Genomic DNA, 57,671 nt, shown 5'->3' with positions numbered 1-57,671 from the left:
CACCAATCAAGCCAACCGTACAGGAGCCCTCACATGGAGCTGGGCAAATCCGCCCTGTAAATTCTGGGAAATTATTCGTTTTGTGCAAACGATCCAGCGCCTCACGCCATAAACCGCGGTAAATCAAATTGTTCCATTCTGGAATGAGGTTGTTAATCGGACAACCTGACGTTGAGCCAGCAAGCTCCATCCCAGAATGACAGTAAGGTGTTCCACAGTCCATGCAGCGCGCACCTTGCGTACGAAGCTGTTCATCGGACAAATGCTTATGAAATTCTTCCCAATCTTTAATCCGCTCAATCGGATCGCGATCGGCTGGGAGTTCTCGTTGATATTCCATAAAACCAGTAGGTGTAGACATGATCGCTTTTCCTCCATCCGTTATTCCCGTCAACCGTTGTAAGGCTTCTCTAAACAAACTATATCGGGAACTCAGCAATTATTCAATAACAAACATTTTCAATTTTTCGCGAGGCATTTTACAAAATCCTAACACTCTTACCCTGCCATCGTTAATGGATTATCCGTACAATCATTTGCACTTTATAACATAATGTTCGTACGTTCTATGCAGAAGAGCACAAAAAAATGAGCTTAAGATGTCATATTTGTCCTTGTACCCCCGCGAAAAACCGATTCAACGGTTTATACGTTTAAAAGTTTGCCATGTAAAATCATGCAAATTGCGTTCATCCTTGCGATGAGGAATAGCTTCCACTAGCTCCCAATCGGCTTCATTGAACATAGGAAAAAAAGCGTCGCCACCCACTACTTCCACATCAACAGCTGTCAGGTAAAGCTTGTCTGCAATCGGCAGAAACTGCGTATAAATTTCCGTTCCGCCAATAACCATAAGCTCTTCCTCGCCGAAACGCGACAAAGCCTCCTCGATGGAATGAACGGCCTCACAGCCCTCTGAGGCAAAATCAGACTGCCTAGTTAAGACGACGTTATGGCGGTCCTTCAGCGGCTTAGGCAGCGATTCAAACGTCTTACGGCCCATTAAAACGGTTTTGCCAAGCGTGTGCTTCGTGAACAGCGCCATCTCCGCTGGAAGCCGCCACGGCAGCTTATTGCCGATCCCAATCGTTCTGTTGCGGTCCATCGCTGCTATTAATGTAATCGACATCGTTTGTCCATCCCTTCTATACAGCTACAGGCGCTTTGATTGCAGGATGAGGCTGGTAGTTTTCCAGTACAATATCATCCACTTCTACATCAAACAAGGAGCTCACATCTGGATTAATCCGTACTTGCGGAAGCGCGCGAGGTTCGCGGGCAAGCTGCGTCTTAATCTGCTCCATATGATTGGAATAAATATGCGCGTCCCCAAGCGTATGCACAAATTGTCCAGGCTGCAAGCCACATTCATGGGCAATAAGCAACGTAAGCAAGGCATAGCTGGCAATATTAAAAGGAATTCCGAGAAATATATCTCCACTGCGCTGGTACAGCTGGCAAGAAAGCTTGCCTTCTGATACGTAAAATTGAAACATCGTATGACAAGGCGGTAGAGCCATATTTCTAGGAACGTCCTCTGGATTCCATGCGGAGACAATCATTCTCCGGGAATCGGGATTCGTCTTAATCGTATGAATAACATCCTTCAATTGATCAATGGATTCGCCTTGCGAGGTTTTCCAGTCGCGCCATTGCTTTCCATATACATTGCCGAGCTCGCCATACTTTTCTGCAAAAGCGTCATCCTGCAAAATTTGCTGCTTGAACAGCTCCATTTGCTCCAAATAAAGCACATTAAAAGCTTCATCGCTTTGCGAACGCAGGCCAAAGCCGGTCATGTCTGGACCTGTATAATCAGAGCTCTCTATCCACTTCTTAAAGGCCCATTCATTCCATATATTATTGTTGTGCTGGAGCAGGTACCGAATATTCGTATCGCCTTTAATAAACCATAACAGCTCGCTGACAACCAGCTTAAACGGTACACGCTTCGTCGTAATGAGCGGAAAGCCTTCGTTTAAGTCGAAACGCATCTGGTAGCCAAACGTGGAAATCGTGCCCGTTCCGGTACGATCCTCCTTGACCGTGCCGCGTTCCAGAACGCTGCGCAGCAGCTGCAAGTATTCGTTCTCACTAGTATGAACACTCATTCCCTTACAACTCCTATTTTGGACATATAGATTTGTATTATATCATTATAGTCAATCATTTAAAATAGTTGCCTCTGCTGATTCCGTATAAATTCTCAACAAAGCACATAATTATTAATTTTTTATAAAAAAAGGCCCGCAGGCTTCAGCAGCCGCGGGACCTCTTCAATAGCCGCCGCAAATGCGGCGACTAAATTTAGTGAATCATAACAATCAATTACTTAAGAAACGTGTGGATCGGGTGGCCAAGCGCTACTTCTGCAGCGTCAAGCACGATCTCACCCAGTGTTGGATGCGCATGGATCGTAAGGGCGATATCTTCAAGCGTAGCGCCCATTTCGATTGCAAGACCAAGCTCAGCAATCATATTGGAAGCTTCCATACCGACGATATGCGCGCCAAGTACAAGACCGCTGTCTGCATCCGCAACGAGCTTCACGAAGCCTTCATTCGCATTAATCGACATCGCGCGTCCGTTGATAGCAAATGGGAATTTGCCCACTTTTACATTATGTCCTTTGTCTTTTGCATCCTTCTCCGTGTAGCCAACGCTTGCGCATTCTGGATCAGAGAAGCAGACAGCAGGAACACATTTATAATCAATCACGCTAGGCAGGCCGGAAATAACTTCTGCCGCAACACGTCCTTCATACATTGCTTTGTGAGCAAGTGCAGGACCAGCAATAATATCGCCGATTGCATAAACGTTTTTATTGCTAGTACGGCATTGATCATCAACCTCAATCAGACCGCGCTCGCCAACTTTAATGTTAGCCAGTTCCAGACCAAGATCGCCATCTGTGTTAGGGCGACGGCCAACGGTAACAAGCAAGTAGTCTGCTGTTACTTTTTCTTCTTTATCGCCGACTTTGTAAGTCAACGTTACATCGTTATCCGTTTGCTCAGCACTTTGTGCAAGCGCGCCCGTTACGATATCGACTTTTGTACCTTTAAGCTTCTTAACGACAAGAGAAGACATGTCTTTGTCGAAGCCAGGCAGAATGCTGTCTCCGCCCTCGATAACCGTTACTTTCGTACCGAATTTCGAGAACATTTGACCAAGCTCGATACCGATATAGCCGCCACCGATAACGATAACGCTTTTCGGCAGCTCAGGCAGCGACAAAGCTCCTGTAGAGGAGATAATACGCTTGCCATAAGGGAAAGCTTTCAGTTCGATTGGACGGGAGCCTGTAGCAATAATACAGTTTTTGAAACGGTAGCGCGGAGCTTCCTGATCGTTGAACACACGCGCTTCGTTTTCATTGATGAACATCACTTCACCATTGAAAAACTGTACTTTGTTCGCTTTAAGCAAAGAGCCAACACCGCCAGTCAATTTTTTGACAATGCCGCTTTTGAACTCCTGTACTTTGCTCCAGTCAACTTTTACATCGCTAGCTGTAATACCGAATACATCAGCGTGGCTGATGGACTCATATTGATGGGAAGCGGAAATCAGAGCTTTGGATGGGATACAACCCACGTTCAAACAAACGCCGCCTACATATTCCTTATCTACACAAAGCACGCTTTGTCCCAATTGCGCAGCGCGGATTGCCGCTACGTAACCACCAGGACCTGCACCAATGACTAAAGTATCGATATCTAATGAAGCATCTCCAACAACCATCGTTTATACCTCCATAATGAACAGTTCTGGGTTGCCCAGCAGCTGTTTAATGTAGTTCATAAAGTTTTGAGCGGTTGCGCCATCGATTAGACGGTGGTCGAAGCTCAGTGACAGAGCCATTACAGGAGCAGCTACGATCTCGCCGTTGCGTACGATTGCTTTTTCGGAAATACGTCCAGTACCGAGGATTGCAACTTCAGGGAAGTTGATAACCGGTGTAAAGAACATACCGCCTGCCGAACCAATATTGGAAATAGTAATCGTGCTGCCTTTCAGCTCGTTAGCCGAAAGCTTGCCATCGCGTCCACGAACAGCCAGATCACGAATCGAGTCAGCCACTTTCCAAATGTTTTTGCGATCCGCATCTTCAATAACAGGAACGATCAAGCCGTTATCTGTATCTGTTGCGATACCGATGTTGTAATATTTGCGCAAAACGATTTCTTGATTAGCTTCGTCAAGCGTCGCATTCATAATTGGGAATTCACGGGCAGCAGCTACGAGCGCCTTCACGATGAATGGCAAGTACGTAAGCTTAGCACCTTTTTTCTCTGCATAAGGCTTGTATTTTGCACGAAGTGCCACAAGCTCAGTAACGTCCACTTCATCCATGATCGTTACATGCGGAGCTGTATAAACGGATTTGGACATAGCGCCTGCAATAATTTTGCGAATGCCTTTAAATGGCAAGCGCTCTTCCGGACGGTAAGCTGTACCAGCAGCAACTGGAGCTGCTTTCGCTTCGCCAGCACCTTTTGCAGTTGCGTTGTCTTGCTGCTCAGCCGGAGCCGCTGCTTGATCGGCTGCTGCAGAAGCAGAACCGTCAAAGCCAGTAACATCTTCACGCGTAATACGGCCGTTTTTGCCAGTGCCGCTTACTTGCGTCAAATCAACATTTTGCTCGCGAGCGAACTTGCGAACGCTTGGTGTAGCAAGCACAGAAGCATTTGTAGCTTTAGGAGCTTCTTTAGCTGTTTCTGCTGCTGGAGCATCTTTAGCCGCTTCTGGAGCTGGGGCCGGAGCCGCCTCTTCCTTCTTAGGCTCTTCAGCTGCCGGAGCTGCTTGCTCAGGCACTTCGCCTTCCGCATCAATCAAAGCGACTACTTCGCCTACGTGGCAAACTTGGCCGTCTTTAACTAAAACTTCAAGCACTGTTCCGTTAACCGGACATGGCACTTCAACAATTGCCTTGTCGTTTTGCACTTCCATAATAATGTCATCATCTGTTACTTTGTCGCCGGCTTTAATGTGCACTTTAATAATCTCGCCTTCGTGCAAGCCTTCGCCAAGCTCAGGGAAACGATATTCGAATTTAGCCACCGCGTGTATCCTCCTTTAGAAATCAAGTACTTTTTGGACAGCTGCAGAAATGCGGGCTACCGTTGGAAGCCATGCATCCTCAACTTGCGCAAACGGATAAACGGTATCCGGACCTGCAACCCGAAGCACTGGAGCTTCCAGGTGCAGAATTGCTTTTTCATTAATTTGAGCGATTACTTCAGCGGCAACGCCGGAAGTTTTTTGCGCTTCTTGAACGACAATTGCACGGTTCGTTTTTTGGATCGAAGCTACAATAGTATCGATATCGAGAGGCACAAGGGAACGAAGGTCGATAACCTCAGCCTTGATTCCTTTTTTCTCAAGCTCGTCAGCTGCTTTGACAGCCGTGTGAACCATCAAGCCGTAAGCAATGATTGTAACGTCGCTGCCTTCACGAACGACATTGGCTTTGCCGATTTCAACCGTATATTCGCCTTCTGGCACTTCTGTACGGAAAGCATGGTAAAGGTTCAAATGCTCCATGAAAAATACAGGATCATTATCGCGAATAGCGGAAATAAGAAGACCTTTAGCATCGTAAGGATTGGATGGAATAACCACTTTGATACCTGGCGTCTGTACTGCAAGACCTTCCAGGGAATCCGTGTGCAGCTCAGCTGCTTTCACGCCGCCGCCGAAAGGCGTACGGAATACGATTGGCGAGTTGTAGCGTCCGCCGGAACGGTAACGCATACGAGCCGCTTGAATGAACATTTGGTCCATCGCTTCATAGATGAAACCTACGAATTGAATTTCGGCAATTGGGCGGAAGCCTTGAATCCCCATACCCACTGCCAAACCGCCGATAGCGGACTCGGCAAGCGGCGTATCAAATACGCGGTCTTCGCCAAATTCAGCTTGAAGGCCTTCAGTCGCACGGAACACGCCGCCGACTTTACCAACATCCTCGCCAAAAAGTAGTACATTCGGATCCCGTTTAAGTTCAACGCGCATTGCGTCACGGATCGCTTCTTTCATATTCATTTGAGCCATGATCTATAGTTCCTCCTTCGTTAAAGGCTATTATTTGAAATCAGCTTTTTGCTCTTCGAGGTGCTGCGGCGTTGTTTCAAACATCGAGTCAATCAAGCCTTCAACCGTCATTTTTTCAACAGCTTCTGCTTTCTTGATTTGCTCGTTAACAGTCGCTTTCGCTTCTTCCTTCACGCGAGTCGTATCCTCTTCTGACCAGAGACCTTTGCTTTCCAAATATTTGCCGAAACGAATGAGTGGATCTTTAGGAGCCCATTCCGCTTCCTCATCTTTGGTGCGATATTTTGTCGTATCATCCGCCATGGAATGCGCACGATAACGGTAAGTAAGAAGCTCGATCAGCGTAGCGCCTTCGCCGTTGCGGCCGCGCTCAGCAGCATCTCTAACTGCTTTAATTACAGCAAGCACGTCCATGCCATCAACCTGCACGCCTTTGATACCAGCAGCAAGCGCTTTGTGGGCAACAGAATGTGCAGCTGTTTGTTTAGCATAAGGTGTTGTAATCGCATAGCCATTGTTTTGTACAACATAAATAACCGGAAGCTTGAACGCGCCTGCGAAGTTCATGCCTTCGTAGAAATCGCCTTCGGAAGAACCGCCGTCGCCTGTGTACGTAATTGCTACGCGTTTTTCATTCTTTTTCTTGAATGCCATCGCAACACCAGTAGCGTGCAAAATTTGCGCGCCGATGATGATTTGCGGCATTAGAACGTGAACATCCTCAGGGATTTGACCACCATGCTGATGTCCTCTGGAATATAGGAACGCTTGGTACATTGGAAGACCATGCCATACGAGCTGCGGAATATCGCGGTAGCCCGGACAGATGAAGTCATCTTTATTCAAAGCGTATTCGCTACCAATCATGGCTGCTTCTTGACCGGATACTGGAGCGTAGAAGCCCAGACGGCCTTGACGGCCCAAATTCACGGCACGATCATCCCAAGTGCGGGTAAATACCATACGGTACATAATTTCTTTTAATTGGTCGTCCGTAAGCTCCGGCATTTCATCCGGGTTAACAACTTCACCATCAAGCGACAAGACGGACAATGGTGTAACTGGCTCCGTTTGAACTTCATATGGCAGTTTGCTAAGCACTTTGCTCATTGTGAACGCTCACCTCAATCATTAATATTTGAATATTACAGTACTCTGTTATAGAATTATTATAAACCTGTTTAACAAAAATGGTCAAAGCAAAAAGCAAAAAATCCGCTGTATTTTCAACGCTTATGCCCTTTTTGTTAAGAAATTGTATATGTAACAGCTGCCACAAAGTTATATAACAGCATAATACAATGTTGAAACAGTGGAGCTTGTACAGCCTTTCAGTCTGCTGCCGAACTCGCATTACTAAGGCATCTCTCTATTGTTTACCCACAAGCTCCCATTCCATTCAACCAACGGAGGAAGAAATGATGACAGATGAACGTTATTTGAAACGCACCGTCCTCAGGGAAACGGTTGCAAGCAACTATTTGCAAGATGGGCAGCGCTCGCTTCGCGTCTATTTGCCGCCCGGCTACAATGAGCTGCTGAGCTACCCTGTCGTCTACTGCCAGGACGGAGAAGACTTCTTCAACTTCGGAAGAATCGCGACGACGGCGAACCGCATTATTTTGGATGAAGGCGTAGAGCCCTTCATTATTGTTGGCGTCGATGTGAATAAAACATTTCGCACAGCGGAATATGCTCCTGACGGAGACCGCCATGAGGCTTATGTCCGCTTTTTCGGCGAGGAGCTGCTTCCCTTTATAGAAGCAAAATATCCGGTCCGGCGTGAGGCCGAGCATCGCGTGCTTGCTGGCGATTCGCTTGGCGGCACCATCTCCTTTCATCTTGCGCTGGCCTATCCGCAGTTGTTCAACCGTGTGCTTTCTTTATCAGGCGCCTACTTCGAGCGCTCGCTAGAAATTATGGCTGCACAGAATGACCTTTCCTGGCTGGAGCTGTACATGATTGTCGGCCTGCAGGAAACGGCATATGAAACAACAGATAGAGGCGTGTATAATTTTGTCGAATTAAACCGTGAAGCCAAAAAGCTGCTCGAAGAAAGACAAGCTCCCTTTTATTATGCGGAAAAAGAAGGCCAACATCAATGGGGCTTTTGGCAGAAAGAGCTGCCGGAAGCATTAATGTATTTTATCGAGCGCCAATAAGCGCGGCAGCCTTGCCTAACAAATGAAACAAAGCCTTGATTTCCCCCGCCCAAGGAGGAAGCCAAGGCTTTGTTTGTTTATTTTGAGCCATTCTATCAACTGCATGCTCGCTTAGCTTGGTTACTTAAGCTTCACATGGTCCAGCAGCCGCTCGCAGCCTGCATCCACCAATTCAAATACATAATCAAATTGTCCCGTATAATAAGGATCTGGCACATCCGCTACGCCGCGCTCGGGCAGCAGGCTCATAAAGGTCAGCACTTCCGCATTCCCCACACGCGTTCCGAGAATTTCACGCACATCGCGCTCGTTTTTCGTATCCATACAGACAATATAGTCAAAATCCGCATCATCCTGCTGTGTGAACTGACGTGCCTTCATCCCTGTATAGGATATGCCATTCGTGTCAAGCTCTTTGCGTGTGCCCTCATGCGGCGGATGGCCGATATGCCAATCTCCCGTACCCGCCGAATCTACAATAATTTGCTCTGACAGCCCCGCCTGCTCCACCTTGCTGCGAAAAACAGCCTCCGCCATCGGTGAACGGCAAATATTTCCAAGACAAACAAACAACACTTTTTGCTTCATTTAGGCTTCTCCTTTCTCCTGAACAATTTTCTCCCGCAGCGAGCGGCGCGGCAGCTTCCATTTGTAATACACCGACAGCATCCTGAACACGATAATAAGCACGAACAGGAACAGCAAATCGAGTGTTGAATGAAACCAGCCCTTGCCAATAACCAAGCCGCCAATCATCGCCCAAACGGCATAAATTTCATCCCGCAACACAAGCGGTTTGCGCCCTGCCAGTACATCGCGAATGATGCCTCCGCCGATGCCTGTCAGCATAGCCGCTACCATCACCGCGCTGATCGGGTGGTTCATTTGCGTCGCATAGAGCGCGCCCTGAATCGCAAAGGCTGATAAACCGATCGCATCGAAAAAAGCTTCGCTTTTGCGCCACGTATAAATCCATTTAACCGGCAGCAAAAAAGCAATCGTCATCGCGATGAGCGCGATTTTCAGCAAGCTCCCCTGGCTCCAAAGCGAGGTAACCGGAACGCCGATCAGCAAATTCCTTATTACCCCCCCGCCAAACGCCGTAACCAGGCCCAGCACAAAAACGCCAAGTATGTCGTATTCCTCCTCCATTGCCACAACCGCGCCGCTGACGGCAAAGGCAATGGTGCCGATGATGCTGAATACGCCAAAAATCTCCAAATCCAACGTGTACGCCCCCGCTTCCGTTCTCCCGTCCGATGTCATCTATCAGACGGTATGTCCTTTCCCATTTTAGCCCCGCCGCTTTCGTAAAGCAACGACATATTTCGCCAAATCTCTGCCGATTTTCCGTCTGCTGCTGGTGTTCCTGCTCAAAGTAGCTATATACTAGCAAAAGCGACAAGCTACAAGGTGAAACGGCTGTCGCCGTCATTTGGCGGCAAAGCTACAAAAGTGATAAAGAAAGAAGGAAGCGATTATGCCACAACGAATAGTCATTTGCTCAGGCGGCGAGCTTGGAACTTGGGCACTGCCTCATCTGAAGCAGGATGCCTTCCGCATTGGCGCAGACCGCGGCGCACTATTTTTGGTGGAGCAGGGATATTCCCCACAGCTCGCAATCGGCGATTTTGATTCGGTCACTGACGAGCAGCTGGAGCAAATACGTTCCGCCAGCACGGAGCTCATCACTTGTGATCCGATTTATAAAGACTATACGGATACAGAAATGGCTTTGCATTATGCGCTGGAGCAAAATCCAGATGAAATTATTTTACTGGGTGCTTTAGGCACCCGCTTTGACCATTCGTTATCGAATGTACAGCTGCTGGTGCTCGCCGAACAGCGGGGTATCCCCGCCTGTATTATCGACCAACATAACTGTATTACTGTTACTTCCTCTAAACGAATAATACAGAAAGGGCTGTATGCGAATGTTTCCCTGCTGCCCTTGTCTTCTGCTGTTTCCGGCATTACGTTAACTGGCTTTCAGTATCCTCTGCATAAAGCAAACTTGCAAATTGGCCAATCCCTTGGCATTAGCAATATACTGACGGAGACGGAAGGCAGCATTACGATTGATACTGGGCTGCTGCTCATTATTCAAAGCCGCGATTAAACATTAAACATTAAACATTAAACATTAAACATTAAACAATGAGGAACTAAAAGCACGAACATTATTCAAAAGCCTCTGGCTCCATCTCGATGACCAGCCCTTCCACATGCTTGCGGCTCAGCTGTTTGCGAAGCTTGCGATTCTCCTTGGAATCGAAGACGATGCTCATATCATAATCTTCCCCAGGATAAAGCTCCTCCCTGCTGATCGACAGCTTGAGCCGCTTTCGGTTAAAGGCCAGCTTGCGGCCCTGCACCTGAACAATGACTTCTCCACGGGCATCAGCCGGACGAAAAACGATACCCAGGCGCTTGAGCGGATAAATCCATACCGCATCGCCCGCTTGAAAGGGCTGCAAGGCGCTTTTACCGGCGCCCTCTTGTTTTTTGCTGCTATTTTTGACATCAATCTCCGTATGAGCTTCGCTACTATCTTCGGCATGCACGGTTGCAGCATCTGGGTTTAACATTGTTACCTGCTGGCGGTTAACTGCGAGCTGCTCCGCACGCTGCATAACCCGCTCCGGTAAACCGTAACGGCGGGCAATGGCGAAGGCTTGGCTTTCGCCTGCCTCCCCAATGATCAATTGATACAGCGGAAGCAGCGTCTGCGGATCAAAAGCCATCCGCGCGTTCATGCAGCCCCTCGTACGGGAAGCATATTGCTTAATCTCATTAAAATGTGTCGTTGCCGCTGTTAAAGCTCTCTTCTGGTGAAGCTCCTCCAGCACGGCAATAGATAGCGCTATGCCTTCTCCGGGATCGGTGCCTGCCGCCAGCTCATCCAGCAGCAGCAAGGAGCGCGGTTCGGCAGATTCCAGCATTTCTCTGAGCACCCGGATATGCGAGGAGAAGGTGCTCAAAGATTGCTCCAAGCTTTGCCCATCTCCTAAATCGGCAATAATCGTGCGGAAAATGCCGAATCGGCTCCCTTCCTTTGCTGGAACAAGCAGTCCTGACTGAGCGAGCAGTGCAAGCAGGCCGATTGTTTTTAGTGTTGCTGTTTTCCCGCCAGTATTGGGCCCTGTTATAATGAGCTGACTCCAGCTCGTACCAAGCTCCACATCCAGTGGAACTGCCGACGGGCCAAGCAATGGATGACGAGCCTGCGATAAAGAGATGAGAGGTTCATCGGTTAATTGAAACGATTTCCCATCGTAGGAACGCGAAAGCTTGCCGCGCGCCATAATGAAATCGAAGGAGGCCATCGCCTCTAAATTAAGTCTTAGCTCAGCTTCGTGCGCATCAGCCAGATCGGATAAACCCGATAAAATAACGGTGCGTTCGCGTTCCTCCTCCGCCTCCCACTGCCGCAGCTCGACCTGCAAATCGGCTACATCAACCGGTTCTATGAATAAGGTTTGCCCACTGGCCGATTCATCCCACACCGTACCCGGTACCTGCTTGCGCAGCTCGCGCTTTACTGCGATAACAAGCCGGCCGCTCCGCTTGCTCACTATCGGCTCCTGCAAGGCTGCTTTGTATTTGGAAAGCGAAGCTTCCATTTTACGACTGATTTTGTCCTCGACAGCGTAGCGATGCCTCCTAATTTCCGCGAGCGAAGCGCTTGCCTGATCGGTGAGGCTTCCGTAGCGAATACAGCGGCTCAGCTCTTCGCGCAGCTGCGGGCAATCATGCATGGAATCTGCATAGCTGGCAATGATCGGGGCAATTGCCCGTTTGCTCGCCATGTATCTGCGCATTTGCATGACAGAAGCGAGCCATGTCTGCAATTGCTCCAGCTCCTGCTCAACATAAATGCGTCCTTTGCCAAGCAGTGCCAGAAAAGGATCAATCCCCTCCATAGCGGATAAGGGAACGCTTGCCCCCGCTGCCAGCAAGGCGGAAGCTTCCTCTGTCTCCAACAGCCATGCTTGAATCTGTCTCATTTCTATACTGGGCAGATGGCGTTCCGCTAATATTTTCCCTGCTGGAGAAACCGTATAGCCGATCAATTGTTCCTTCAATTTGTCATATTCCAAACGCTTTAGCGTAGCTTCGTGCATCATTTTCAATCGCTCCTCATTAAATTCGGTTGTATTTCCCATTTCGTTGGCGTGAATGATTCGAAATCAACCGTTTGGCGCACCTATAAAAGCCTATTTACCAAAAAAAACAGGAACAGAACGCATGAGCGTCCCATTCCTGTTTCAATCGGCTGCTATACCTAACCAAGCATTATTAATCATGCCTAACGTAACCGCCACACAAAAACGGTTGTCATTAGCGCAAATAACGCAAAAAAACCGTGCTGCAAGAGCACGGTGGTCAGGCCGCTGCCGAATGGCATTCAGGCGGAGTCCACATGTTCTTAACTCTTGGTATCAGAACGCTGCTGAAGATACGTTCATAGAAACCTGCCTGAACTGCATAAAGCAGCCGGCAAGCCTCCATTCGCCATCAAGCGCGATCTGATCTATCCAATTTATGAGTTAAGAACACCTGTCAACATAAAATAAACCCCTTCCTGAACCATCCAGCCAACAAAATATAACTTCAACTTACTTCAAAAACAAGCTCCTTGTCAACCCTATCGGCGTTTGCAAGAAACTTCATGCTGCTTATGCTACATTGGTCTAGGCCTAGCTATACCGTCACTTCAAGTGCTGCCCTTGCAAATTGCACAGAGGTTGGAAGCCCATAATCGCTATTCAGATCAATGTCATGAGACATATGGGTAAATATCGTATGATTCGGCTGCCAAAGTTGAAGCAGCTCCAGTGCTTCCGTTACATCATAAACAGAGCGGGTTTCATAGGCGAAGGGCTCTTTATAAAAGCTTGTTCCGAGCACAAGCAGATTAAGGCCATAAAGCTGCTGCTGCTGTTCGTCTGTTAGCCCAATCGCGTCAGAGCAATAAGCCCAGGAACGTTTCTCGACCGCATGATCAAAACGAAAAGCATAAGCATAGCCATTTTTGCCATGATTGATTCGCCAGCTCGTTATATCCCAATTGCCCATTCGCAGATTACCGCCGTCTATGGCATGAAAATCAATTTGCCGCTGCAGCCAAGGAAAACGCGCATTAATTTCGCCAATCACCTCAGCCGCTGCAAAAGCCTCGCCCTTGACGTTCAGCCAGCGGCAAGCGTCGGCCCATTCCACAAGACCGCCAATATGGTCAAAATGGGCATGTGTAATTAAAATCCGCCTGACGAACCTGAGTCCAGCCGCTTCCATTTGCCTTCCCCAATCAGGACCGCAGTCAATCCAAACCGGATCATCAGCTCCACCTGCAGGCTCTGCACCCAATCCATCAAGCTGTACGAGTGAACGCAAACGGCGATTAATGCCCGTGCTTCTCGCCTCTTCACATACAGCGCAGCTGCAATAAACACGCGGAACGCCCATCGAATCGCCTGTTCCACGAAAGGTAATACGCATTATAGCGGCAGCAGCGCGACCTGCTCCTGCTGTCGCAACTGATTGATCATATCCAGCCATGCTTGCGGCTTGTTAGGCAGCGCCTCATAATAGCCTTCAAGGAAAGTTACGATGAGCGAAGCCGGCAATAATGCCATATTTTCATCCGCAGGCAGGAAGCTGAGCTGAAGTCCTGTTACCGCTTGACCCTCATGATCCCAAGAAGGATGCACATATGGGAAATCCAATCGGTTATACCCAATATGCGACAATACTTCGCGGCGCACAAATGGATTCATGGGCGTTACGCCGCCAAATGCATGCTGCTCCTTCGTTTCATAGGGGTTATAAATTTCCGCGAACATGCCGATTGATTCTGTACCGGATTGTTCAGCCAGACGCGCCAAATCCTTTTCTCTAGCACGCAGCAGGAAGCGGCCAATGCCCTTGCCCGCTTGTCCGATAATAGTGAAGTCAGTCATCGCTACGCGCAGCTCAGGATAATAACGATATTCGGTGGAGCCTACTACTTTGCCATCTTCTACCGCAACATAAACATGGATGCCAGCATCCTCAAGCGGTTCTCTCCACAGCTCATAAGCCAGCACTTCCTCCGGCGGAAAAATCGTTTGAAGCAGCTTATGCAGCTCAGCAAAATAAGGGTCATCAATGGAGGTAATTCGATGGTACAGCATAAAATATCCCTCTCCTTATGTATCGGTTGTTATTTAATCAGCAGCAAAAAATGGATTGCGCCATTCCATCAGTGCGGCATAGCCACAGGACTGCTCATCTTCCAAATAATTTGCCGCTATGCCTGTCGGCGTACGGCCGCAGCGGAGCAGGAATGAAAGAACAGGGTCGCTGTATATTCCAGCTACGACCCCGCTAACATAACTTTCCGGTGTTATTTCTTCTGCATAGCGATAATAGCCGGGCATCCGCCCGCCGCCAAGCAGCCTTTCAAGCTGCAGGTGCACGACCGTCTCATACATCGTCTGCATTAGCCATTTTCCAATGCCCGACTTTCGGTACTCTGGAATTACACAAATATCTACCACATAAAGCGTATCGCCGCTGCGGTTATGATTGCGAATAAAACCGTTATCCGTAATCGCTTCCCAGCTGTGCGAATGTCCGTAATCGTCCATATGAATGATAAGGCCTGTCATCGAGCCGATAAGCCTGCCACCAACTTCAGCGCAAAGCGCTCCTTCGGGAAACCGGGAAACGTGCTCGGCAAGCTGCTCCTTGCTCCACCATAATTCCGCAGGAAACGGTGGCGGGAAGCTTTCGCGCTGCACATCGATTAGCCCTTCAAAATCCAACTCCGTGTATCGTCTTATTACTGCCTCTACCGGTACGCCCTCATGATATACATATAATTGCTTACGAATAATGCCACATCCCTTCTGCCAGGGAAAGCTTTAATACCAATCGGTATAAAGATCGGTGCGACGGTCCCGCCATGTCGTAACGGAGCCTGCGGTACGCACATCTTCCAGCAGCTTCAAATCAAGATCAGCTACAACGAGCATATCATCATTAATGATTCCTTCTGCCAAAATGCCGCCCGGCGGAAAGGGGATATCGTTTGGCGACAAAATCGCCGCCTGCCCAAAGTTGGCCCGCATAAAATCGACCTTCCGCAGCGAGCCCACTGTACCAGTCGTGACCACATATACTTGATTTTCTATCGTCCGTGCATGAGCGCTATATCGAACGCGATAAAAGCCATGGCGATCATCCGTACAGGATGGGCAAAAAATGACGTCCGCCCCTTTTGCCCTCGCCATCCGCACGATTTCCGGAAATTCGATATCATAGCAGGTTAACATGGCAATCGTGCCATATGGGGTTTGGAACACTTCCAGCCCTTCTCCCGGCGACATCGCCCAGTCGCTCACTTCCGTTGGCGTCAGATGGATTTTCGACTGACGGTCGATCTTACCATCCGGATGAAACAGGTGCGCAACATTGCGAAGCTTGCCGCCTTCCGCTTCTACAACATGGGTTCCTGCCACAATGTGCATATTGTATTCCGCCGCCAGCTTGGTGAACAGTTCTTCATAGGCAGCTGTAAAACTCGGGAGTTTGTCAAAAGCCAATGGTGTGCCGCTGCTGTCGCTGATGGACAACAGCTGCGTTGTAAAAAACTCAGGAAATAACAGAAACTGTGTGCCGTATTCTGAGGCATTGCGCACATAATGCGCGACCTGCTTGGCGAATTGCTCAAATGAGCTGATGTCGGCCAATTTGTATTGAACGGCCGCTACTCTATATTTCAAAACCGACCCTCCTACCGTTACTTTCGTTGTTTAAATTGCAATGTAATCGTCGTGCCAATATCCTGCTGGCTGAATACATCTACCTTGCCATCATGCAAATCAACAATTCGTTTGGCAATGGAAAGACCTAGTCCAGCCCCGCCAGTCGCACGGCTTCTAGCACCGTCGACCCGATAAAAACGTTCAAACAAATGCGGCAGGTCACTCTCTGGAATACCTACGCCTCTATCCTTTACTTCAATCTTGACGATTGTTTTCACTTGGCTAACCGAAACATCAATCGAATCCTTACTATACTTTATGGCATTGTCAAGCAAAATGACGAACAGTTGTTTAATTTTTTCTTTATCGCCATACATTCTGATGATTTTCGAGCTTGTTTTAATCCGAATCGGACGATGAAACGTCGTCTGCAGCATGCCTGCCAGCTCATCAATAGCCTGAACGACATCGAACTGCTCCTGCTTCAACCAATCCTCTTGCTCAGCTTCAGCAAGCGTAAGCATGGACTTGGTCAAATTTTGCATCCGCTTCGCTTCTCGGTCAATCGCTTCAATCGCTTCATCTCGCACTGCGGCATCGTCGCGCCCCCAGCGCTTAAGCATATTGGCGTAGCTGGAAATGACCGTGAGCGGCGTTTTGAGCTCATGAGATGCGTCTGCCACGAACTGCTTCTGCTTCTCGAACGTACGATCGAGCCGCTCAATCATCTGATTGAAAGCTCGGATCAGCTGCTGCAGCTCCGCGGATTCCTCGTGGCTGGTCGTCTCAATAACCCGCAGCTTCCCGCTTCGGTCGATTTCTCGCATCGTCGTGACCATTTGCTGGATGGGCGCTGTCAGTCTGGACGTAAACCAATACGTACCGAATATCGCAAACAAAATCGCACCCGCACTTGTTACCGTGAGAGCGGCCACTAAAATTTGCAAATAATTGTCCAGCTCGTTAAGTACTCTGTTAATTTCCAGCATGCCGACGATTTCGGTCCCATCGTATAGGGGAACGCGCATATACAAAATACGTTCGCCGCCCTTCGAAATCATTCCGGTATCATGCTGGCTGTCGAAAGCTGCTGGAAGCCCCAGCAGCACAGGGTCCGAGCCTGTAATATTGACGACCTTGCTATCTGGCTGCACAATGCGAATCATTTCATTCACATTATAATATTCACTAAGCAAATCCGAATTGTTAAGCCCTTTGCCGCTTTGGATTTGCGGATTTTCCAGCATGAGATTGACTTTGTTCGCGATGACGCGCTCTTCGCTTTCTGTCGTAATTTTAATGACATAAAAATAAACGAAAATGTTAAACAAAATCAATATAAAAATGAGCCAGAAAATCGTGAAGAGCGTAAATCGTTTACGCAGCGTCATGCGTCAGGCTCCTTGACCATATAACCAACACCCCGAACGGTATGAATAAGCTTGTGGCGGTAGCCCTTGTCCAGCTTTTGCCGCAAGTAACGGATATACACATCGACCAGATTCGTCTCGCCGATAAAATCATATCCCCATACTTCGGAGAGAATATCCTCACGGGATTTCTCTTCATTTTTGTTCTCAACCAAATAAACGAGCAATTCAAATTCTCGCGGCGTCAGCTCGATTATAATATCTTTGCGGAAAACTTTGCGCGTACGCAATTCAATCGTCAAATCGCCTACCTTAATCATATCCGAGCCTTCGGATTCACGCGGATTTTGCTGGAATATGCGCAAAATATTGCGAACGCGCGCCAGCAGCTCCTCCATCGCAAACGGCTTCGTAATATAATCGTTAGCTCCATGCTCAAAGCCGCTTACTTTATCGGGAACGGTATCTCTCGCTGTAAGCAATATGACTGGAACTGCATTGCCCGCCTGTCTCAGACGGCGCAGCACCTCAATACCGTTAAGCTCCGGCAGCATGACATCAAGCAGCACAAGCTCCCACTCCCCTGACGAAGCCATTTCATAGCCTGTCCGTCCGTCCAAAGCCGTGCCTACTGTATATCCTTCATGCTCAAGCTCAAGCTGTAAAATGCGGGATATGCCTGCTTCATCTTCTACTACCAGGACACGTTCTTTCATCTTAAGCGTTCACCTACCTTAGCAAATAGTCTGCATGGACCCGTTTTGTACTCATCATAAAGGAATATTCAATTGAAATGCAAGCAAGCCGGACTACTGCCGCTTGCAGTCCGGCTTGCTTGTTTTCTTCAAGCGTTATTACGATCAAGGTGAAACGGCCGAAAGCCGTCCTCTGGCGGCGCGGCACGTTTCAGTCCGAGAAATATAGAGAAAGGATGGCAAAATCATATCCTTTCCTATATTTCAGGCTGCAACTTGATTAATTTTGGGTTTGCATGGACCAGCTTTCGACATCCCAAGTTTTCGTAACCCAATCCTCGTAAAAATCAGGTTCGTGGGATACGAGAACGACGGTGCCTTTGAATACGCTAAGCGCGCGCTTCAACTCGGCTTTTGCAATGACATCCAAATGGTTCGTTGGCTCATCGAACAAAATCCAGTTGCTTTCGCGCAGCATTAGCTTGCAAAGGCGAACCTTCGCCTGCTCGCCACCGCTCAATTGGTTGAGCGCCCGCGTAATATGCTCATTTTTCAAGCCGCAACGGGCAAGAGCTCCACGAACTTCACTTTGCGTCATATGCGAAAATTCATTCCATACATCATCCAGCGGCGTCATCGTAGGCGCCTTGGCTTCCTGTTCGAAATAGGCCGGATGCAAATAATCCCCGCGATAAACTTTACCGTCTAGCGCCGGAACAACGCCGAGAATCGTTTTGAGCAGCGTTGATTTGCCCACACCATTGCAGCCTACGATGGCAATTTTGTCACCGCGCTCAATGAGCATGTTCATCTTAGGCAGCAGCGGCTTATTATAGCCAATGGACAAACCGTCCGCCTCGAATACCGTTTTACCGCTAGTACGGGCCTCTTTAAAACCAAAGGTCGGCTTAGCCGCTTCCTCCGGCTTGTCAATACGATCGATCCGGTCAAGCTGCTTCTCACGGCTCTTCGCCCGTCCAGAAGTCGAAGCACGCGCTTTATTTCGCGAAATAAAGTCTTCCTGCTTCTTGATAAAATCCTTCTGCTTCTCGTAGGCATCAATATGCTGGGCTTTGTTCATATCTGCCATCTCAAGGAATTTCTCATAGTTGGCAGAATAACGCGTCAGCTTGGCAAACTCCAGATGGTAAATGATATCTACCACTTGGTTCATAAAGCCCGTATCATGGGAAATCAGGACGAACGCATAAGGGTACGACTTCAGATAGTTCGTGAGCCAATTAATATGCTCTTCATCCAAATAGTTCGTAGGCTCATCGAGCAATAAGACGGTCGGCTTCTCTAGAAGCAGCTTGGCAAGCAAAACTTTCGTCCGCTGTCCGCCGCTCAAAGCCGTTACGTCGCGTTCAAGCCCAACCGCATTCAGTCCTAGCCCATTCGCCATCTCATCGACCTTGACATCGATTAAATAGAAATCGCCAATTTCCAGCTCTTCCTGAATTTCGCCCATCCGCTCGAGCAACTGCTCCAGCGTATCCGGATCGGCATCGCCCATTTGCAGCGCAATATCATTCAGCTCCTGCTCCAGCAGCAGCATCGGTAAAAATGCGTCCTTCAGCACATCGCGAATCGTCTTGCCTGGCGTTAATTTCGTGTGCTGATCTAGATAGCCATAGCGCACGCGTGGTGTCCATTCTACTTTGCCTTCATCCTTCAGCAGCTTTCCGGTCAAAATGTTCATCATTGTCGATTTTCCCGTTCCGTTAGCGCCTACAAGGCCAACATGCTCGCCAGCCAACAGGCGGAACGATACGTTTTTGAACAAAACGCGGTCGCCAAACGTATGGGATAGTTGCTCTACTGTTAATAAACTCATTTCTACTTAGCTCCATTCATGCACTTGTTTATCGCGAGGATTTGCTCCATTCCCGTGTTGGGTGTATGACAAACAAAGCCTCATCGTATGAAAACGCCCGCAACACCTAGCCTATTCGGTCTTCGTGTCGGTACGCAATACTTGTCGTTTTTAAGCTTATATATGTTTATGCCCGACCTATTGTACCACAAGAGCTGCGCTATTGTGTAAAAATCAATGCGGATTTTGTCTCTTGAAGGGTACTGTCTAGCATCTTCGGCATCTTCGGCATCCTCATTTCCCTTTCCCCTTATTCAGCATTCGGCTAATTAACACAAGCAGCGGATCAAATGACTGCTTTACAGGCATGCAAAGCCGTTTGTCCTCCGTCACCCATTTGCCGCTCCAAAGCACTTTAAGCCATTCAGCTGCTGGCAGCATAGGCAGCGCTGCTAGTGGCCGCTCCGGCAGTAATTGCAGCCATTGCTCCCGCTCCACGAAGCGGTTATCCTTATTCGCCAGCCATACGAGACGACCTTCCTGAGCATTCAGCTTCTGCTGAAGCGTTTGAAGGCGGCGCAGCTGTGGCTGCTGCCATTTTGCCGGAAAAGGATCGGCGACTATACAGACCAGCTGGCACCGAGTTAACCACTCGCCTGCTGCCGGCTCATTGAAGCTGGAAACATCGACAATTTTCACATCATAATGCCGCTGATGCAAATAAAGCTCCCATTTTTCCAAGTCGAACGTTTCTTGCTCTATTTGGGCAGGTTTTTGGGCAAGCCATTGAATAACGCCTTCCTGCCAAGTCCAATAATGATGGAAGACCTGCCTTCCACTCGCATATTGGGAGGGCAGGAGCGCATGCCATTCCGGCCGATTACTTGGAAATTCAGCTGCAAGACAGCTCAATCCCCCTTGACCAAGCAGCTTGGCTAATGTAATAGCTGCAAAGGTTGCCCCCGCTCCGGGTGACAATGGCCATACGCCAATCGTTATTCCATTTGCCGCGCTAATGTGACCTTGCCTGCCTGGGAAGCCCGATGACAGACGGACATGATCGCCACTCAGTTGAACGATAGCCAGCAGTTCGCGCTCTACTTGCTCCATATTTGCGATGCGCTCCTCAAGCCGATAGGCGAGCATCCGGCTAAGCACATGAGCCAGCATGGCAGAGCCCTCTGTCTTCATTCGCCCCTTCCACTTGAAATGAGGCTCTAGGCGTGGAACAACGGGTACGGGCTCATAGTACTCGCCCCCGCTCGCCAAATAATAGAGCAGTGCGCCAAGCCCATATACATCGGTTCGTGGATCGCTTCGGCCGCTGCCCTGGTACTGTTCGGGAGCAGCAAAGCCCGGCGTTCCAAGCTTTGCCGTATCTTGTCCGCCATTTGCCTTAACCTGCCTTGCAATGCCAAAATCAATCAGGCGCAAATGTCCGCTCCCATCCTCTATCATGACATTAGATGGTTTTAAATCCCGGTGAACCATTTGCGGCGTTTGACGGTGCAGATAGTTAAGTGCCGAACACAACTGAAGTCCAAGCTGGGTCACCTCTAACAGTGTTATTTGGCACTGTCGTTTTTGAAACTGTGCTGCAAGCGTTTCTCCATGAATGAAGTCCATCACAACGGCATAGACAGATTGTTTATGTATCGGAAACGCATCCACTATATGAGGGAGATTCGGATGATTTAACCGCACCAGCATGGCTGCCTCTGCGTTAAACGAATGAGTCCCGCCCGCAACCTCCTCTATAGATATAGGCGTAATTTTAATGGCCCGCAGCTTGCCTTGCAGCTTTCGATCTTCCACCGCATATACGATGCCCATTCCACCCTTGCCGAGCACCGAAATAATTGCATAGCGATCCGCTATTATTGAACCCGTCTCCCATAGCGGGAGTTCAACCTCCGCTCCGCTTCTTCCCATTCATCCCACCCTTTCCGTATGAATGCAAAAAATCCCGGCTGGACAGACGAATGGCGTTCGTCTTACAGCCGGGATGCTTTCCCTAAGTTTTAACGCCTATTATAACATGCAAACATAAAAAAATGAATGACTATTTGAGCATTATTCACTAAGCAAATATTACGATCTTCCTGCATATCCCGCATTAAGCTCCTGAATAATCTGATCGCCGCCAAGCAGCTTCCACCGCTGTACTTCCTTGTTGAAGCCTTGCTCGTCAAGCAAGCCGAGAATAAAGGAATTAGTCGCATTTTGAATAATGATATTCAGTTCGCCGCCACGCTCGTTAGCAGTAGGAGAATCAAGCGAGGCTGCAGGGTTAATAACGAGAAAGCTGCGATTTTCCTCTGTCAAACGGTCGCTTTTTTCCCTAAGCGGATCACCCTGAGGCCGAATAGCAAGCGCCCTTACCCCCATCAGCGAAATAAGCGGCCGCACCTCCTGCTCCCATCGCTCGCTTTCATTGGAGAGCAGCTCAACCATATCCCCATTCTCCAGCTTGTAGTGAATGCCTTCAACGCCATAATTCAGCATATAAATAAGCTCAGGATCAGCAAGCCGATTAAAAAAGGCAAGAATACGCAGCAGCTCAGCCTCGCTTTTCACCTGCGATTTTGGGAATACGAATATGCCGTTATGCCCCGCCTGCGACCATACATGCGGCTTGCCGTCAGGCCCGTTGATCCGGTTCAGCAAATCAAGCTCAGCCTTCGGGTTGCGCTGAATGAGCGCCTTATATAAATTTCGGGCATCATCCATATTGCCGATATAAACGCCCGCACGCCCCTCCGAAAATTCCTCCCATTGCTGCTGTTTGCTAGTGACTGCGAACTGCTCATTCATCAATTTTTCCTCATACAGCTTCCGCATAAATTTCATCGTATCCTTGTATGCGCTGAACATAAATGCCGGCTGCAGACTTCCCTCCATCCAGCCCCACTCATTTGGCGCGCCAAAATACGAGGCCAGCGTTTGAAAAGCGCCAAACTTCAAATCGTTGCGATCCGTTAGGCCATAGGTATCATTTATGCCATTGCCATCAGGATCATTTTTCGTGAATGCCTCCATCATTTTATATAGGCTTTCCAAATCTGTCGGCGTTTCCAGCTGCAGCTGGTCGAGCCAGTCTTTCCGGTAAATGATGCCTTGCCGGGACAAGTCTCGCTCACGATAAATGCCATATATTTTGTTATCGATTGATGTATTTTGCAAAATGGTTTTGTCCATCGCGTTCAGATTCGAAAATTGTGATAAATAGGGGCCGATTTCCCAAAAAGTCCCGGCACGAACCGCACTCAAAAAAGCAGAATTGCGAATGTCCTGAATCGTGACGATTTTTGTCAACGCATCTGAGGCTAGCGCAATATTCAGCTTGTCCTCCTTCATCGCATCAGGAACCCATATAATGGACAGCTTCGTGTTGGTCGCTTCCTCAATATGCCCCAGCACAACATCAGACGGAGGGCTCGTTGTGTACTGAACGGCCGTCCAGGTTAAAGCAAGCGGCGCTTCCATAGTCAGGGTGCTCCCGCTCTCATCGAGCAGTTGGCACGATGCCATAAGCAAAGCTGCTCCGCATGCTAACGCCGTTAAAACCGATTTCGCGCAGCGATGAATCTGTCTCTTCACAAAATTCATAGGCAACATGACCCACTTTCTGGTATAATACCCTAGTAATTATAGTTTGCGAAGCCGTGCAGCAAGTGGCTCGCAATAGTTTTGGAGGAGATATGATGGCAGCCCCACCTAATCGGTATTTTTTGCGCATTTTGCTGTTCGGCTTTCTAATCAGTTCGTTGCCAGTCATTATTGTTGGACTATTCTCCTACATGAAATCCTCCGACACCATTCAACAGAATGTAAACGCATCCAAACTGTTACAGCTGGAGCAGATGCAAATGAATGTGGAACAGGTCATGCGCACTGTAGACCATTCCATGACATATTTCGTCAATTCATCTTTTTTGAAGTCAGCCATTTTGGAACCGCTTAATGTGGAACAATTTCAATTATTTAACCAAATCAAGCAAGAAGTCAACCATTTACAGACATTTGATACAGGAATTGAAAATATTATTTTGTTAAGCACTCTTGAAAATTGGTATATTGACAACTCCGGCTTATACCGGTTGAGTGATTTGGACAAAAAAGACAGGCTGCTTCAATATAAGGAGCTTCCTTTCGATTCGCAATGGATTACGGAGCCTGTCAGCAATACCGTGCTGCTAGGGCAATCTTCCAGTCGTTGTACATACGGCATCAGCCTCGTAAAGAAGCTGCCGCTGACGGCTTCAACCAAAAATGGGCTTGCGGTATCGACGATCCCTTCCTGTTATTTGAACGAGCTGCTTTCCTTTGACAAAAATAGCGAGGCCGTACTCGTATTTAATGATAGAGGCGAGCTGCTGTTTGGGCAAAATGAAGAGCTGCTGCCGTCTGACGGCTTATTTGCCGCGCTTTATCAGGATATTGCCGAATCGGACTCAGCCTTTGCCCAATTTGATACGCAGCTCGAAGGGACAGGCTATACGGTATCTTACCGCAAGTCTGATTATAATGGCTGGACGTATGCTTCTATTACATCGCTCCATGCGTTGTCGAAGCAATCTCGTGCCATTGGCTGGTTTACTGTAATTATTTGCCTAACGCTGCTTGCCATAACGCTGTTAGTGACGTGGTTCGGCTCCCAACGCTTGTACAAGCCGATTGAGCAGCTGTTCGTTAGCGTCTTTCAACTGTTTCCGTCCAAGCATGATAAACCAAGCCGCGACGGCTTCGTCTATATTGCGGATCAAATTCGGCATGTTATTCGCGAGAAAAGCGAGCTGGAAAGCACGATGAACAATCAGATTGACAGCTTGCGCACGTTGTTTATGATGGAGCTCTACCAAGGAAAAAGCAACAGCCGTAGCATTGAAGAACGGCTTAAGACGCTGGCTTTCCCTACGTCATTTAAAGGTTATGCTGTTATGACGCTGCGCATTGATTTTTTTGAAGGGACGAGCTATTCGAAGGGCGATACGGATTTGCTGCTGTTCGCCGTGAATAATATTGTGGAGGAATTGGTTGATGCGAGCGACAGGCTGGCGCCTATCGTCTACGAGCAGTCGCAAAATACACTGCTGCTGAATCGTGAGCATAATCAGGATGCCTTTTTTGCCCAATTGGTTCCACTTGCTGAGCAAATTGCGCACACCGTAAAAGAAGTGCTGAATCTGTCCGTCAGCTTCGGCTTTAGCGGTTACCATGACAAGCTGAAATCAGCGGGTACAGCCCTTGAGGAAAGTATGGAGGCTTATAAGCATTTAAAGCGGTTTGGCGACTCGTCGGCGATGTTTTATCGCGATCTGCCGCAGAAGCTGAGCTTCAACACCTCTTATCCGGTACGGCTGCAGACCGAATTGAATGATGCTATTAAGCTTGGAGATCGGGCCAAAAGCGAAGAAGCGCTGGCGGAGCTGTTCGAAGCGGTGTTTAAGCAGCAGCTGAGCGCCCATGATTTTGAGCTGACGACTGCACGGCTGTTAATTGATTTAATTCATCTGTCCCAGTCGCTCGGCATTCACGAGATGGAGCTTGGCGACCATTCTTCCTTGTTTGAATATTTGTTCCAGCCGCACTCTCCGAAGGAAGTTCGCAACTGGTTTCTTCAAAACATTGTGGAACCGATTATCGTATCCGTTGAGGAGCGCACCAATTCACAGTATAAAAATATTTCCGAAGAGATCATTCATCTGATTCACCAGCAATATGACCAGGAGCTTACGCTGGAAGCCATCGCGGCCAGCATGCATTACAATGCGAACTATGTGAGCAGCGTATTCCGCAAGGAAACAGGTACTTCCTTCAGTGAATATTTGGCGGCACACCGTCATCGCATCGCGCTTGGCCTCCTACAAGATACGAACATTTCGGTCAAGGAAATTTCCGAGAGGCTGCAATATACGAATCCGCAAAATTTCATTCGCTCCTTCCGCAAGTTTGAAGGAACAACTCCCGGAAAATACCGGGAGCTGCATCAGCCGGGGTGACCACTCTCTGCTCCCCGGCCTAAGTGATTATTCCTTTTGTGCTTGAGCAGGCTGCAAACCAAGTACACCATCCAATTCTACACAAGCGAGTACGAAAGCACCTACACCGTGCAAATCGTTCTCGCTTGTTGGCCGTGTCACATAGTTGTCATAATCCCCCGCCGACGTTCCGATGCAGATGCCAGTTACAATCAGCCCCGCCTCATCGGAACGCAGCGTACGGAGCAGACCTTCATAGCCTTTTGCTGCAATTTCTGAGTAAGCCTTCGGAATGCAGCCATGCTTGATCGCTTTCGCTATCGTATATAGGAAGAGGCTTGTACACGAGGTTTCCAGCCAATTGTCCTCACGCTCGCCTTTATTGACAACCTGATACCACAATCCGCTGTTTTCATCCTGGAACTCGGTGAGGGCTTCAACAAGCGCTGCAACCTCCAGCTCGATGACAGCTCTGCCTTGATGAGAAGCTGGCAGTACATCGAGAAAGTCGACAAGCGCCATCCCATACCAGCCGAGTGACCGGCCCCAAAACTCAGGTGAGCATCCCGTCACCGGGTTAGCCCATGGCATGCTTCGCGTCTCATCCCACGCATGATACAGCAATCCTGTCCGTGTATCCTTCATATGCCTATTCATTAATCGCTCCTGCTTGAGCGCCATATCCAGTAGCTCCGGCTTATCATATTTCGCACCATAAATCATTGCAAATACGCCGCCCATATAGAGGCCATCCAGCCACATTTGATAAGGATATTTATCCTTATGCCAGAAGCCTCCCTCCGACGTCTGATTGAGCGTTTCGAACAGTCCGAGCAGGCGATCTGCCGCCAGCCGATACCGTGGATCATCAAACTGCTCGTCCAGCGTAAACAAAATCAGCCCTGCCATTATCGCATCCAGCTCGCCGCGGTCAAAAGCTAGATTCCCAAATGGATCGATCAAGGCATCCACGTAGCTTTTAATATAAAGCAAATATCGCTCGTCGCCATTTTGCTCCCATACCTTGAGCATACCATACAAAAACACACCTTGATGGTAATGCCAGCGGTTTGCTGGAGGCAAGTCATGCGCTTGGGGAAATCTCGCCATTAAGGAATCGCAGGCGGCAACGCCCCATTCCAGCGCTAACGCATCGCGTACACGCATCGTTTCAGCTAAAGTGGAAAGACTCATTTGACTTCAACCTCTCTTCATATAGGATACAAGGATGACAACCCGGAAGCCCCCGAAGGGAAGTGTCTGCAGGCAGACTACCCCTTCACCGAGCCCAGTAAAGCGCCTTTATCAAAATACTTTTGCAAAAATGGATATACGAGCAGTACCGGAACGGTCGCTACCACGATGACGGCCATTTTGATCGTCTGATCTGGAGGCGTAACGAAATCACCCGAGAAGCCCGAAGAATCCGCCGTCAAGCCGCTTGCCAAAATAACAATTTGCCGCAGCAATACTTGAATCGGCCATTTTTCAGCACTATCAATGTACAAAATCGCCGGCAAATACGTATTCCAATACGTCACGGCATAAAAGAGGGAAATCGTTGCAATTGCCGGCATGGAGAGCGGAATGACAATGCGAAATAAAATGCCCCAATCCGTGCAGCCATCGATTTTTGCCGACTCCTCAAGACCATCCGGCAAATTTTGAAAGAAGCTGCGCAAAATAATCAGGTTAAACGCATTAATCGCCGTTGGCACAATTAGCGCCGCATAACTGTCGATCATCCCTAGCGACTTCACGACGATGAAGGTCGGAATCATCCCGCCGCTGAACAGCATCGTAAACACAATCATAAACATCAGCTGCTTGCGACCAACCAGATCACGTCTTGACAAGCCATAGGCCATCAATGATGTAAGTATCATGCTGAACAGCGTACCAAAACCAGTAACTCCAATCGAAACCAGCATACTTCGAAAAATGGTATTGGTTGAGAAAATATAGGTGTACGCATCCCAACTAATTTTCGTTGGAAACAGGACGAATCGCTTTTGCGCCAGCTCATCAACCGTCGTTAGCGATCCGGCAATAATATGCAGGAAAGGAAGAATCGTCACTAACGCAACTAAAAATAATATTACATAGACAGCGCCATCAAATAGGCGGCCGCCAATCGTTTTGTCATGCACCATAATAGCCTTTCCTCCTCAAGATGTTGCTTCGGCGGCAAACGTGGAGCTTAATAAACGCCCTCTTCGCCGAATTTTTTGGCCAGCCAGTTCGCAGACATTACCAATACCAAACCGACGAAGGATTTGAAGAAGCCTACCGCGGTGCTATAGCTGAACTGCCCCTGTTTAAGCCCTGCTGTATACACATACGTATCAAAGATTTCCGCCACATTCCGGTTCATCGCGTTAAGCAGCAAATACACATGCTCAAATCCTAGCTCCAGCACATCGCCAATTTTCAAAATGAGCAGGATTACAATAACGCTGCGGATCGACGGCAATGTAATATGCCAAATTTGGCGGAAACGGTTGGCACCGTCCATCCGCGATGCCTCGTACAGCTGTGGATCGATGGCCGCGATGGCCGCCAGGTACACAATCGTTCCCCAGCCTGCTTCACGCCAGATGACCTGCACAATGTACATGGGCCGGAACCATTCATCGCTTAGCAGAAAGTTGATTTTCTGCATGCCCATCGCATCAAGGCCCTCATTGATCATCCCGCCATCCATCGTGACCATGACGAAGGAAATCGATACGATGATAACCCAGGACATAAAATGCGGAATGTACACAATCGTTTGCACAAAACGCTTGAAGGCTTGCAGCCTTACTTCATTTAACAAAATCGCGAGTATGATAGGGACGGGAAAAAAGAAAATTAAGTTCATCAGAAACAAGATGATCGTATTGCGAAAAATCGTCCAAAACATCGGCTCGGTAAACAAGCGCTGATAATGCTTGAAGCCTACCCAATCACTTCCGAGAATACCGTCGTATGGACGGTATTCCTGGAAGGAGATCACAAGCCCCCACATGGGGAAATATTTGAATAAGACAAAATACAGCAGTCCCGGCAAAATCATGAGATAGATGGCTTTGTTTTTCAATATGCGCCGGCGAAGGTCATGCTTCTTCATGTCCGGCTTAACGGCTGCTACTGCCGAAGCTGAGTTGCTGCTCATGTGAAACATCCTTTCGGTTCCCTGTTTTTACAGGAGTTCTATTCCTATTGCCCTATTGCGATTTAGCCAAAGATTCATTGTATTCCGTGATGATGCTCTCGCCGCCGCCTTTTTTCCAACGCTCGATTTCACCATCAAATCCTGCCGCGTCCAGATTGCCCAAAATATAGCGGTATGTCGCATCGTTAATAATTTGCTGAAGCTCTACGCCCTTCAAGCCGAATGTTTTGGAATCAAGCGCTGCTGTTGGATCGTTAATCAGCATGCTGTTGTTTTCGATAATAAGTTCTTCAGCTTTTGCTTTAGCTGGAAGCTTATTGTAGGCACGCAGCATATCAATCGTGCTTTCGCCGCCCACTTGCAAAATTTCATATGGCTTTTGCTCGCGGTCTGTCATCTTTGTATCTTCCACTTTTTGGACTAAGCCGCCTTCTACAATGGTGTAATGCTTGTCTGGAACTCCCCATTTCACGAGGTTAGCCAGCTCTGGCTCCATCAGCTTGTCAAAGAAAGCTAGGATGCTTTTCAGCTCTTCTTCCGATTTAACGGACGATTTCGGGAACAACACTAGGTTTCCATAGCCTGGAATCGACCAAATGCCCGCATTGCCGTCCGGTCCGCTAATGTGGTTCGCTACATCGTAAAGGGCATTTGGATTAATTTCGACGGTTTTTTGATGCAAGCTTTGCACATCCGCCATCGAGCCAATGTACATGCCCGCTTTTCCAGTGATGACCAGATTTTGCTGATCTTCCTTGCTCGTAACCGGGAAATCTTTATTGATTAGGCCTTCGTCATACAGCTTCTTGAAGAAATCCATCGTTTCTTTATACTGCGGGAACATAAATTCCGGCTGCAGCTTGCCGTCTGCCAAGCCCCAGTTGTTCGGTGTGCCAAAATACGAGGCGACCGTCTTAAATGCGCCATACACTAAATCGCTGCGGTCGGTCAGTCCCATCGTGTCGGCCTTGCCATTGCCGTCTGGATCGCCTTCCTTAAATTGCTTCAGCATATTGTAAAGCTCATCCGTCGTTTTTGGTGCAGCGAGCCCTAGCTTATCCGCCCAATCTTTGCGGAAAATAATGCCTTGGCGCGATAACGGACGCTCTTGATAGATGGCATACGTTTTGCCGTCTACCGCTGTATTTTTAACAACCAGCTCATCGAGCTTGCTTAAATTCGGGTAATCCTTAATGAACGGGCCAATTTCCCAAAATTGATTGTTGCGAATGGCGTCGCGGAATAAAATGTAGGTCGTCTGATTTTTCATGTATACGGCCTGAGGCAAGGAACCGGTTGCAAATGACGAGTTTAGTTTTTCTTCATAGCTGCCGTCTGGCACCCAGTTAATCGTCAAATCCGTGTTCGTTTTTTCCTCTAGCATTTTCTCAATGGCATCCGTAGGAACTTCTGGTGTATGCAAGTTTGTCATTATTGTCAGTTTAAAAGGAGCCTGTGTTTCGCTCGTAGGTGCGCCTCCTTGATTGGTGCCTGAAGTTGCGCTTCCCTCGTTCACGCCTGAGCCTGATGCACAGCCTGCCAAAATGCAGCCTGCTAATGTCGTTGTACATAAGACGCGAAATGTTGTTGCCGCTTGTTTCTTTCTCATGCTTTGACCTCCCGAATTTGGAATTCATTTAGGTACGCTTGTTACCCTTTTATCGTATACTCCGCCGGGGCGGTTTGCCTATAATCACCACGCCATATGTTGTGACGCAATCCCTTGTGGCGCAAGGGTTACAGCCAAATGTGAGCTAAGGATTATAGCGGTTATACCCCAAATCCGGCCCTTTTTCCGCCAAAAAAAGCGCAGCAAAAAAGCATGCAGGGTGTTGCTCATTCGCTCCCTGCATGCTTTCTAAAAATATAAGAAAGTATATAATTTTTCTATCCTCACTCTATATTTCTCGAAATGAAACGCGCCGCGCCGCCAGAGGACGGCGACAGCCGTTTCACCTTGAATGGTTTTAGTTTCAAGTTGAGCTGGGGGCTGGAATCGGTGTTGGAATCACGCTCGATCCCGAATCTTCCACCGGCGCCCCCTCCACTATTGGAATTTCAGTTGCTGAAGGAGCAGTCGACGCCTGCTCTGCTGATGGCTCCGACGCAATCGGTGCCGCCAGGCTAGGTGAAGGCGGAGTCACAATAGGACTTGCAGTCGGTGTCGGGTTTGGACTTGTACTTGATGTTGGAGTTGGAACTGGCTTGCTCCACGGATTCGCCACGCTTTTAGCTATCCATCTGCTCCCTTGCCCGCTTATTTGGATCTCATACCAGCTTCCTTTTTCCCTCGTCACCTTATAGACACCTGATTTTACGCTGCTAGCTGTTTCTCGGTTCAGAACCGGATAACGATAAGATGTCGCTGGCGAGGTCAGCTCAATGGTGGCAGACGCTTTTTTTGCTTTTTCTGTCAGCATCGCTTGCTCGTAAGCCGTCGTCCCAATAAGCCACATCGTGTCCTTGTGCTGCTTCCAGATCCGATCCCAGTAGCTAAGCGGTACATTCGTCTCCCCTACAGCAGGAGCTATTTCTGGCGTAAGGGCCGGTTTGCCGAACTCGGTAATAAACCAATCGGTAAAACCGCCCCCCGAAGGATTAGCTTCTGGAGCTACCGCCCGATAGCCCGTCATGGCTGCGTAAGCTTGGACAAATGCCCGGTCTCTTGGCAAATTAGATGCTTTCGTCTTAAAATTCCAAAATATGATTTCACCGGACGAGTGATAGGATATTGCGATTTCCGGCTTTATTTGTTTGGTGAAATTGTACATAAGCTGGGCTTCTTTCGCTTCCAGCGGCTTTTTGCCTTTATAATTTTTATAGGAAGGCGCATATTCGGCTTGGCGTATCGTGTCCCAATCGGCGGGATACTGCCTGTTCAAATCGACACCTTTGCCATTAGCTTTCCAGCGCTTGAAATCCCGGCTATTTTTGTTCATTTTGATTAATTCGGCATGATTTTGCTGCGGAAAAGCAGCTAGCCCTTTTTGTTGGAGGGTTACGCCATCGGGATTAACCATAGGCACAATGTGAAACGTGATGTGATCGAATAAATCAGCCGTATTAAGCTGCTTCCACACTCCCTGCTTAGCTGCGCTTGCAGCCATCGTTTCCGCCATATTCATGACCGTAATGGTCGTCATCCATTCCCTTGCATGATGGGATGCATTCAGCAATACATTAACAGGCCCATTGCCAATTTCCATTACCCACAGCTCGCGCCCATATTCACTTTTTCCGAGGCTCCGATAACGGATCAGCTCAGGATAAGCTTCATCGAGCTTCTTTATATCACGCGTCATTATTTCATAGCTGTAGAGCTGTTTTGGATTTATAATCGCTTGCTTGGAGCCCCCTCCACTCGCTGCAACTAGAGTAGGCAGCACAATCGCCAAAATAAGCAGCCATAATAACGTCTTTTTTCTCAAAAACAAATGCATGTAAACAAGCCCCTTGTCTGTATTCGATAGATTTCAACAACATCCATGAAATTTCGACAAAAATACTATATTTACCTGCTAGAAATACAAAATAATATAGTAATGGATATACCGTTTAGATGCCAGAAGCTCCCATTTATCCGTCTTAAGGCGGAGTACACTTTCGTTCTAGGGAGCCTTTTTTCACATTGGAATGTCCTGTAAAATTTCCATTGAATACAACGCTGCTTAAAAAGTGAAAAAGGATAGGTGAAAAGGATGACAGCCAATCAACCTGCTTCAGCATTATCGCTGTTAAGCAATCGATTTGTACAAGCAATATTGATGTCCACTTTATTTTTGCAAATCGGCATCTGGGTACGAAATATCGCGGTTCTGCTTTATGTAAAAAAAATGACTAATGATGATGCATTCGCCGTATCGCTCATATCCGTTGCGGAGTTCGCGCCAATCTTCGTATTTTCGTTTATTGGCGGGACGTTCGCCGACCGCTGGAGGCCGAAGAAGACGATGGTGTGGTGCGACCTGTTAAGCGCCGTATCCATTTTGGCCGTATTATTCGCCATGGAAAATGGAACTTGGCATGCCGTCTTTTTTGCCACCTTAATTTCAGCTATTTTGTCGCAATTTTCTCAGCCTGCTGGCATGAAGCTGTTCAAGCTTCATGTACCCGAACATCTAGTCCAGACGGGCATGTCGCTTTATCAGACACTGTTCGCCGTCTTTATGATATTCGGCCCCGTCGTTGGTACGTTTGTTTACCAAAGCTATGGCATCGAGACGGCCATTGGCGTAATGGGCGCAGCCTTTCTGTTATCTGCTGTTTCGCTAGCTTTCCTGCCTCGTGATCGAGATGATGCTGGAGAGCAGCAGCAGCAATCCCGCGTGCTAGAAGACATTAAAGCGGGCTTTCGCTACGTATGGTCCAGTAAAATACTGCGTACACTTGGCGGCGGCTTCATTGCTGCTGGGCTTGGTCTTGGCTTAATTCAGCCAATGGGTATCTTCCTTATTACAGAGCGGCTTGGGAAACCGGAGGATTATTTGCAGTGGTTTCTATTAGTAAATGGGATAGCCATGATTATCGGCGGCGTGCTTGCGATGAGCTTCTCCAGTAAACTATCGCCGCAGAAGCTAATAGCGCTTGGCATGACAATCGATAGTATCGCGATGATCGGAATGGGATTTTCGAAGGATTATTGGTTCACGCTTAGCCTTCAATTTATTAGCGGTTTAGCTTTGCCTTGCATCCAAATCGGAATTAACACTTTAATTTTGCAAAACACGAAGGAGTCGTTTATCGGTCGCGTAAATGGCATCTTAACACCTATGTTCATGGGCTCGATGGTCGTTACGATGATGTTGTCGGGCTTGATGAAAAATGCGATTTCACTCGTGCCTATGTACATCATTGCAGGTTTATTTTTCCTACTAGGTGTAGCTATACTCCTCCCGCTGTTTAAGTTGCAGAGCGGCATTACTCCTGCAGCAGAGAAGGCTTTGACTGAGTAAATAAGCATGCAGTAAAAAACGCCTCCCCACCTTAAGTGGAGAAGCGTTTTTTACTGCATTTTTTTGTCCAGCTATCGCACAGGCTGTCTCCTACGAAAACTCGCGTTTTTTCGATTGCAGCACCGCAGCCAAGAAAGCGAGTGTTAGCCCCTGGCCCCAGCCTTGAATCCGTTTGTAGGATACTCCTTTATAGCCTTCCGCATCATTCATAACAGCCGTTCCTGCCGAAACGCCTTGTACAGCGCCATCTTCGGTAATTTGCTCCAAAATGCCATCGATCGACTTCTGGATATATTTATTGTACAGCGACCCGAAAGTGAACAAGCCTGCTGCGATGCCTGCCGAACCGGAAGTTTCCTCATAGGAAGTGGGATCGGTCACAATCGTATGCCAGAGTCCCTTCTCTGATTGCAGGCGCACCAGCGTAGCGGCCTGATCGCGCAGCGACCCTTCAATAATCATAAAGGATGGGTGCTGTACGGCAATGAGCGGGAGCGCTTTGGCCATCGTAAGCGCAGCCCAGCCATTGCCGCGTGCCCAGAAAATGCTCGACATATGGTTTTGCGCAATATTATCCCAGCCATGATAATACAAGTTGCTGACAGGGTCTTGCAATACACGCTCATGACCATGGTATTGCAGCAAGCCGTCCTCCAAATAGTCTTCCCGTCCCAGAAGCTCGCCCATGCGAATGAGGAAGTAACCCGCCATCATCATCGTATCGACCCAAGCCTGCTCAGGGAAATTGTACGTTTCAGAATTAACCGTATGCTGGAAAATGCCTTCGGCAAACCGTACCGCATCGTTTTGCAAATAATCTGCCATTTTGATCGCAATATCTAAATACTTGCGGTCATCGGTTGCCTTATATAGCGTAATGAGAGCGTGACCAATCGATACGCCGTTAACCGACAGCTTAGGAAGATCATCCTCAAGCTTCTCGTCCACCCATTCTTTAAGCAGCGTTAAGTATTTTTCATTCCCCGTTGCCTCATAAGCTTCGCATACACCGAAAAATGCAACGCCGCCGGGCCAATCCCAGCCAAAATCCATGCGGAATGTACGGTCTACGACTTTATCGATCACTTCGCGTAAATGTTGTTCATCAAATTGCAGTTGTGGCATTTCAATCGTCTCCTCATTATTCATCGTCACTATTTCAACCCGCTTGTGCTTATTCCTTCAACGATATAGCGCTGGAATAAGAAGAATACGCCTAAAACCGGAATCAAGCTTACGATCGACATTGCGAACATGGCACCCCAGTTGGATACACTTTCGCTATCGAGGAACATTTTCAAACCGAGCGATACGGTATAAGAGCTTGGTTTATTCAGATAAAGCAATGGTCCCATCAAATCTTCCCAACGCCAGTAGAAGGAGAAAATCGAAGCTGTTGCCAGCGCCGGAATAATGAGCGGCAGGATAATGCGTAAAAACAATCCGAACTTCCCAACTCCGTCAATCGTAGCCGCTTCATCCATCTCTCTTGGAATGGTCCGAATAAATTGAACCATCAGGAAGATGAAGAACGGAACACCAAAGTATTGAGGTACAACAATCGGTGAAATCGTACCGATCCAGCCCAGCTTGGAAAACATAATGTATTGCGGAACGAGTACAACGTCATGCGGCAGCATCAGCGTAACCATCATCACCGCGAACCAGATCGCTCTGCCCTTAAACTGCAGACGAGCGAAACCGAAGGCGATAAAAGCGGATGATAATACGGCACCGATCGTCGAGAAAATAACGATTTTCAGCGAGTTTGTAATAAAACCCATAAATGATTGCCCAGAGGACCCAATCCAACCTGTAACGTAGTTGCTCCAAATCCATGGATCAGGAATGAGCGAGCTGGAAGTTGTGAAAATAAGATTACTAGGCTTAAAAGAGCTCATGAGCAGCCAAATAACGGGATACACCATAACGATCGCCAGCAGGCCAACGAAAATGTGATAAATCGGCCACTTAAATTTTTTCAATATCATGTTTAGCGGCCTCCTTCCGATTCATAGTGAACCCATAGCTTGGATGTTGCGAATACGACTGCTGTCAAAATACCAACGATGATGAGCATGACCCATGCCATTGCAGAAGCATAACCCATATCGAAGAATACGAAGGCTTGACGGAACAGATACAAGGAGTACAGCAGCGTGCCATCTAGCGGACCGCCCTCACCTTTGGAAATAATGTAGGCCGGAACGAAGGTCATGAATGCACTAATTAATTGCATAATCAGATTGAACAAAATAATCGGCGTCAGCATTGGCAAGGTGATGCGGAAAAACTTTGTAAAGAAGCCCGCACCGTCAACACCGGATGCTTCGTACAATTCATTCGGGATATTTTTCAGTCCCGCCAGGAAAATCAACATCGAGGAACCAAACTGCCATACCGATAACGTGACGAGCATGAACAATGCGGCATTTGGATCACCGAACCAGCGTACGCTGTCTACGCCTAACGAGTTAAGCAGCACATTGATAATCCCTTGATCGCCAAACAGGTTCCGCCACATAATCGATACTGCGACGCTTCCTCCAATAATGGAAGGCAAGTAATACACCGTTCTATATAACCCGACAGCTTTCGAGGTTGTATTCAAGATCATAGCGACGAATAAAGCGAAAATCAGCCGCAGTGGAACACCCAGAAACACGTAAAGCATCGTAACCTTAAGCGATTGCAAATAACGGTCATCCGAGGTAAACATGGATGTATAATTTTCAAGCCCTATCCAGCTGGGCGATGACAGCAAATCATAATCCGTAAAGGAGAAATAAAGGGACGCAGCTGCAGGTATGAGGGTGAAAATTAGAAAGCCAATGACAAACGGTGATATAAACGTGTATCCAACGAGATTGTTACGGAAGGACAATGATTTCATCGTTACCAGCTCCTGCTCCTAGTGAAGTCTATTAAGTCGGTTTAAGGGAAGGGCGATGGGCCGTCTTATAAGCGCCATCGCCCGCTTTTCCAACTTTTATTTATTTTTCTTCAATACGTTTTCTGCTTCACTTCTAAATTTCTTAGCAGCATCTTCTGCCGAAATTTGTCCGTAGTTCAGTTGCTCCGTCAAGCTTTTCAGCGATGCAAATACTTCGATAGCACCGATAGGATCAACTGGATCCATTGGGGAGCTGTTTTCTTCCGACCAAGCTACATAATCAAATACTTGAACCTGCTCTGGGGACAATAGCGGTTTAAGCTCTTCTTTAATAACGCTGGATACTGGAACGCCACGCTCGCCGAGAATCAGCTTGTTTGCTTCTGGATCGTTAACGAAGAAGTTGATAAATTTCGCTGCTTCTTCTTTCGCTTTCGAGTTTTTCGAAATCGAGAAGAACATGCTTGGCTTCAGGTACAGACCTTCTTTAGCGCCTGGGTTTAACGCTGGAGCAAATTTCATTGGACGGTTAACCGCTTGCTGAAGGGCAACAAACTGGTTGGACCACTGCCATACGCCGATTTGCGTGCCTTTCACCGTCATATCATCTTCAACACCCTTAATTTGAGCGAGTGTATCTGGAGTTGGCGCTGCGCCGGATTTTACAAGATCCGCCAGTTTGCCAAAGAAATCTACGAACAATTGGTCATCTTCATAGCCAAGTCCATTGCCTGCCTCATTGTAAAGCTTCTTGCCTACTGTACGGAGGTAGTAGCCGAAGAATACTTCTGCGCGCATGCCGCTGTCGATATAAATGCCGTTCTCTTTCGCTTTAGCCGCGATGGACAGATAATCATCCCACGACCAATTTTCCGGGATGCTGTCTACGCCAGCTTTAGCTAGCGTTGCTGGATCGTAATGGAAGCCGAGAGAGTTGACGCCAAGGTTCATCCCGAACACGCCATCGCCCAATTTACCACCGTTTAAAGCATTTTCAGAAATGTTGGTTACATCAATTTCTTTGCCGAAGTATGGAGTCAGGTCTGCCAGTTGGCCTTTGCCTGCATACTGTGCATAGTAGCCGGTATCAATTTGCATAATGTCCGGAAGCTCATTAGCTGCTGCTTGCGGAGCGATTTTTTTCCAATAGTCATCATAGTTTGCATATTCAACTTCAATCGTTACATTTGGATTTTTCGTTTTGTAAAGGTCAATGACTTTTTTCGTGTATTCGTGGCGCGTTTCAGAACCCCACCATGCCATGCGAAGCGTTATCGGCTTGTCGCCGCCACCGCTGTTCGTTCCTGCATTAGTGCCTGTTTCCGAATTCGTTCCTGCGTTGCTGCCACAAGCGGTAGCCAGCATGAGTGCGGACGCCATGAGGGCGAGAACAACTTTTTTAGCTTGCTTCTTCATTTCGTATTCCCCCTTATTTCTTCTTAGTGATTATTTATGTTGCTTACAAATCAAAGTATAGCGTTTTGTATGCGTTTTCTTAATAAAGAAAACCGCTTTTTTTGTTAAAAAAACAGAGATCACTATACGTTTATAGTGATCTCTTGTAGTCGGATGGCGTATAGCCGGTATGCTTTTTAAAAACTTGGCTGAAATATTGCGGGTTGTCTCCGAAGCCAAAACGCTCCGCAAGCTCGAAAACTTTAACGTCCTCCGTACGCATAATTTCCTCCATCGCCTTCTCTACACGCAGCTTCATGACGTAGGCTGAGAAGCGCTCACCCGTTTCTTTCTTGAACAGCTTGCCTAAATAATCCGCATTCATATATAAAATTTCATTCGCTACCCAGTTGAGCGACAATGCCGGATCAGCGAGATTGGATGCGATAACTTCGATCATTTTTTTTATAACCGTCGATTGCTTGCTGGCAAATGAATCAAAATTCGCCTCGCATATGTCTTTAGCTGCTTGTCTCACGAAAGCTTCAATAGCCTTCAGCGTCTCCAGCTCATCAAGCCGTGCCAGCATTTGCAAATAATCGTTTAACCGATCCGGTGCGCTTTGCCGGGAGATGGTAACAAAGAGCGGGATGACATATGATTTTGTCAGCACCGTATCCATGCGCTGATCGGCAAGCAATTGGAAAAAACGGGCCAGTTCCTCGCTCGCGGCTTCCCAGTTCCCCGCTTTCAGCTCCATGCCAAGCTGCTCCTCGTCATAATCGAAGCTCGAAGGCAGCACAGCTGCTGCGGTAGAAAGATCCTGAGGCGTAATAATCGCGCCCTCTCCTACATGAAAGCGGAAGTTCAGGCATTCAAGCGTCTCGCGGTACATTTTGCGTGCATCCGTAATTTCTCCAGCACCGCTGACGGCAATCGTCGTTTCAAGCTTATAAAAATCAGTGAAGGTGCACTTCATGCCTGACAGCCGGGAGAACAGCTGCTCCTCCTGCTCTGTTTCCTGAATAAGCAGCAGGACGTGCCGACCGATCGTTGTACTGAGCAGCACAATTTCCTCGCCAAGCTTTTCTTCGGCAATGTTCGTCAGGGCAAAAATATGCTCGTATTCAAACATCCCTTCCACCTGCATCAAGATGAGCCTGATTGGCAATGTGTCATGCGTAATATGAAACATCCGGCGATACGTATCCCAATCGCGCTTGCCATACGTTTTATTCGTAACGAGCTCTTTAAGAAATTGCGCTTTCGCATGGGGCAGCACCCTGGTCAGCTCGCTTTGAATCGTTTGAACGAATTGATGCTGCGTGCGCTGCGTCTGGAGATCTTCGATAACCTCGATGAGCGCCTCCGTAATCTTCGTCTCATTACAAGGCTTAAGCAAATAATGTTTGACTCCATAAGCCATCGCGGTGCGCGCGTAATCAAATTCACTAAACCCAGAAAGCAAAATGAATGCCATTTGCGGATACAGCTCTTTTACCCGCTCTACAAGCTGAAGTCCGTCCATGCCTGGCATCTTGATATCTGAAATAATAATGTCAGGCTGTTGTTCTTCAATAAAAGTCAACGCTTCCAAACCATTTCGGGCAGTGCCGATCAACTCTGCGCCAGAGCTTGTCCATGGAACAATTTGTGAAATGCCTTCCAAAATAATACGTTCGTCGTCTACCAACAGCACTTTGAACAAACTAATCCTTCCTTTCATAAGGCAGCTTCAGGCTGACCGCTGCCCCTTCATTCGGCTGGCTGCTCACATGAAGGCCATATTCCTCGCCATACAGCAGCTTAATGCGCTCATCAATATTTCGCAGCCCAAGCCCTGTTCCTTTCGTCTTCACCTCGCCGCTTAACAGCTTATCCGCATAAGCCTGCTCCATGCCGGGACCATTATCCCGCACAACGATATACAGGTACCCTTCCTCTATATAAGCCTGAATGCTAATGGTACAGCTGTCAATCATTTCTTCCAATCCATAATGGATGGCATTTTCAATCAGCGGCTGCAGCGCCAGCTTTGGCAAACCGCAGCTGAGCAGCTCCTCTGGAACATCAAGCTTGAAGTCGAGGCGCTCCTCAAAGCGGAACGTTTGAATCGTAATGTAATGATTGACGATTTCCAGTTCCTTGCGCAGCGGAATAATCGACTCCTTCAAGTTGATCGATGTGCGAAGCAAGGAGCCGAGCGCTTCCACCATTTGCGAAATTTGCAGCTGATTGCTCATTTTGGCGCTCCAGTTAATCGAATCAAGTGTATTGTACAAAAAATGCGGATTAATGTTCGCCTGGAGCGCCTTGAACTGCGTATCCTTAATCGCAAGCTGCTTGACATAGTTTTCATGAATCAGCTCATTGATGCGTTCAACCATGATACGGAAGTTTCGCTGCATTTGGCCTACCTCATCCATCGCAAGCGCCCGCTCCGCTGGGTCCTCAACATAATCGAAATACCCTAATTGAATGCGCTTCATATTGGCATTAAGCCGTTCAATCGGTTTAGTAATCCCATTAGCGACGCGCAGCGCAAATATGCCTGAAATAATAAACAGCAAGCCAAAAGCGGCAATAACGAAATTTTTGACCCAAACTAAATTGCGAAAAATATCATCAAACGAGATGATCGTATAATAATACCAATTCATGCGGCTGGAAGCGACGTAGGTGACAAAAAAAGAATTGCCTTCCCGCTCCATAATGCGGTATCCGCTTGACCCATCTGTCAAACTTAAGAGCTCTTCGACAGAAAAAATAGCCTTGTCTGGATAAATTAATTCTGCACCTCTGGCAATCATCATATTAGCTCCGCTGCTGTCAAGGCCAGCCGACAAGTCATGGAACAGCTTGACCGCATCTACGCGCACGACAATGGTGCCTAAATAATCCATATCCAAATTTTTATAGCTGCGAATTTCACGGGCTGCCGATAGCGAGCTGTCGCCTTCGCCAGGCGCTACCCACGTATTGCCCCCTTCATTTCGCTTCGTTTCCAGCTTGAGCCGCTCCAGTCTGGAACTGGATAAATTTATCGTGCGCACGCCGGTTGCATAAGCCTTATCATGCACATCATATAGCTGAACGGAATGAATATATTTATCCAAGCCGCCCAAATTAACGACGCGGTCCTGTATATTCATTTGAAGCACATAGTTATCGTATTCCGTTCCACCGCTCTTAATAGTCCGCAAATATTCCTGTACTTTGGTGTCTGTTGCAATCGTATAGGACAACTGCTCGATTTTTCGAAGCTCATTCTCAATGCTTACAGCAGAGAGACTTAACGCTTTGGCAGATTGCTCATAGATTTTCTGATCGTAGATGTCGAAGGCATATTGCTGAAGAACGCCGCCAAGTACCGCAACGGTTAATAGGACGGCGGAGAGGAGAAGGAACAGCTTATGTTTAATACGCAAATTCGCATAAAGCGCTCTCATATTACGCAAAGGAACTGCCCCCTTATCGACAATAAGCGCCCCGGTTGGAGCGCTCATCACGAATTGCTTCTATAACTAAGCCTTGCGATATTTTAAATATAATGTAATTTCATCGCGATTGTGGAACAACTGCTTGGCCCTCTCAATCGTAAAAGCGGAGCTGAGCCGCTCTGACACATCTCGAATCGTTTGCAGCGGCTTGCGGTGCATGAGCTTAATGGTAATAATCGCTGTAGCTTCACGCGCTAAGGACTGCTGCAGGTCAAGCACGAGCCTGCTCATTTGCATCGGGCTCCAGCTCATATCGCAGACGAGCAAATCATAAGCTTCTGCGGGCAGCTTCACATCCGACGCATTACGCTTATGGTAGGTTAATGCAGGATGGCCATTTAACGAAGGATGCAGCTCGCCAGGATCGACGGCCGTCACTCGGAGACCTCGTTCCAGCAGCAGCGACGTCCAGCCTCCCGGTGCCGCACCAATGTCCAGCGCCTTCTGGAAAGTTTCATAGTGCAGACCAAACTCCCGTTCCGCCTCCAGCAGCTTAAACTTCGCCCGGGAAATTTGCCCTTCCTCCCGTTGAAAACGCACAGCGCCGCCCGGCCAATCGGATAACATCTCCACTGGTGTGCCGCAGCCGACATAAAGCTGGCTTGCAGCAGCATAAATCGCAATAATCATATCCGGCGATTGTCTCGCAGATTCGGCTCCGATTTCCTCAAGCACCGCATCCAGCACCGCTTTCGTATCTGCCGCAGAATACGGATAGACGGTAACCTTCGCCTTGCGCAAATGAATCGATACCTGCTTGTCCACAAAAGAAAGCTGTGCATTCCGCACCACTCTGGACAGCTCTTCCAAATCATCCGCATCGCCGCTTGCCTCAATGACGCGGTCAACCGGCTGCAAATGCCTTAAAAAAATCGGCAGCTGCCGCTGAACCGCTTCCAAGGTTTCTTCCCTTGAAAGCGGACTTTCAAACAAAAACACTTCTCCAGCTGCAAGCTGCGTCACTTTCAGCTGTCCTAATAAACGCCTCAGCTCTTCTACCGCATAGGCAGCATATCCTTGATTAGCCGTACCAATCCACCGGCTCATAACGCCACCTCCCTAACATCACACAAACCTTTACAATGAAGCAATTTCCTCCAGCAGCGAGAACGGCATCGGCCCATTATGCACTTTCGTTTCCTTCGGTGCATTGGCGTACAGCATTTGATACATTTGTACCCGTCCTGCTGCGCTGGAAGTGTGCAGGAAAACCTGCTTTGGATAACGTCCGGTGCTCACCATATGGCGAACAACCTCCGCACCCGTATCCTGGTTCCAGCCTAAATCATAATCAAGCGATAAAATATCAATTTCTTCCGTATCAATCATTTGTTTGCATTGCTCAGCTGTCAAAGCCAGTACAAATCCCTTTGGGCAATGCCTGTAATCGTCTAAAAAAAGATGTATCATGAACGATTCCCCCGTTCGCGACTTTTAGCTTTCCACTTGCTCCGGCTGGCAGGAAGGACAGACAAATGCCTTGCGCGCAGCAGTGCCAACGACTTCAATCTGAGAACCGCAAGTACCGCATGCTTCCCCTGCACGCTCGTAGACACGGCGCTGTGTATAGTAGCCGCCTGTCAGCTTGTCGTCCATCGTAAGGGGCTGCTCCATGCTGCCTCCCTTAGCCGCCGCATCCTTCAGCACCACATGCATCGCCTCATATAGACGCTGCCATGCGTCTTCTTGAATAAGCGGAATTTTGATATCCGGACGCACAGCGGCAGCAAATGCAATTTCATCGGCATAAAAGGAACCGATTCCGCTAATTACTTGCTGATCAGCCAAAGCAGCCTTCAAAGCTCCGCGTTTTTTACGGAACAGCTGAACAAACTTTTCAAGCGTCAGCCTTTTATCTAAAGGATCAGGCCCCAGCTCTGCCAGCACCTGCTGCGTTTCTTTAACCGATAAAAGATGAACAAAGCCCTGGCGCATTCCTGCAACATAAAGGCTGCCCTTTTCCAAATGAATGACGATTTGCGCCTCGCTCTGCGGGCGTACCTCGCCTTGCCCATAAAACAGGGACGCTCCAGCATGAAGCTGCGCAAGCAAACGTTTGCCATTGTCTAGATGCAGAAGCAAATGCTTGCCACGACGCTCCACAAACCAGATCGTTCTATTCGTTAGCGCTTCGTCAAACTGCTCAGCGGAAACATTTAGAAACTTCTCTTGCAGCACTTGTGTGCCTGTAATTCGGTCTCCTGCGAGCCGTTCTGTTAATAATACGCGATAATTTTCGATTTCCGGCAATTCCGGCATTGCTGTTCGCTTCCTTCCTGTCTGTACGCTATCCCTATGTCAGCTGTTTGCAGTTTCCGTAATATAAGAGATCAGCTCATCTAAATTTCTACATATTTTATCCGGTTCGCAGCCTGCGCGTTCCGAATAGTGCTTATAATTTTGCTCCGTTGTAAGTCCTGTCAAAACGAGCAGCGTCCCACAGCCCGAAGCGCGGCCAGCTGCAATATCCGTAGCCAGATTGTCACCGATTACCCATGTGTCCGAAGCCGGAAGGCCGAGCTGCTTTAAGGAATAATCCATCAAAATCGATGAAGGCTTGCCAATGACAATCGGCTCCTTGCCCCCTGCTGCTTGCAGCATCGCTCCAATTGAACCAGCCCCCGGCATTAAACCGCCTTCCGTTGGAAGCAGCAAATCAGGGTTCGTTAAAATAAACGGAGCTCCGCCATGAATATAGCGAACCGCAAGCGAAAGCCTCGAATAGCTAAGCTCACGGTCGATACCTTGAATAACAAAATCCGGCTGTTCTTCCGTTAGCCGCAAGCCGGCTTCTTCAATAGCTGCGCGCAAGCCAGCCTCTCCAATAACAAAAACAGAAGCCCCCGGCTTTACAGAAGCCACATATTCAGCAGCAGCCTGCGCTGATGTGCACACATCCTGCTCCTCCGCCGGAATATCCATCCTGTTCAATCGCTCCGCTACATCCCCCGGCGTAGCCGAAGAGTTGTTGGTAACGAACCGATAAGGAAGATTTAGCTCCTTAAGCTTGCGCAGCAAAGCATCTGCACCTTCAATTCTTCTCGTTCCATGATAAAGCGTGCCATCGAGATCGATGAGCAGGCCCCGCATTTCAGGCAAATTATGTCCCATGATTCCCCAGCTTCCTTCCTATCTTGCCCTGCAAGCGCAATGACCGCTTGCGAAGCTCTGCAAGCTCCGCCCGCTGCTTGGCAGTTTGACGCCCCCGAAGCGGATGGCTAAGCGCCATCTGCAGCGCTTCGTCCGCATATAATAAAGCCGAATCATAATCTTTCAGCTTATGTTCGTAATACATAGCGAGCTCGATAAAGGCGCTGTCATCGCTTGCCCCAAATTTGTGAGGCAACATTACAGCCTTCTGCCACAATAACACAGCTCGCCGCCAATTTCCAGCCTTCTTGTCACGTGCCGCGAGCAGCAGCAATGCATTAAGCGTCATACCCGGAAGCTGTTCTGCCACCGCAAATAATCGTTCCGCCTTCTCCGCCTGTCCCATCTTCTCCAGCCACAGCCCTGTTCGCACGATTTCCTCCGGCTCTTCCGGCATCGGCAGCGGGCCGCAGCCCGCTTCGCCATTTAACAAATGCCCAAATCGGATCGCTAAGCTCGCAAGAGAAAGCATGTCGATTTCATTATGGCGGAATACGCCTTCCAGCGGCTCCGGATTTTGATCAGCTAAATATTGAAAATACAGCTGCGGGGCAAGCGAGCCCGGGACATCATCCACACGCTCAATGCCAAGCCGCTCTTCCTCCACATGGCTTAGCCTGCATGAAGCAAGCGTATTGCGCCAAACGCTGCGTGCAGGATGCAGAAAATCCAGATGCAGCGGCGCCCACACTTTGCTGCCGAAGCCATTCAATATAAATCGGTTCAGCATAACGGGCCAATCAAACGTTCGTCCATTATACGTTACCAGATACGCATAAGCCGTCAGCTTTTCCTTCAAATAGGCCAGCATCGCCCGTTCCTCTGCCGGATGGCGAATTAGCGCCTGCTCTACAATAAACTGCTGCCCTTGCCAATAGGCAATGCCCACCATAAACGGCACATTTCCTGTCCCGACTCCAAGACCGGTCGTCTCCAAATCCAGAATGAGCAAATGCTCTGCGCCAATTTGCTCCCCGTGAAAAGCGGATAGCCCTTTGCTGGCTTCCTCAAGCTCCGAGAGCCGGTGAATGCCATGCTGATGGGCCGCAGGATATTTCACTTCACGCAGCAAAAAAGTTCCTACCTCATTCGTTTGCAGCTTGACGCCCATGGCGAGCCAGCTATCTGGAAGCTGCTCCGCGCCCGCTTCTATTTCTAATTCTACTTCTGCTTCTGTCTCTGTGACTTCTTTATTACCTTCTAAAGAGGCTTCTAGAGAGACTTCTAAATCAGGCACTTTAGAAGTCTGCTGCCCTGCACTTTCTATCGCTTCGCCTGTGCTGCTTGCTGATCCAGCTGCGCTGCTGCGCAGACGATTCATTCGCTCTCGCAAACTGCTCATGTATTTCCCTCCGCTTCCTCCAGAAGCTTAAGCGCCTGCTCCTTGCCGAGCAGTCCGACCTCTTCAATCGGCCCCACACAGGCTGGGCATCCGCTCAAGCAAGTACAGCCGCGAATAAGCGACTTTGCCTGGCGGATCAGTTCATCATGCACCTCAAACAGTCTTTCGCTCAGTCCAATGCCGCCCGGGTACCGGTCATAAAAATAAATCGTCGGCTTCTGTGTATGCACAGCCTTCACCTGCGGCACGACGCGAATATCATAGGGATCGCACATCAGATAGAGCGGTGCAATATGAACCAATACATTCGCAATGCCCAGCAGTGCGTATTGCATCTCATTTTTGCTTTTGCGCGCAGCAGCCTCTTCGCTGAACGAGAACCAATAGCCGCTCGTATGCAGCTCCTCCTCCGGCAAATGAATCGGGCCAGAGCCAATATTTTCATGGCTGCGCAGCCGAATTTTTTTGAAAATCGTCGCCTTGGCATTCAGCGCCAGCTCTCCATACTGCCTCGTCAGCTCGCCCGATTCGCGCTCCTTGTCTACATAAAGCACCTTCAGCTCCACTGCGAGATTCGCATCGGTGTAATAATCGACATCGACTTTGCGCACATAAGCTTTCTTCTCAGCATAATCCAGCTTCTCGACCTGATACTGCACGCCCTCGTGGATATATATCGCTTCTTCGTGAATAAGCGTTGGGGCACTGAAGCGATCAACTTCGCCGAGTACACGGCTGCCCTCCGTCATATCAATGATGACGAAGTTTTCCTGCGCTGCAGAACGCAGCGAAATGTTATGGGCGGGAAACGATTGCTCCATCCAATACCAGCGGCTGCCCGCACGGTGAAGCACCTTTTCCTCTGTTAAAAACTCCATCATATCCGCAAGCGATTCCTCGCCAAACTTCTCGCCCTCTTCAAAAGGAAGCTCGTATGCCGCACATTTCACATGATCAATGAGCACGAGCAAATTATCAGGATGGATAAGCGCGCGCTCTGGGGGGCGATTGAAGAAAAAGTCAGGATTCTGAATCATATATTGATCCAAAGGATTGCTGCTTGCCACTAAAAAAGTAACCGCGCTGCCCTGCCGGCGCCCCGCACGACCCGATTGCTGCCAGGTGCTGGCTACTGTGCCCGGATAACCGTTCAGCACGCAAGCTTGAAGCTGGCCAATGTCAATGCCGAGCTCCAGCGCATTTGTGCTGACGACGCCGCGAATTTCGCCGCTGCGCAGGCCGCGCTCAATTTCCCGCCGCAGCTTGGGCAAATACCCGCCGCGGTAGCCGCGAATCGTCTTCGCATCGAGCTTGTCCTTAATGATATCCTGCAAATAGGTCAACAGCAGCTCCACGCGCACCCGGCTGCGGGCGAACACAATCGTCTGAACGCCTTGCCGCAGCAGCAAGCCTGCCAGCTTCCTCGTCTCCAGCACGCTGCTGCGGCGAATGCCGAGCTGCCTGTTCACAACAGGCGGATTATAAAAAATAAAATGCTTTTCGCCCGTTGGCGCGCCATTATTATCAACGAGCCGCACAGGCTCGCCTATTAGCTTTGCTGCATGCTCGGCAGGATTATCAATGGTCGCTGATGCACAAATAAATTGCGGATTAGACCCATAAAACCGGCAAATTCTTTTGAGCCTGCGGATAACATTGGCAACGTGACTACCGAACACGCCTCTGTAAGCGTGAAGCTCATCGATCACGATATATTTAATATTTTCAAACAGCTTAACCCATTTCGTATGATGCGGCAAAATCGCCGAATGCAGCATGTCCGGATTCGTTACGACGATATGTCCAGCGTTGCGGATCACTTGCCTCACAGTCGGAGGGGTATCCCCGTCGTATGTATTCGTCTTGAGGTCGACGTCCATCAGGTCGGCAAGCGTCTGAAGCTCAGCCACCTGATCCTGCGCCAGCGCCTTCGTCGGAAACAAATACAGCGCCCGGCCTTCCTCATCCTCTAATAAAGACTGGAGCACCGGCAGGTTGTAGCATAAGGTTTTGCCAGAGGCAGTCGGGGTGACCGCTACAACGCTATGGCCTTCTCGAACGAACCGATAGGCCGTTTCCTGATGCGTATATAGTTCATTAATTCCCTTTGAGCGCAGCGCTTCCGCAAGCTTAGGATGCAGATCCGCAGGCAATGCTGCGGTACAGGCCTCGCGAGGCGGAATGGTCCGCCAGTGGGTAATATTGTCCGTTATGTCCTGATCGTGCTTCAGCAGCTCCAGCCACTCCTCGAGTCCCGAGGTCTTTCCCGTCCAGCGGTTCATGACTGTTTCTCTCCTTGTATCCTGACTTTTCTAGTACACTCGTTTCTTTCATTTTACAAGAATACATGTTCGGCCTGCAATTTTATTTTTTGGGTATTCGTTTATTGACAGCTTAAGGCGTAGCCATTACAATGTGATTATATTAGATTGTTAGATAATTATCTAAATATCGAAAGGAGGTCATCCCTCATTGTCGATTAACCAGGCGTTTAAAGCGTTATCCGATCCTACAAGACGCACCATACTTGATTTGTTAAGAGAACAGGACTTGACAGCGGGGGAAATTGCTGACCATTTTCACATGACCAAGCCGAGCATTTCCCATCATTTAAGCTTGCTGAAGCAGGCTGAGCTAGTATCGGACGAGCGCAAAGGGCAGCATATTTACTACTCGCTGAATACGACCGTCTTTCAGGATTTACTCAAATGGATTGCTTCGTTTCAATGAACATCAACCGATTTATGACCTGACTTGGAAAGGAACGATGAATGATGAAAAAGAATTTTTGGACTTGGCTCATTATCGCACTATCATTTATTGCCGGGTTAATCTTCTACTCTTCTCTGCCTGCCACTATGCCCGTACATTGGAATGCGTTTGGCGAGCCTGACCGTTATGCCGGCAAAATGTTTGCTTTATTTTTCATCCCGGCTTTGATGGTGCTGCTTACTCTGATGTTTAAATATTTGCCGAAAATCGATCCCAAAATGGCTGCAAGCTCCAGCACGATTAAAAGCACCGATATTATCAATCAAGTGCTGATGCTTGGCCTAGCCGCCATTCAAGGCTTTATCATCGCATATGGCTATGGCGTCGAGCTTGATATTCAGATGGTCGTCATCCCGTTTATCGGCATTTTGTTCATTACGATCGGGAACTATTTGCCACGTATGAAGCCCAATCGCTTTATCGGCATCAAAACACCGATAACGCTGAATAACGAGCATGTATGGCGCAAAACACATCAGCTTTCGGCCAAAATATTTTTCTGGGGCGGCTTTCTCATTATAGTGACGGTGTTCCTGCCAGGCATGGTGCAGCTGATCAGCTTTCTGACGTTGATTGTGCTCGTCTCCATCCTATCGGTCATCTCGACTGTATTTGTTGACAAAAAAATATAGCGCCCTTGGAGGAGCGCTATACGTGCTTTTTCTCAAAATATTTCACTAAACGTGGGGAGGCTCCCACGTTTTTTTATTCCAACCTAGTCGGTGATTCAGCACCTTCATATCCGCATCGAGCGTCACAGCTACCCCAAACGGCATTTGCTGCTTATTCCAAAAACGCACATCGCTCCAGGTCACTTCGTAACCATCGAGCTTTTCCTGCACATTCACATGAACCCGCTCGGAAAATGACAATAGAGCTTTCACGCCTTCCTCGTTCATCGCCGCACGCACAACTGGAACCAATTCCGCGTCATCCAGCTTGCACACTGTCGTCTCTATCTTAACCAAACCTCCGGCAACCGTGCCCGCTGCATAATGGTCGCCGCAGTCTGCTGTAAACTGCCAGCTGTAGCCTAGCAGTGACGGTACGAGCGTTATGCCCGTACGGAGGCCGAAGCTTTCTCGCAGCAGCCGTTTCACCTTACGGCTTACTCGCAGCCTCCATCCGATATAGAGAGCCGTCATTGCGTAAATGATGGCAAACATCGGGCCTGGCTCGGCTAAGCCTGATGCCCAAAGGATACAGCCTGATGCATGCAAAACAAACAAATACGGATCAAATAAGCATAACGTATCTAAATGCAGCCATTTCTGCGTTACAGGTCTGGCGCATTGCACGCCAAAGGAATTGAGCAGGTCCAGCAATACGTGAAAACAGACCGCAACGAACATCCAGCCTACGACCTGCCAGGCAAGCTCTGGCACACCATAAAGCCATGCAATCGGCAAGCCCAGCAGTGACCAAATGGCAGGCGCAGGCAGTGAATGCGTAATGCCGCGATGATGGCGCACATAGGCCGCTTGCCCTTTAAAGCGCATCACCGTATCAAAATCCGGCGCATGGCTGCCGAGCAGCGTTGCTGTCCATACGGCAAGCATCGCGGCTGGCTGCGCAGCGAGCGCAGGGTCGAGCATCGCCAGTCCCCCAAGTGTTGCGCCGAACAATAAATGGCTTGCTGTATCCATTACGTATCAGCCTCCCCGATGTGTATACTGCTGTTCACAGCCATCATACGGGGGGAATGTCAACGCATTATTTTCAGCATATGTTGATTTCGTAAGAGGGACTTAGGGTGTAGCAGACTGGACGGAAGTCCCCTAAGGCTAGCAGTCGCTGCGCCTTGCTATTTTGGCATGGAACAGATCATAGGCCGCTTCGGATTGCGGAAAAATACGCTGGGCCTCTTCCTTCAGCATCGGCATATCCTCAAGTAGAAAACGCGAGCTGAAATGCGTCATAATCAGCTGCTGCACACCTGCATCCTTAGCGGCCTGCGCTGCTTCAATCGTCGTCGAATGCCCATATTCATGCGCTTTCTCTTCCTGTCCTGCAGCAAACGTCGCTTCGTGAACGAGCAAATCTGCATTTTCAGCAAGCCGGGCCATGTTGGCACATGGGCTGGTATCGCCAGCAATTGCAATGATTCTTCCTTTTAATGGAGCTCCAGCTACTTCAGCAGCACGCACCGTCGTGCCATCTGGCAGCTGCACATCCTCGCCCTGCTTGAGCTTGCCATATAGCGGCCCTGACGGAACACTCAGCGCTTTCAAACGCTCTGTATTAAGCTTGCCCGGACAATCTCGCTCCAGCAAGCGGTAGCCATAACAGGGCAGGCGATGATCCAATGACCACGCTTCCACAACGAATCGCTCATCCTCATGAATAACGCCATCCCCTTGGATCTCGGTTATGATCAGCTCATAGTCAATATGGGTTCCGCTCAGCCGCAGCGCGGTTCGCACCATCTCTTCAATGCCTACAGGACCAAACAAATGGAGCGGACCTTTGCCGCCGGAATAAGATCTTGTGCTAAGCAGACCTGGAATCCCAAAGGTATGATCACCATGCAGATGCGTAATGAATAGTGCATTCAGCTTGCCCATTTTCAGCGGGGATCGCATCATTTGATGCTGAGTGCCTTCGCCTGCATCGAACATCCATAGCCCGCCATCCGGCTCTGGCAGCCGCAGCGCAATCGACGTTACATTGCGTTCTTTCGACGGCCGTCCCGCACCTGTTCCAAGAAACCAAATTTCCATGCACCTACCGCCTCCTGTTCAAAAATAGGATAAAGCCTCCGCCAATCGTTAAAAACGATTTTGCGGAGGCTCTCCCTGCTATTCATGATGCTATTTATGCACCTAACGTTCAACCTTCTCAACGTTAAAATATTGCGCTTCCGGATGGGAAAATACCATCGCAGATACCGATGCTTCCGGCTCCATCATGAAACCTTCCGTCAACTCAACGCCTATATCCTCCGGCTTCATCAGCTCGAACAATGGACCTTGATCTTCCAGATCCGGACAGGCTGGATAGCCGAACGATACGCGAATCCCTTGATAACGTGCGCCGTGGCGCTGCTTCATCGTCATCGTATGCGGATCCGGGTAGCCCCAAATATCCCGCATCATATGGTGGACGCGCTCAGCAAGTCCTTCCGCCACTTCAAGCGCCACCGATTGCAGCGCGTGCGAACGCAAGTAATCGCCTTGATCCTTCCATTGCCCCGCCAAATCGCGAATGCCTTCGCCAGCCGTTACAACGAGGAAGCCGACATAATCCATAATGCCGCTATCTACAGGCTTCAGGAAATCCGCCAAACAAAGGAATGGCTCTACCTGCTGGCGCGGGAAGGTGAAACGTTTGATTTCCTTCGTCTGATCGTTAGCGTCGTAAATAATAATATCGTTTCCTGAGGATTGCGCCGGGAAGAAGCGGTACATGCCGTTAGCCTTCAAAATCCCGTTCGTCGTTCCTTCATGCAAAATGCCGTCAACCGTTTCTTTGAGATGAACCGCCTTCTCGTTCTTTTCCTTCAGCAGGTTTTCCACGTTGCCCTTCAGTCCTAGATGATGACCGAGCAGCATCTGCATATTGATATAAGGAATAATATGCGGCAGCGGAACATCGCGCAAAATATGGCGATCCAAATCAGGCGGAATGTACACTGGCGCGTCTACTGAAATTTTTGAACGCTCGATTCGGGTAAGCTTAGGCAGCTCTTTGCTTTGAACCTCTTCTTCGCCGCCCGATGCTTTGTATTCCGCCATCTCATCTTCCATCCGTTGACGGTGGTCTTTATCCATAAGCTTATTGGCAATATCAAGCCCGTCCATTGCATCCTTCGCATACAGCACCAAGCCGTCATACTCCGGACCAATCCGCGTCTTCGTAAATTTCCGGGTCAACGCCGCACCACCGACCAGAATTGGCGCGTCAATGCCTGCGCTGCGCATATCCTGCGCTGTAATGACCATCTGCTGCGCCGATTTGACCAGCAAGCCCGACAGGCCAATCGCATCCGCCTTCTCATTGCGGTAAGCTTCTATAAGCTTCTCAGGTGGTACTTTAATGCCGAGATTAATAATCTTGTAACCGTTGTTGGACAAAATAATTTCAACGAGGTTTTTGCCGATGTCATGCACATCGCCTTTTACCGTCGCCAATATAATTTTCCCTTTTACGGACGATTCATCCTTCTCCATAAACTGCTCCAAATGAGCAACCGAAGCTTTCATGACCTCTGCGCTTTGCAGTACCTCCGCCACAATGAGCTCATTATTATTAAACAGTCTGCCGACCTCTTCCATCCCCCGCATGAGCGGTCCATTGATGACCTCCAGCGCCGTATATTTGGCAAGCGCCAAATCCAGATCAGGAATTAGTCCTTCCTTCGTACCTTCAACGACATAAGAACCCAGTCTTTCCTCCAGCGTCAGGTTGGAGATTTTCTCTTTCTTGACCACTTTCTTCTCGCGGAAGGCGGCAACGAAAGCAGCCAGCGTCTCGTCTGTCGTATTAAAAATCAATTCCTCCGCCAGTCTGCGCTCCTCTTCAGGAATCGAAGCGTAACGCTCCAGCTTCTCGGTGTTCACAATCGCATAATCAAGTCCCGCTTTTGTACAATGGTACAAATAAACCGAGTTCAATACTTCGCGACCCGCATCCGGCAAGCCGAAGGAAATGTTGCTCAGGCCTAGAATCGTTTTGGCAAGCGGATATTTTTCTTTGATTAGTTTAATACCCTCAATCGTCTCCACTGCGGAGCCAATATATTGCGGGTCACCAGAGCCAACCGGGAACATATTCGGGTCAAAAATAATATCCTCCGGGTTCATGCCATACTTATCAACAAGCAAACGGTAGGAACGCTCTGCCACTTCGAGCTTCGCTTCACGGCTAACCGCCTGACCGCGCTCATCAATTAGTATCATGACGACAGCTGCGCCATATTGATGGATAAGCGGAAGAATCTTTTCAAACTTGGCTTCGCCATCCTCCAGGTTAATGGAGTTAATGATCGCTTTTCCTTGCGAATATTTAAGGCCCAGCTCAATAATATGATCGTACGTCGAATCAAGCATGAGCGGCACTTTAATTTTCTTGACAACTTGCGGCAAAAAATGATGAACGGCGTACGCTTCATCAATATCCGTATCCTGCAAGTTAATGTCAATGACATGGGCTCCGCCTTTTACTTGCGCTCTGGCAATTTCCGAAGCTTCGTCAAACTTCTCTTCTTTGATCAGACGCTTGAACTTCCGCGAGCCGGAAATGTTCGTGCGCTCCCCTATCATAATTGGGCGGTTTTCCGGCTCAATATAGACGGTATCAATGCCGGATACTGCTGCAGGATGCTCGCCATATTTGGTACGCGGCGGATATTTCGCCATCGTCTCGACAAGAGCGCGGATATGGTCCGGCGTCGTACCGCAGCAGCCGCCAGCAATGTTAAGCCAGCCCTGCTCGGCAAAAGCAGACATTTTTTTCGCTAGCGATTCTGGCGACTCATGATATTTACCGTTCTCATCCGGTAAGCCCGCGTTCGGATAACAGCTTACTGCCGAATTGGCAATTTCACTAAGCGTACGAATATGGTCACGCATAAACTCAGGACCTGTCGCACAGTTTAGCCCCATAGATATTGGCTTCAAATGCTCCAGCGAAATATAAAACGATTCAATGCTTTGGCCCGCAAGCGTCGTTCCCATAGGCTCAATCGTTCCCGAAATCATGATCGGAAGCTCACGACCCATCGTCTCAAACGCATTGCGAATGCCGATGCTCCCCGCTTTTACATTAAGTGTATCCTGGGAGGTTTCAAGAAGCAGCGCATCTACATCTGCTTCCATGAGCGCAATGACCTGCTCGTAGTAGCTGTCCACAAGCTCTTCAAAAGTAACACCGCCTGTTACAGAAAGCGTCTTCGTCGTCGGACCAAGCGCTCCTGCCACATAACGCGGATGCTCAGGCGTCGAATATTTATCCGCCGCTTCACGGGCAATTTTCGCCGCAGCCAGGTTGATTTCGCGCGCCTTTTCCGGTATATCGTATTCAGCCAGCACGACGCTAGTTGCTCCGAACGTATTCGTTTCCAAAATGTCCGTGCCTGCCTCTAAATATTGTTCATGTATAGTACGGATGACATCAGGACGCGTCAACACGAGTATTTCATTACAGCCGTCCATATCCTCACCGCCAAAATCATCCTCGGTAAGATCGGCTTGCTGAATCATCGTTCCCATTGCGCCGTCCAAAATCAATATCCGCTTTTGCATCATTTCTTGTATGGTTGGTTTCGACAATTATGTGCACCCTTCCTGTGAAAATCACTAAAGTTCAGTTTAACAGAATCGACGCAATGTGAAAAGCAATTGCAATCGACAATCGCTTGTTTTTGCATTATAATCATTATATATTTAATATAACATTTAATTTCAATAGGAAAAGAGGGAATTGTGATGGCTGAGATTAGAATTCGCAATACTGAGGAAAGAATATCTGGCGAGCAGAACGTTCGCGCGTTTTTGGAAAGCCAAGAAGTGCTTTATGAACACTGGGATGCTAGCAAGTTGCCAGGCCATCTGCAAGATAAATTTGTATTATCCGATGAAGAGAAAGCGGAAATTCTCGCTACTTACGATGTAGAAATTCGCGAGCTTGCCCAGCGTCGCGGTTACAAAACATGGGATATCGTTGCCCTTTCAGATGCTACCCCAGGTCTTGATGATATTTTAAAACGTTTTGAGCAAGTGCATACGCACACAGAAGATGAAGTGCGGGCGATTACAGCTGGACGCGGAATCTTTATTATTAAAGGCAGCGAAGAAGTCGGTTATTTCGACGTTGAGCTGGAAGCGGGAGACGTTATTTCGGTTCCAGAAACAATTCCTCACTTCTTCACATTGATGGATAACCGTCAAATCGTTGCTGTTCGCCTGTTTATTGAAACGGAGGGCTGGATTGCCCACCCGTTCGAAGACCCTGCTTTCACTAAAGCTTGATCGTTTCTTCATTGAATTGCGTCATTATACAGAGAAGCCCCTTGAGCCATGTCAAATGGACCAAGGGGCTTCTTCTTATGCTTTTGCAGCAGTAATGGCGCGAGTATGCGCGACTATCCCAGCAGCGGCAGCAATTCCTCTAAATGCTTAATTTCATATGTAGGCACAATTTCATCCGACCGAACAGCGCCATGGCGATTAATCCATACCGAATCCATACCAATGGCATTTGCACCTAAAATATCCGTAGTCAGTTTGTCCCCAACCATTATACCCTGCTCCGGTTCAATACCAAGGCGCTCCAGCGCATGGCGGAAAATCGAAGCGGCCGGCTTGCCTTCACCGAAAGCGCCCGAAATAATGATGTGGTCAAAATAAGGCGCAAGCTGTGGAACGCCTGTAAGCTTCTCCTGCTGCAAATCCGGTGAGCCGTTCGTTAGCAGCAGCAGCTTATACTTGCCTTTTAGCGCATCTAGCAATCGAAACGTTTCATCATATACAATCGGGCGCGCTCTGCGCTCTGCCGGAAACTGCTCGGCCAGTATGGCGCCAAGCTCTGGATTGTCTACGCCCAGCGCTTTTAGCCCTTTCGTCCATGCTTCACGACGATAAGCGGGTGCAAGCTGCTCCAGCTTTCTGAACTCCTCCTGTTCTCCCTCACGGAAGTTAGCCCATAGGCCTTCAAAAGGATTAATTCCGATCATTTTCGTGAAAGGGAACGTTTCATACGATTCATATAGGCTGCGAGCTTCCTTGCGAACAGCTTCCTCCAGCTCTACCGCATCTACGCCCGCTGCTTCCGCACCTGCTTGACAGGTCGCATCAAATGCTTCTTTTACACTACGGTCATCCCATAGCAGTGTGTCATCCAAATCAAATAATACCGCTAGCTTTGCCATTGTTCACTGACGCTCCTGGTCGTTTTATTTTTGTTCGTATGTTATGCCGTTATCTTTGGCAAATTGCTCTAATCTTGCGCTGATTTCATCCGTTGGATAACGATGAAATACTCGCGAAAAAGCCCACGTCGATCCTTTTTGCGGTTCAATCGTCACATAGCCAGGCTGTACGCGAATCGTCTTGATCGCTTCTGCACCTAGACGCTTGTCGCCAGTCATCTTGCGTGTTTGAACATAGTTTTTACCGATTGTAATATACGGGCGCCGCAGGAAAAATACAATTGCCAGAAATACATAGCAGCCAATTGTCACACCTAGCAAGGTATCGAATTTAAATTGCGGGTCCATTTGGGCAAGTATAACGTACATGGCAATAAACAGCAGGAGTAAAATCGGCGCAATATAGCTGCGGCCAACAAAACGATCTGATTGGGGTCCAGCTGGTTTAAAGCTTGGGCCGCCTTGTTTTTTGCGATTTTTGTTAATTTGGTTCGTATTTCGGCGCACCTTGCGCTCCCATGTACGTGACAAATTCGTTCCTCCTTATTATGGCTGCAGCACAAAATCACGCTTAATAAATCAAGTCAGACAAGTGATGCAGGCTGACACCGTATATCTCCAGGTTTCACAGTAATTCGTTAAAACGGACGTTTGAATTTTGCAATAAAACGATTCGGATAGTCTTCGGCAAGCGCGCTGACCTCATCCAGACGGTTCCATATTTCTTCAGGCATCGTCCAGCCGACAGCTCCCATATTATCCTCATATTGCGCAAGCGTACTAGCACCAAAGATTGGGGACGTAATGCCTT

49 protein-coding genes (2 of these 49 running past the window's edge) are annotated in these 57,671 nt (G+C 48.5%); 7 read left to right on the top strand and 42 right to left on the bottom strand.

What is annotated here, in order from left to right; genetic code table 11:
• The 7 genes from AC50X8_RS06910 to pdhA form a co-directional block, all read right to left on the bottom strand.
• A protein-coding gene (locus tag AC50X8_RS06910; protein ID WP_056040684.1) for a glutamate synthase subunit beta crosses the window boundary here: on the bottom strand, positions 1-361 show its 5' end (the start). The gene continues 1,127 nt to the left of window position 1, outside the view; 361 of the gene's 1,488 nt are visible here — the first part of the coding sequence; its start codon is at positions 359-361; its stop codon lies off the left edge, out of view.
• A 276-nt stretch (positions 362-637) separates the two neighbouring features.
• Positions 638-1,129 carry a dihydrofolate reductase gene (locus AC50X8_RS06905; protein WP_056040686.1) on the bottom strand — a complete coding sequence of 164 codons (492 nt, stop codon included), beginning with the start codon at positions 1,127-1,129 and terminating at the stop codon, positions 638-640.
• Positions 1,130-1,145: 16 nt separating this feature from the next.
• Positions 1,146-2,111 (bottom strand): thymidylate synthase, encoded by a 966-nt coding sequence (locus tag AC50X8_RS06900; RefSeq protein WP_494879138.1) that lies wholly within the window; start codon positions 2,109-2,111, stop codon positions 1,146-1,148.
• Between the two features lie 217 nt (positions 2,112-2,328).
• Positions 2,329-3,744, bottom strand: a complete 1,416-nt coding sequence (gene lpdA / locus AC50X8_RS06895) for a dihydrolipoyl dehydrogenase (RefSeq protein WP_494860107.1) — start codon at positions 3,742-3,744, stop codon at positions 2,329-2,331.
• Positions 3,745-3,747: 3 nt separating this feature from the next.
• On the bottom strand, positions 3,748-5,064 hold the full coding sequence (locus AC50X8_RS06890; protein WP_056040692.1) for a dihydrolipoamide acetyltransferase family protein: 1,317 nt from the start codon (positions 5,062-5,064) through the stop codon (positions 3,748-3,750).
• A gap of 15 nt (positions 5,065-5,079) precedes the next feature.
• Positions 5,080-6,057 (bottom strand): alpha-ketoacid dehydrogenase subunit beta, encoded by a 978-nt coding sequence (locus tag AC50X8_RS06885; RefSeq protein ID WP_056040694.1) that lies wholly within the window; start codon positions 6,055-6,057, stop codon positions 5,080-5,082.
• Positions 6,058-6,087: 30 nt separating this feature from the next.
• Positions 6,088-7,167 carry a pyruvate dehydrogenase (acetyl-transferring) E1 component subunit alpha gene (gene pdhA / locus AC50X8_RS06880; RefSeq protein ID WP_056040696.1) on the bottom strand — a complete coding sequence of 360 codons (1,080 nt, stop codon included), beginning with the start codon at positions 7,165-7,167 and terminating at the stop codon, positions 6,088-6,090.
• Between the two features lie 311 nt (positions 7,168-7,478).
• Between pdhA and AC50X8_RS06875 the strand changes: the two genes are divergently transcribed.
• A complete protein-coding gene (locus AC50X8_RS06875; RefSeq protein WP_056040700.1) occupies positions 7,479-8,219 on the top strand; it encodes an alpha/beta hydrolase in 741 nt (246 codons plus the stop codon).
• Positions 8,220-8,339: 120 nt separating this feature from the next.
• On the opposite strand, the gene AC50X8_RS06870 is transcribed toward AC50X8_RS06875, so the two are convergent.
• A complete protein-coding gene (locus AC50X8_RS06870) occupies positions 8,340-8,807 on the bottom strand; it encodes a low molecular weight protein-tyrosine-phosphatase (protein ID WP_056040702.1) in 468 nt (155 codons plus the stop codon).
• Positions 8,808-9,485 carry a trimeric intracellular cation channel family protein gene (locus AC50X8_RS06865; protein WP_494879137.1) on the bottom strand — a complete coding sequence of 226 codons (678 nt, stop codon included), beginning with the start codon at positions 9,483-9,485 and terminating at the stop codon, positions 8,808-8,810.
• A gap of 211 nt (positions 9,486-9,696) precedes the next feature.
• On the opposite strand from AC50X8_RS06865, the gene AC50X8_RS06860 reads away from it, so the two are divergent.
• On the top strand, positions 9,697-10,338 hold the full coding sequence (locus AC50X8_RS06860) for a thiamine diphosphokinase (RefSeq protein WP_494879318.1): 642 nt from the start codon (positions 9,697-9,699) through the stop codon (positions 10,336-10,338).
• Between the two features lie 61 nt (positions 10,339-10,399).
• Here the strand turns inward: AC50X8_RS06860 and AC50X8_RS06855 are convergent, their stop codons facing one another.
• The 10 genes from AC50X8_RS06855 to AC50X8_RS06810 form a co-directional block, all read right to left on the bottom strand.
• The gene (locus tag AC50X8_RS06855) at positions 10,400-12,343 is read right to left on the bottom strand and encodes an endonuclease MutS2 (protein WP_494879317.1); all 1,944 of its coding nucleotides are present in this window, start codon (positions 12,341-12,343) and stop codon (positions 10,400-10,402) included.
• A gap of 580 nt (positions 12,344-12,923) precedes the next feature.
• A complete protein-coding gene (locus tag AC50X8_RS06850; protein WP_494879136.1) occupies positions 12,924-13,781 on the bottom strand; it encodes an MBL fold metallo-hydrolase in 858 nt (285 codons plus the stop codon).
• Entirely contained in the window at positions 13,721-14,395 is a 675-nt protein-coding gene (locus tag AC50X8_RS06845; protein WP_494879135.1) for a GNAT family N-acetyltransferase, read from the bottom strand. Before AC50X8_RS06845 ends, AC50X8_RS06850 begins: the two co-directional genes overlap by 61 nt.
• Positions 14,396-14,428: 33 nt before the next feature.
• On the bottom strand, positions 14,429-15,100 hold the full coding sequence (locus tag AC50X8_RS06840) for a GNAT family N-acetyltransferase (protein ID WP_494879316.1): 672 nt from the start codon (positions 15,098-15,100) through the stop codon (positions 14,429-14,431).
• 27 nt (positions 15,101-15,127) lie between these two features.
• Positions 15,128-15,988, bottom strand: a complete 861-nt coding sequence (locus AC50X8_RS06835) for a carbon-nitrogen hydrolase family protein (RefSeq protein ID WP_494879134.1) — start codon at positions 15,986-15,988, stop codon at positions 15,128-15,130.
• A gap of 17 nt (positions 15,989-16,005) precedes the next feature.
• Entirely contained in the window at positions 16,006-17,361 is a 1,356-nt protein-coding gene (locus AC50X8_RS06830; protein ID WP_056040715.1) for a HAMP domain-containing sensor histidine kinase, read from the bottom strand.
• A complete protein-coding gene (locus tag AC50X8_RS06825; RefSeq protein WP_046232574.1) occupies positions 17,358-18,056 on the bottom strand; it encodes a response regulator transcription factor in 699 nt (232 codons plus the stop codon). The genes AC50X8_RS06830 and AC50X8_RS06825 overlap by 4 nt, the downstream gene beginning before the upstream one ends.
• 259 nt (positions 18,057-18,315) lie before the next feature.
• Positions 18,316-19,872, bottom strand: a complete 1,557-nt coding sequence (locus AC50X8_RS06820) for an ABC-F family ATP-binding cassette domain-containing protein (RefSeq protein WP_494879133.1) — start codon at positions 19,870-19,872, stop codon at positions 18,316-18,318.
• A 273-nt stretch (positions 19,873-20,145) separates the two neighbouring features.
• Complete coding sequence (locus AC50X8_RS06815) at positions 20,146-21,783, bottom strand: serine/threonine protein kinase (RefSeq protein ID WP_494879132.1); 1,638 nt, start codon at positions 21,781-21,783, stop codon at positions 20,146-20,148.
• Positions 21,784-21,942: 159 nt separating this feature from the next.
• On the bottom strand, positions 21,943-23,382 hold the full coding sequence (locus AC50X8_RS06810; RefSeq protein WP_494879131.1) for an extracellular solute-binding protein: 1,440 nt from the start codon (positions 23,380-23,382) through the stop codon (positions 21,943-21,945).
• Positions 23,383-23,555: 173 nt separating this feature from the next.
• On the opposite strand from AC50X8_RS06810, the gene AC50X8_RS06805 reads away from it, so the two are divergent.
• Positions 23,556-25,853 carry a helix-turn-helix domain-containing protein gene (locus AC50X8_RS06805; RefSeq protein WP_494879130.1) on the top strand — a complete coding sequence of 766 codons (2,298 nt, stop codon included), beginning with the start codon at positions 23,556-23,558 and terminating at the stop codon, positions 25,851-25,853.
• 27 nt (positions 25,854-25,880) lie between these two features.
• Here the strand turns inward: AC50X8_RS06805 and AC50X8_RS06800 are convergent, their stop codons facing one another.
• The 5 genes from AC50X8_RS06800 to AC50X8_RS06780 form a co-directional block, all read right to left on the bottom strand.
• Positions 25,881-27,026 carry a glycoside hydrolase family 88/105 protein gene (locus AC50X8_RS06800; protein ID WP_494879129.1) on the bottom strand — a complete coding sequence of 382 codons (1,146 nt, stop codon included), beginning with the start codon at positions 27,024-27,026 and terminating at the stop codon, positions 25,881-25,883.
• A gap of 77 nt (positions 27,027-27,103) precedes the next feature.
• Entirely contained in the window at positions 27,104-27,985 is an 882-nt protein-coding gene (locus tag AC50X8_RS06795) for a carbohydrate ABC transporter permease (protein WP_056040726.1), read from the bottom strand.
• A gap of 47 nt (positions 27,986-28,032) precedes the next feature.
• Positions 28,033-28,944 (bottom strand): ABC transporter permease, encoded by a 912-nt coding sequence (locus tag AC50X8_RS06790; protein ID WP_494860688.1) that lies wholly within the window; start codon positions 28,942-28,944, stop codon positions 28,033-28,035.
• Positions 28,945-29,041: 97 nt separating this feature from the next.
• Positions 29,042-30,598: an extracellular solute-binding protein gene (locus AC50X8_RS06785; RefSeq protein ID WP_494879128.1), complete on the bottom strand. Its 1,557-nt coding sequence runs from the start codon at positions 30,596-30,598 to the stop codon at positions 29,042-29,044.
• A gap of 364 nt (positions 30,599-30,962) precedes the next feature.
• Entirely contained in the window at positions 30,963-32,417 is a 1,455-nt protein-coding gene (locus tag AC50X8_RS06780; protein WP_494879127.1) for a M14 family metallopeptidase, read from the bottom strand.
• Between the two features lie 270 nt (positions 32,418-32,687).
• Between AC50X8_RS06780 and AC50X8_RS06775 the strand changes: the two genes are divergently transcribed.
• The gene (locus tag AC50X8_RS06775; RefSeq protein ID WP_494860091.1) at positions 32,688-33,941 is read left to right on the top strand and encodes an MFS transporter; all 1,254 of its coding nucleotides are present in this window, start codon (positions 32,688-32,690) and stop codon (positions 33,939-33,941) included.
• A 90-nt stretch (positions 33,942-34,031) separates the two neighbouring features.
• Here the strand turns inward: AC50X8_RS06775 and AC50X8_RS06770 are convergent, their stop codons facing one another.
• From AC50X8_RS06770 to AC50X8_RS06715, 12 genes are all read right to left on the bottom strand, one after another.
• A complete protein-coding gene (locus tag AC50X8_RS06770; RefSeq protein WP_056040736.1) occupies positions 34,032-35,066 on the bottom strand; it encodes a glycoside hydrolase family 88/105 protein in 1,035 nt (344 codons plus the stop codon).
• Positions 35,067-35,095: 29 nt separating this feature from the next.
• Complete coding sequence (locus AC50X8_RS06765) at positions 35,096-35,932, bottom strand: carbohydrate ABC transporter permease (RefSeq protein ID WP_056040738.1); 837 nt, start codon at positions 35,930-35,932, stop codon at positions 35,096-35,098.
• A gap of 2 nt (positions 35,933-35,934) precedes the next feature.
• On the bottom strand, positions 35,935-36,834 hold the full coding sequence (locus AC50X8_RS06760) for a carbohydrate ABC transporter permease (RefSeq protein ID WP_494879126.1): 900 nt from the start codon (positions 36,832-36,834) through the stop codon (positions 35,935-35,937).
• Positions 36,835-36,930: 96 nt separating this feature from the next.
• Entirely contained in the window at positions 36,931-38,250 is a 1,320-nt protein-coding gene (locus AC50X8_RS06755; RefSeq protein WP_099520195.1) for an ABC transporter substrate-binding protein, read from the bottom strand.
• Between the two features lie 130 nt (positions 38,251-38,380).
• Positions 38,381-39,955 (bottom strand): response regulator transcription factor, encoded by a 1,575-nt coding sequence (locus AC50X8_RS06750; RefSeq protein ID WP_494879125.1) that lies wholly within the window; start codon positions 39,953-39,955, stop codon positions 38,381-38,383.
• Positions 39,939-41,678 carry a cache domain-containing sensor histidine kinase gene (locus AC50X8_RS06745; protein WP_056040871.1) on the bottom strand — a complete coding sequence of 580 codons (1,740 nt, stop codon included), beginning with the start codon at positions 41,676-41,678 and terminating at the stop codon, positions 39,939-39,941. Before AC50X8_RS06745 ends, AC50X8_RS06750 begins: the two co-directional genes overlap by 17 nt.
• Positions 41,679-41,753: 75 nt before the next feature.
• Entirely contained in the window at positions 41,754-42,776 is a 1,023-nt protein-coding gene (locus tag AC50X8_RS06740) for an SAM-dependent methyltransferase (protein ID WP_494879124.1), read from the bottom strand.
• Positions 42,777-42,806: 30 nt separating this feature from the next.
• Positions 42,807-43,139, bottom strand: coding sequence for a cyclic-phosphate processing receiver domain-containing protein (locus tag AC50X8_RS06735; protein ID WP_494860088.1), 333 nt, complete (start codon positions 43,137-43,139; stop codon positions 42,807-42,809).
• 24 nt (positions 43,140-43,163) lie between these two features.
• Complete coding sequence (locus AC50X8_RS06730; RefSeq protein WP_494879123.1) at positions 43,164-43,988, bottom strand: Fpg/Nei family DNA glycosylase; 825 nt, start codon at positions 43,986-43,988, stop codon at positions 43,164-43,166.
• Between the two features lie 39 nt (positions 43,989-44,027).
• The gene (locus AC50X8_RS06725; RefSeq protein WP_494879122.1) at positions 44,028-44,840 is read right to left on the bottom strand and encodes a TIGR01457 family HAD-type hydrolase; all 813 of its coding nucleotides are present in this window, start codon (positions 44,838-44,840) and stop codon (positions 44,028-44,030) included.
• Positions 44,830-46,221 (bottom strand): ribonuclease H-like domain-containing protein, encoded by a 1,392-nt coding sequence (locus AC50X8_RS06720; protein ID WP_494879121.1) that lies wholly within the window; start codon positions 46,219-46,221, stop codon positions 44,830-44,832. Before AC50X8_RS06720 ends, AC50X8_RS06725 begins: the two co-directional genes overlap by 11 nt.
• Positions 46,218-48,503: a DEAD/DEAH box helicase gene (locus tag AC50X8_RS06715; RefSeq protein ID WP_056040754.1), complete on the bottom strand. Its 2,286-nt coding sequence runs from the start codon at positions 48,501-48,503 to the stop codon at positions 46,218-46,220. The genes AC50X8_RS06720 and AC50X8_RS06715 overlap by 4 nt, the downstream gene beginning before the upstream one ends.
• Positions 48,504-48,693: 190 nt before the next feature.
• Here AC50X8_RS06715 and AC50X8_RS06710 point away from each other — a divergent pair, with 190 nt between their 5' ends.
• Together AC50X8_RS06710 and AC50X8_RS06705 are read left to right on the top strand one after the other, a co-directional pair.
• A complete protein-coding gene (locus AC50X8_RS06710) occupies positions 48,694-48,951 on the top strand; it encodes an autorepressor SdpR family transcription factor (protein WP_056040756.1) in 258 nt (85 codons plus the stop codon).
• Between the two features lie 44 nt (positions 48,952-48,995).
• Positions 48,996-49,625 (top strand): SdpI family protein, encoded by a 630-nt coding sequence (locus tag AC50X8_RS06705; RefSeq protein WP_494879120.1) that lies wholly within the window; start codon positions 48,996-48,998, stop codon positions 49,623-49,625.
• 45 nt (positions 49,626-49,670) lie between these two features.
• Here the strand turns inward: AC50X8_RS06705 and AC50X8_RS06700 are convergent, their stop codons facing one another.
• The 3 genes from AC50X8_RS06700 to metH all read right to left on the bottom strand — a co-directional run bounded on the left by AC50X8_RS06700 (position 49,671) and on the right by metH (position 55,238).
• Positions 49,671-50,639 (bottom strand): metal-dependent hydrolase, encoded by a 969-nt coding sequence (locus AC50X8_RS06700; protein WP_494879119.1) that lies wholly within the window; start codon positions 50,637-50,639, stop codon positions 49,671-49,673.
• Between the two features lie 138 nt (positions 50,640-50,777).
• Entirely contained in the window at positions 50,778-51,713 is a 936-nt protein-coding gene (rnz, locus tag AC50X8_RS06695; RefSeq protein WP_494879118.1) for a ribonuclease Z, read from the bottom strand.
• A 102-nt stretch (positions 51,714-51,815) separates the two neighbouring features.
• On the bottom strand, positions 51,816-55,238 hold the full coding sequence (metH, locus tag AC50X8_RS06690; protein WP_494879117.1) for a methionine synthase: 3,423 nt from the start codon (positions 55,236-55,238) through the stop codon (positions 51,816-51,818).
• Between the two features lie 180 nt (positions 55,239-55,418).
• On the opposite strand from metH, the gene AC50X8_RS06685 reads away from it, so the two are divergent.
• Complete coding sequence (locus tag AC50X8_RS06685) at positions 55,419-55,961, top strand: 1,2-dihydroxy-3-keto-5-methylthiopentene dioxygenase (protein ID WP_056040766.1); 543 nt, start codon at positions 55,419-55,421, stop codon at positions 55,959-55,961.
• Between the two features lie 113 nt (positions 55,962-56,074).
• On the opposite strand, the gene AC50X8_RS06680 is transcribed toward AC50X8_RS06685, so the two are convergent.
• The 3 genes from AC50X8_RS06680 to AC50X8_RS06670 form a co-directional block, all read right to left on the bottom strand.
• Positions 56,075-56,860, bottom strand: coding sequence for an HAD family hydrolase (locus AC50X8_RS06680; RefSeq protein WP_494860079.1), 786 nt, complete (start codon positions 56,858-56,860; stop codon positions 56,075-56,077).
• A 24-nt stretch (positions 56,861-56,884) separates the two neighbouring features.
• A complete protein-coding gene (locus tag AC50X8_RS06675) occupies positions 56,885-57,391 on the bottom strand; it encodes a hypothetical protein (protein WP_056040770.1) in 507 nt (168 codons plus the stop codon).
• 107 nt (positions 57,392-57,498) lie between these two features.
• Positions 57,499-57,671: the final stretch of an aldo/keto reductase gene (locus AC50X8_RS06670; RefSeq protein ID WP_494860077.1), read on the bottom strand. The gene runs 814 nt beyond the window's last position; 173 of the gene's 987 nt are visible here — the last part of the coding sequence; its start codon lies beyond the right edge, outside the window; its stop codon occupies positions 57,499-57,501.

Source organism: Paenibacillus sp. JT22N15, assembly GCF_059383755.1.
This window is presented reverse-complemented; position numbering and strand designations above follow the sequence as displayed.

Coding starts and splice junctions, on each gene's coding strand:
- AC50X8_RS06820 (WP_494879133.1), bottom strand. CDS start 19,872: ATGAGTTTATTAACAGTAGAGCAACTATCCCATACGTTTGGCGACCGC.
- rnz (WP_494879118.1), bottom strand. CDS start 51,713: ATGGAAATTTGGTTTCTTGGAACAGGTGCGGGACGGCCGTCGAAAGAA.
- AC50X8_RS06765 (WP_056040738.1), bottom strand. CDS start 35,932: ATGATATTGAAAAAATTTAAGTGGCCGATTTATCACATTTTCGTTGGC.
- AC50X8_RS06870 (WP_056040702.1), bottom strand. CDS start 8,807: ATGAAGCAAAAAGTGTTGTTTGTTTGTCTTGGAAATATTTGCCGTTCA.
- metH (WP_494879117.1), bottom strand. CDS start 55,238: ATGATGCAAAAGCGGATATTGATTTTGGACGGCGCAATGGGAACGATG.
- AC50X8_RS06815 (WP_494879132.1), bottom strand. CDS start 21,783: ATGGGAAGAAGCGGAGCGGAGGTTGAACTCCCGCTATGGGAGACGGGT.
- AC50X8_RS06730 (WP_494879123.1), bottom strand. CDS start 43,988: ATGCCGGAATTGCCGGAAATCGAAAATTATCGCGTATTATTAACAGAA.
- AC50X8_RS06790 (WP_494860688.1), bottom strand. CDS start 28,944: ATGAAGAAGCATGACCTTCGCCGGCGCATATTGAAAAACAAAGCCATC.
- AC50X8_RS06715 (WP_056040754.1), bottom strand. CDS start 48,503: ATGAACCGCTGGACGGGAAAGACCTCGGGACTCGAGGAGTGGCTGGAG.
- AC50X8_RS06725 (WP_494879122.1), bottom strand. CDS start 44,840: ATGGGACATAATTTGCCTGAAATGCGGGGCCTGCTCATCGATCTCGAT.
- AC50X8_RS06845 (WP_494879135.1), bottom strand. CDS start 14,395: ATGCTGTACCATCGAATTACCTCCATTGATGACCCTTATTTTGCTGAG.
- lpdA (WP_494860107.1), bottom strand. CDS start 3,744: ATGGTTGTTGGAGATGCTTCATTAGATATCGATACTTTAGTCATTGGT.
- AC50X8_RS06830 (WP_056040715.1), bottom strand. CDS start 17,361: ATGACGCTGCGTAAACGATTTACGCTCTTCACGATTTTCTGGCTCATT.
- AC50X8_RS06760 (WP_494879126.1), bottom strand. CDS start 36,834: ATGAAATCATTGTCCTTCCGTAACAATCTCGTTGGATACACGTTTATA.
- AC50X8_RS06735 (WP_494860088.1), bottom strand. CDS start 43,139: ATGATACATCTTTTTTTAGACGATTACAGGCATTGCCCAAAGGGATTT.
- AC50X8_RS06685 (WP_056040766.1), top strand. CDS start 55,419: ATGGCTGAGATTAGAATTCGCAATACTGAGGAAAGAATATCTGGCGAG.
- AC50X8_RS06775 (WP_494860091.1), top strand. CDS start 32,688: ATGACAGCCAATCAACCTGCTTCAGCATTATCGCTGTTAAGCAATCGA.
- AC50X8_RS06855 (WP_494879317.1), bottom strand. CDS start 12,343: ATGCACGAAGCTACGCTAAAGCGTTTGGAATATGACAAATTGAAGGAA.
- AC50X8_RS06700 (WP_494879119.1), bottom strand. CDS start 50,639: ATGGATACAGCAAGCCATTTATTGTTCGGCGCAACACTTGGGGGACTG.
- pdhA (WP_056040696.1), bottom strand. CDS start 7,167: ATGAGCAAAGTGCTTAGCAAACTGCCATATGAAGTTCAAACGGAGCCA.
- AC50X8_RS06740 (WP_494879124.1), bottom strand. CDS start 42,776: ATGAGCCGGTGGATTGGTACGGCTAATCAAGGATATGCTGCCTATGCG.
- AC50X8_RS06850 (WP_494879136.1), bottom strand. CDS start 13,781: ATGGCTGGATATGATCAATCAGTTGCGACAGCAGGAGCAGGTCGCGCT.
- AC50X8_RS06720 (WP_494879121.1), bottom strand. CDS start 46,221: ATGAGCAGTTTGCGAGAGCGAATGAATCGTCTGCGCAGCAGCGCAGCT.
- AC50X8_RS06705 (WP_494879120.1), top strand. CDS start 48,996: ATGAAAAAGAATTTTTGGACTTGGCTCATTATCGCACTATCATTTATT.
- AC50X8_RS06785 (WP_494879128.1), bottom strand. CDS start 30,598: ATGAGAAAGAAACAAGCGGCAACAACATTTCGCGTCTTATGTACAACG.
- AC50X8_RS06755 (WP_099520195.1), bottom strand. CDS start 38,250: ATGAAGAAGCAAGCTAAAAAAGTTGTTCTCGCCCTCATGGCGTCCGCA.
- AC50X8_RS06805 (WP_494879130.1), top strand. CDS start 23,556: ATGGCAGCCCCACCTAATCGGTATTTTTTGCGCATTTTGCTGTTCGGC.
- AC50X8_RS06825 (WP_046232574.1), bottom strand. CDS start 18,056: ATGAAAGAACGTGTCCTGGTAGTAGAAGATGAAGCAGGCATATCCCGC.
- AC50X8_RS06745 (WP_056040871.1), bottom strand. CDS start 41,678: ATGAGAGCGCTTTATGCGAATTTGCGTATTAAACATAAGCTGTTCCTT.
- AC50X8_RS06770 (WP_056040736.1), bottom strand. CDS start 35,066: ATGCCACAACTGCAATTTGATGAACAACATTTACGCGAAGTGATCGAT.
- AC50X8_RS06750 (WP_494879125.1), bottom strand. CDS start 39,955: ATGAAAGGAAGGATTAGTTTGTTCAAAGTGCTGTTGGTAGACGACGAA.
- AC50X8_RS06680 (WP_494860079.1), bottom strand. CDS start 56,860: ATGGCAAAGCTAGCGGTATTATTTGATTTGGATGACACACTGCTATGG.
- AC50X8_RS06885 (WP_056040694.1), bottom strand. CDS start 6,057: ATGGCTCAAATGAATATGAAAGAAGCGATCCGTGACGCAATGCGCGTT.
- AC50X8_RS06905 (WP_056040686.1), bottom strand. CDS start 1,129: ATGTCGATTACATTAATAGCAGCGATGGACCGCAACAGAACGATTGGG.
- AC50X8_RS06865 (WP_494879137.1), bottom strand. CDS start 9,485: ATGACATCGGACGGGAGAACGGAAGCGGGGGCGTACACGTTGGATTTG.
- AC50X8_RS06875 (WP_056040700.1), top strand. CDS start 7,479: ATGACAGATGAACGTTATTTGAAACGCACCGTCCTCAGGGAAACGGTT.
- AC50X8_RS06800 (WP_494879129.1), bottom strand. CDS start 27,026: ATGAGTCTTTCCACTTTAGCTGAAACGATGCGTGTACGCGATGCGTTA.
- AC50X8_RS06900 (WP_494879138.1), bottom strand. CDS start 2,111: ATGAGTGTTCATACTAGTGAGAACGAATACTTGCAGCTGCTGCGCAGC.
- AC50X8_RS06810 (WP_494879131.1), bottom strand. CDS start 23,382: ATGGCATCGTGCCAACTGCTCGATGAGAGCGGGAGCACCCTGACTATG.
- AC50X8_RS06795 (WP_056040726.1), bottom strand. CDS start 27,985: ATGGTGCATGACAAAACGATTGGCGGCCGCCTATTTGATGGCGCTGTC.